This is a genomic window from Halomonas koreensis, from assembly GCF_031451675.1.
In the GTDB taxonomy this organism is placed as follows: domain Bacteria; phylum Pseudomonadota; class Gammaproteobacteria; order Pseudomonadales; family Halomonadaceae; genus Halomonas; species Halomonas koreensis.
Genome location: NZ_JARWAK010000010.1, coordinates 111,198 through 164,749, shown reverse-complemented (window position 1 = coordinate 164,749; position 53,552 = coordinate 111,198). Strand labels below are relative to the sequence as shown.

At 70.4% G+C, this 53,552-nt stretch carries 45 protein-coding genes (1 of these 45 only partly in view); 24 read left to right on the top strand and 21 right to left on the bottom strand.

Features of this window, described 5'->3' with window-relative positions; genetic code table 11:
• Positions 1–144: 144 nt before the first annotated feature.
• The gene (pdxB, locus tag QC818_RS12615) at positions 145–1,296 is read right to left on the bottom strand and encodes a 4-phosphoerythronate dehydrogenase PdxB (protein ID WP_309653219.1); all 1,152 of its coding nucleotides are present in this window, start codon (positions 1,294–1,296) and stop codon (positions 145–147) included.
• A gap of 371 nt (positions 1,297–1,667) precedes the next feature.
• Here pdxB and QC818_RS12610 point away from each other — a divergent pair, with 371 nt between their 5' ends.
• The gene (locus QC818_RS12610; protein ID WP_309653218.1) at positions 1,668–1,949 is read left to right on the top strand and encodes a hypothetical protein; all 282 of its coding nucleotides are present in this window, start codon (positions 1,668–1,670) and stop codon (positions 1,947–1,949) included.
• Between the two features lie 122 nt (positions 1,950–2,071).
• Here QC818_RS12610 and QC818_RS12605 read toward each other — a convergent pair whose 3' ends face one another.
• Both QC818_RS12605 and rlmKL read right to left on the bottom strand, forming a co-directional pair.
• Positions 2,072–2,425: a glutaredoxin family protein gene (locus tag QC818_RS12605; protein WP_309653217.1), complete on the bottom strand. Its 354-nt coding sequence runs from the start codon at positions 2,423–2,425 to the stop codon at positions 2,072–2,074.
• A complete protein-coding gene (gene rlmKL / locus QC818_RS12600; RefSeq protein ID WP_309653216.1) occupies positions 2,422–4,620 on the bottom strand; it encodes a bifunctional 23S rRNA (guanine(2069)-N(7))-methyltransferase RlmK/23S rRNA (guanine(2445)-N(2))-methyltransferase RlmL in 2,199 nt (732 codons plus the stop codon). Before rlmKL ends, QC818_RS12605 begins: the two co-directional genes overlap by 4 nt.
• A gap of 247 nt (positions 4,621–4,867) precedes the next feature.
• Between rlmKL and rmf the strand changes: the two genes are divergently transcribed.
• Complete coding sequence (gene rmf / locus QC818_RS12595) at positions 4,868–5,074, top strand: ribosome modulation factor (protein WP_309653215.1); 207 nt, start codon at positions 4,868–4,870, stop codon at positions 5,072–5,074.
• An 84-nt stretch (positions 5,075–5,158) separates the two neighbouring features.
• Here rmf and QC818_RS12590 read toward each other — a convergent pair whose 3' ends face one another.
• Positions 5,159–6,193: a quinone-dependent dihydroorotate dehydrogenase gene (locus QC818_RS12590; RefSeq protein WP_309653214.1), complete on the bottom strand. Its 1,035-nt coding sequence runs from the start codon at positions 6,191–6,193 to the stop codon at positions 5,159–5,161.
• Between the two features lie 185 nt (positions 6,194–6,378).
• Between QC818_RS12590 and mgtE the strand changes: the two genes are divergently transcribed.
• The gene (gene mgtE / locus QC818_RS12585; protein ID WP_309653213.1) at positions 6,379–7,731 is read left to right on the top strand and encodes a magnesium transporter; all 1,353 of its coding nucleotides are present in this window, start codon (positions 6,379–6,381) and stop codon (positions 7,729–7,731) included.
• 92 nt (positions 7,732–7,823) lie between these two features.
• Here the strand turns inward: mgtE and QC818_RS12580 are convergent, their stop codons facing one another.
• From QC818_RS12580 to QC818_RS12565, 4 genes are all read right to left on the bottom strand, one after another.
• A complete protein-coding gene (locus tag QC818_RS12580) occupies positions 7,824–12,665 on the bottom strand; it encodes an NAD-glutamate dehydrogenase (protein ID WP_309653212.1) in 4,842 nt (1,613 codons plus the stop codon).
• Between the two features lie 194 nt (positions 12,666–12,859).
• The gene (trmA, locus tag QC818_RS12575) at positions 12,860–13,969 is read right to left on the bottom strand and encodes a tRNA (uridine(54)-C5)-methyltransferase TrmA (protein ID WP_309653211.1); all 1,110 of its coding nucleotides are present in this window, start codon (positions 13,967–13,969) and stop codon (positions 12,860–12,862) included.
• A gap of 55 nt (positions 13,970–14,024) precedes the next feature.
• A complete protein-coding gene (murI, locus tag QC818_RS12570) occupies positions 14,025–14,801 on the bottom strand; it encodes a glutamate racemase (protein WP_309653210.1) in 777 nt (258 codons plus the stop codon).
• Positions 14,802–14,959: 158 nt separating this feature from the next.
• The gene (locus QC818_RS12565; protein WP_309653225.1) at positions 14,960–15,505 is read right to left on the bottom strand and encodes a hemerythrin domain-containing protein; all 546 of its coding nucleotides are present in this window, start codon (positions 15,503–15,505) and stop codon (positions 14,960–14,962) included.
• A 196-nt stretch (positions 15,506–15,701) separates the two neighbouring features.
• On the opposite strand from QC818_RS12565, the gene QC818_RS12560 reads away from it, so the two are divergent.
• A complete protein-coding gene (locus tag QC818_RS12560; RefSeq protein ID WP_309653209.1) occupies positions 15,702–17,045 on the top strand; it encodes a replication-associated recombination protein A in 1,344 nt (447 codons plus the stop codon).
• 320 nt (positions 17,046–17,365) lie between these two features.
• On the opposite strand, the gene lolA is transcribed toward QC818_RS12560, so the two are convergent.
• Both lolA and QC818_RS12550 read right to left on the bottom strand, forming a co-directional pair.
• A complete protein-coding gene (gene lolA, locus QC818_RS12555; protein WP_309653208.1) occupies positions 17,366–17,995 on the bottom strand; it encodes an outer membrane lipoprotein chaperone LolA in 630 nt (209 codons plus the stop codon).
• 111 nt (positions 17,996–18,106) lie between these two features.
• Positions 18,107–21,235 carry a DNA translocase FtsK gene (locus tag QC818_RS12550; protein ID WP_309653207.1) on the bottom strand — a complete coding sequence of 1,043 codons (3,129 nt, stop codon included), beginning with the start codon at positions 21,233–21,235 and terminating at the stop codon, positions 18,107–18,109.
• Between the two features lie 152 nt (positions 21,236–21,387).
• Between QC818_RS12550 and aat the strand changes: the two genes are divergently transcribed.
• From aat to infA, 3 genes are all read left to right on the top strand, one after another.
• Positions 21,388–22,152 carry a leucyl/phenylalanyl-tRNA--protein transferase gene (aat, locus tag QC818_RS12545; protein WP_309653206.1) on the top strand — a complete coding sequence of 255 codons (765 nt, stop codon included), beginning with the start codon at positions 21,388–21,390 and terminating at the stop codon, positions 22,150–22,152.
• Positions 22,142–22,879, top strand: a complete 738-nt coding sequence (locus QC818_RS12540; RefSeq protein ID WP_309653205.1) for an arginyltransferase — start codon at positions 22,142–22,144, stop codon at positions 22,877–22,879. The genes aat and QC818_RS12540 overlap by 11 nt, the downstream gene beginning before the upstream one ends.
• A gap of 164 nt (positions 22,880–23,043) precedes the next feature.
• On the top strand, positions 23,044–23,262 hold the full coding sequence (gene infA / locus QC818_RS12535; RefSeq protein ID WP_013332816.1) for a translation initiation factor IF-1: 219 nt from the start codon (positions 23,044–23,046) through the stop codon (positions 23,260–23,262).
• Positions 23,263–23,427: 165 nt separating this feature from the next.
• Here the strand turns inward: infA and clpA are convergent, their stop codons facing one another.
• The 3 genes from clpA to icd all read right to left on the bottom strand — a co-directional run bounded on the left by clpA (position 23,428) and on the right by icd (position 27,646).
• Complete coding sequence (gene clpA / locus QC818_RS12530) at positions 23,428–25,704, bottom strand: ATP-dependent Clp protease ATP-binding subunit ClpA (protein WP_309653204.1); 2,277 nt, start codon at positions 25,702–25,704, stop codon at positions 23,428–23,430.
• Between the two features lie 135 nt (positions 25,705–25,839).
• Positions 25,840–26,202, bottom strand: a complete 363-nt coding sequence (gene clpS, locus QC818_RS12525; RefSeq protein WP_309653203.1) for an ATP-dependent Clp protease adapter ClpS — start codon at positions 26,200–26,202, stop codon at positions 25,840–25,842.
• Between the two features lie 187 nt (positions 26,203–26,389).
• Positions 26,390–27,646, bottom strand: a complete 1,257-nt coding sequence (gene icd, locus QC818_RS12520; protein WP_309653202.1) for an NADP-dependent isocitrate dehydrogenase — start codon at positions 27,644–27,646, stop codon at positions 26,390–26,392.
• A gap of 118 nt (positions 27,647–27,764) precedes the next feature.
• Here icd and QC818_RS12515 point away from each other — a divergent pair, with 118 nt between their 5' ends.
• From QC818_RS12515 to QC818_RS12475, 9 genes are all read left to right on the top strand, one after another.
• A complete protein-coding gene (locus QC818_RS12515; protein WP_309653201.1) occupies positions 27,765–28,370 on the top strand; it encodes a pseudouridine synthase in 606 nt (201 codons plus the stop codon).
• Positions 28,367–28,816, top strand: coding sequence for an NUDIX domain-containing protein (locus QC818_RS12510; RefSeq protein ID WP_309653200.1), 450 nt, complete (start codon positions 28,367–28,369; stop codon positions 28,814–28,816). Before QC818_RS12515 ends, QC818_RS12510 begins: the two co-directional genes overlap by 4 nt.
• Before the next feature lie 165 nt (positions 28,817–28,981).
• Positions 28,982–30,094, top strand: coding sequence for a tRNA 2-thiouridine(34) synthase MnmA (gene mnmA / locus QC818_RS12505; RefSeq protein ID WP_309653199.1), 1,113 nt, complete (start codon positions 28,982–28,984; stop codon positions 30,092–30,094).
• Positions 30,091–30,729 (top strand): high frequency lysogenization protein HflD, encoded by a 639-nt coding sequence (hflD, locus tag QC818_RS12500; protein WP_309653198.1) that lies wholly within the window; start codon positions 30,091–30,093, stop codon positions 30,727–30,729. The genes mnmA and hflD overlap by 4 nt, the downstream gene beginning before the upstream one ends.
• A 34-nt stretch (positions 30,730–30,763) precedes the next feature.
• Positions 30,764–32,143 (top strand): adenylosuccinate lyase, encoded by a 1,380-nt coding sequence (gene purB / locus QC818_RS12495; RefSeq protein WP_309653197.1) that lies wholly within the window; start codon positions 30,764–30,766, stop codon positions 32,141–32,143.
• Positions 32,144–32,334: 191 nt separating this feature from the next.
• Positions 32,335–33,519, top strand: coding sequence for a cupin domain-containing protein (locus QC818_RS12490; RefSeq protein ID WP_309653196.1), 1,185 nt, complete (start codon positions 32,335–32,337; stop codon positions 33,517–33,519).
• Positions 33,520–33,602: 83 nt separating this feature from the next.
• Positions 33,603–34,043: a GNAT family N-acetyltransferase gene (locus QC818_RS12485; protein ID WP_309653195.1), complete on the top strand. Its 441-nt coding sequence runs from the start codon at positions 33,603–33,605 to the stop codon at positions 34,041–34,043.
• A gap of 342 nt (positions 34,044–34,385) precedes the next feature.
• Positions 34,386–35,984: an isocitrate lyase gene (locus tag QC818_RS12480; protein ID WP_309653194.1), complete on the top strand. Its 1,599-nt coding sequence runs from the start codon at positions 34,386–34,388 to the stop codon at positions 35,982–35,984.
• A gap of 169 nt (positions 35,985–36,153) precedes the next feature.
• Positions 36,154–36,621, top strand: coding sequence for an outer membrane lipoprotein (locus QC818_RS12475; protein WP_309653193.1), 468 nt, complete (start codon positions 36,154–36,156; stop codon positions 36,619–36,621).
• An 81-nt stretch (positions 36,622–36,702) separates the two neighbouring features.
• Here QC818_RS12475 and QC818_RS12470 read toward each other — a convergent pair whose 3' ends face one another.
• Positions 36,703–36,984, bottom strand: coding sequence for a hypothetical protein (locus tag QC818_RS12470; protein WP_309653192.1), 282 nt, complete (start codon positions 36,982–36,984; stop codon positions 36,703–36,705).
• 208 nt (positions 36,985–37,192) lie between these two features.
• On the opposite strand from QC818_RS12470, the gene QC818_RS12465 reads away from it, so the two are divergent.
• Complete coding sequence (locus QC818_RS12465) at positions 37,193–37,675, top strand: FKBP-type peptidyl-prolyl cis-trans isomerase (protein ID WP_309653191.1); 483 nt, start codon at positions 37,193–37,195, stop codon at positions 37,673–37,675.
• Between the two features lie 73 nt (positions 37,676–37,748).
• Here QC818_RS12465 and QC818_RS12460 read toward each other — a convergent pair whose 3' ends face one another.
• Positions 37,749–38,378, bottom strand: coding sequence for a CDP-alcohol phosphatidyltransferase family protein (locus tag QC818_RS12460; RefSeq protein ID WP_309653190.1), 630 nt, complete (start codon positions 38,376–38,378; stop codon positions 37,749–37,751).
• Positions 38,379–38,380: 2 nt separating this feature from the next.
• Positions 38,381–40,537, bottom strand: coding sequence for an FAD-dependent oxidoreductase (locus QC818_RS12455; RefSeq protein ID WP_309653189.1), 2,157 nt, complete (start codon positions 40,535–40,537; stop codon positions 38,381–38,383).
• A 145-nt stretch (positions 40,538–40,682) separates the two neighbouring features.
• Here QC818_RS12455 and msrA point away from each other — a divergent pair, with 145 nt between their 5' ends.
• A complete protein-coding gene (gene msrA, locus QC818_RS12450) occupies positions 40,683–41,300 on the top strand; it encodes a peptide-methionine (S)-S-oxide reductase MsrA (RefSeq protein WP_309653188.1) in 618 nt (205 codons plus the stop codon).
• On the opposite strand, the gene QC818_RS12445 is transcribed toward msrA, so the two are convergent.
• Positions 41,222–42,490 carry an MFS transporter gene (locus QC818_RS12445; protein ID WP_309653187.1) on the bottom strand — a complete coding sequence of 423 codons (1,269 nt, stop codon included), beginning with the start codon at positions 42,488–42,490 and terminating at the stop codon, positions 41,222–41,224. The genes msrA and QC818_RS12445 overlap by 79 nt on opposite strands.
• A gap of 87 nt (positions 42,491–42,577) precedes the next feature.
• On the opposite strand from QC818_RS12445, the gene QC818_RS12440 reads away from it, so the two are divergent.
• Positions 42,578–43,456, top strand: coding sequence for a LysR family transcriptional regulator (locus QC818_RS12440; RefSeq protein WP_309653186.1), 879 nt, complete (start codon positions 42,578–42,580; stop codon positions 43,454–43,456).
• 10 nt (positions 43,457–43,466) lie between these two features.
• On the opposite strand, the gene QC818_RS12435 is transcribed toward QC818_RS12440, so the two are convergent.
• Together QC818_RS12435 and QC818_RS12430 are read right to left on the bottom strand one after the other, a co-directional pair.
• Positions 43,467–44,084 carry a C40 family peptidase gene (locus QC818_RS12435; RefSeq protein WP_309653185.1) on the bottom strand — a complete coding sequence of 206 codons (618 nt, stop codon included), beginning with the start codon at positions 44,082–44,084 and terminating at the stop codon, positions 43,467–43,469.
• A gap of 53 nt (positions 44,085–44,137) precedes the next feature.
• Entirely contained in the window at positions 44,138–46,603 is a 2,466-nt protein-coding gene (locus tag QC818_RS12430) for a DUF1266 domain-containing protein (protein ID WP_309653184.1), read from the bottom strand.
• A gap of 195 nt (positions 46,604–46,798) precedes the next feature.
• On the opposite strand from QC818_RS12430, the gene QC818_RS12425 reads away from it, so the two are divergent.
• Positions 46,799–48,244 carry an NAD-dependent succinate-semialdehyde dehydrogenase gene (locus QC818_RS12425; protein WP_309653183.1) on the top strand — a complete coding sequence of 482 codons (1,446 nt, stop codon included), beginning with the start codon at positions 46,799–46,801 and terminating at the stop codon, positions 48,242–48,244.
• 33 nt (positions 48,245–48,277) lie between these two features.
• On the top strand, positions 48,278–49,576 hold the full coding sequence (gene gabT, locus QC818_RS12420) for a 4-aminobutyrate--2-oxoglutarate transaminase (protein WP_309653182.1): 1,299 nt from the start codon (positions 48,278–48,280) through the stop codon (positions 49,574–49,576).
• Between the two features lie 67 nt (positions 49,577–49,643).
• Here the strand turns inward: gabT and QC818_RS12415 are convergent, their stop codons facing one another.
• Complete coding sequence (locus tag QC818_RS12415; protein ID WP_309653181.1) at positions 49,644–49,886, bottom strand: GlsB/YeaQ/YmgE family stress response membrane protein; 243 nt, start codon at positions 49,884–49,886, stop codon at positions 49,644–49,646.
• A gap of 58 nt (positions 49,887–49,944) precedes the next feature.
• Entirely contained in the window at positions 49,945–50,493 is a 549-nt protein-coding gene (locus QC818_RS12410) for a DUF924 family protein (RefSeq protein WP_309653180.1), read from the bottom strand.
• Between the two features lie 95 nt (positions 50,494–50,588).
• Between QC818_RS12410 and QC818_RS12405 the strand changes: the two genes are divergently transcribed.
• From QC818_RS12405 to QC818_RS12395, 3 genes are all read left to right on the top strand, one after another.
• Positions 50,589–50,807: a hypothetical protein gene (locus tag QC818_RS12405; protein WP_309653179.1), complete on the top strand. Its 219-nt coding sequence runs from the start codon at positions 50,589–50,591 to the stop codon at positions 50,805–50,807.
• Between the two features lie 138 nt (positions 50,808–50,945).
• On the top strand, positions 50,946–52,538 hold the full coding sequence (locus QC818_RS12400; RefSeq protein WP_309653178.1) for a solute:sodium symporter family transporter: 1,593 nt from the start codon (positions 50,946–50,948) through the stop codon (positions 52,536–52,538).
• A gap of 129 nt (positions 52,539–52,667) precedes the next feature.
• Positions 52,668–53,552: the 5' portion of a GlxA family transcriptional regulator gene (locus QC818_RS12395; RefSeq protein WP_309653177.1), read on the top strand. The gene runs 135 nt beyond the window's last position; 885 of the gene's 1,020 nt are visible here — the first part of the coding sequence; its start codon is at positions 52,668–52,670; its stop codon lies beyond the right edge, outside the window.

Below are 53,552 nucleotides of genomic sequence, written 5' to 3'. Positions count from 1 at the left end.
CGAGGTTCGAGGTTCGAGGTTCGAGGTTCGAGGTTCGAGGTTCGAGGTTCGAGGTTCGGCAGACAGGATGATGGTGCCAAAGGAGTGAGCCAAGGGGTTTCCTCGCCCCTCGCCCCTTGTTCCTTACCCCTTACGCCTCTCCCCTTACCCCTTGCCGATCTCCACCCGGAAGCCGGCGGCCGACAGCGGCCCGGCCAGGGCCTCGGCCGCCGGACGCAGGGCGACGGCCAGGGTCGAGAACTCCCGACGCAGCGGATAGCGGGCCCGGCAGGCATCGAAGCCCGCGGCCAGGCCCTGGCGCCGCGCCTCGCGGCGCAGGGCATCATGGTCGCGGCGCACGTCGTGCACCGCGCGCATGCACAGCCGCAGCGCCTCGTCCACCGAGAGGCCGCCGTCCAGGGTCAGGGAGGCCAGCGGCGGCGCCGGTGCCAGGTCACCCAGGGTCAGCCGGGCGGGCAGCCCCAGGCGGTGGGCCAGGGCCCGATAGATCTGCTGGGTGCCGCGTAGCTTGCCGTCCAGGCTGTAGCCGGCCACGTGGGGCGTGGCCAGCTCGGCCAGCTCGAACAGGCCGGCATCGATTCCGGGCTCGCCTTCCCAGACATCGAGCAGGGCGTCGAGATCGCCACGTTCGGCGAGTCGCTCGCGCAGGGCCCCGCCGTCCAGACAATCGCCGCGGCCGGCGTTGAGCAGCACCGTCCCCGGCGCCAGGGCGGCGATGCGCCGGGCGTCCATCAGATGGCGAGTGGCGTGGGGCCCTTCGCGCACCAGCGGGGTGTGCAGGCAGATGACGTCGCAGCGCCCGATCAGGGTGTCAAGGTCGACGAAGCCGTCGGCACCCTCCGCCTCGGCCCGGGGCGGATCGCAGGCCAGGCAGTCGACGCCCAGCCCCCGCAGCCGCGCCAGCAGGCGCCCCCCGACGTTGCCCGCGCCGACCACCCCGACACGCCGCTCGGCCAGCCGGAAGCCCCGGCGCTCGGCCAGGGTCGCCAGGCTCGACAGCACGTGGTCGACCACCGCCTCGGCGTTGCAGCCCGGGGCACTGGCGAAGCCGATCCCGCGCGCCGCCAGGGCGGCCCGGTCGACGTGATCGGTGCCGATGGTGCAGGTGCCGACGAAGCGCAGCCGGGAACCGGCCACCAGGGCCTCGTCGACCCGGGTGACGGAACGCACCACCAGGGCATCGGCCTCGCGCAACGTGTCGGGGGCGATCTCGCGACCCGGCACCGGGACCACCTCGCCCAGGGTGCCGAAGCAGGCCTCGGCGGCGGGCACATTGGCATCGACGACGATTCTCATGACGCTCCTCTCCCAAAGCGATCACAGCGGGTAATGACGAGGGGCGCCGGGGACAGGCCGCAGAAGGGGGCTCTTGCCCAGGGGCGAGACGGATGGAGAAGAACATCCAGTGAATGACCTTCCCGCCGAGCGGGTTGGCCATGGATGGCCACCCCAGGCCCCGCAAGCGCCGCAGGGCAAAAGTAGCGCCCATGGAGGGGCCACAGCGCCCCCTCGTAGGCCTGTCGACGGATCGGCCCCGCGTGACAAGGCGATGTGATCGCCCTGTCCCTTCTGCTGGTTGACTTGTCCACGGGGCACAAGCCCTTACAATACCGCCCCATGTTACACGAGCGGCGCCCCCGGCGCCGCCGCCGACTCCGGGAGCCGCCGTGATCGTCCGCTGGGAAACCGACCATGACTATGTGCTGGTACACGTCCATCAGGACATGTTCGGCGACTGGATCTTCAGCCGCGCCTGGGGGCAGATCGGCACCCAGTTCGGCGGCCTCAAGCACCGCCTCGCCGACGATCACGCCCAGGCGATGCTATGGCTGGAGGACGAGGCCACCATCCAGGCCTCCCGCGGCTTCCAAAAGGTCCTGGAGGCCGACGATCACAGCCCCGAAGGCCGCGATGCCGTGCGCCAGCTGTCGCTGCTCGATGCGACCTGAAGGCACAAGACGCGGCTGCGCCGCTGGAAGAAGGAAGTACGGCGCTTCGCGCCTTGAAGAGGGAAGAAGAACCACAACCCTGGTTTCTTCCCTCTTCCCTCTTCCCTCTTCCAGCTCGCGGCTTAACGCTTCCCCGCCGGAGACAGGTAGCGGCGCCCGCCGCGCATCTCGGCGCCCCGGGGCGCCGAACGCCCTTCCTCGCCTTCCCGGGCGGCCCGCCAGGCCGCCTCGTCCAGCCAGCCCCGCTCGCCCAGCCAGGCGGCCAGCCGCTCGGGCTCGAAACCGCGATCCAGCTCGTTGCCCGAGGCGTCCGCCAGCACCGGAATGCGCACCCCGTAGCGGGCCATCAGCGCCTCGTCGTCGCTGATCTCGACCCGGGACAGCCGCACCTCGACGCCGGCCAGGCGCCCCAGCCAGTGTTCCAGCGCCTCGCACAGGTGGCAGCCCAGGGTGGTGTAGAGGGTCAGATGGATCATGCCTCCTCCCGGTGACGGATCAGGAAGCAGTGATGCAGGTCCGGGCGGCGGTTGAAATCCGGATCGAAGGTCTTCGCCGAGATGTCCTCCACCGCATAGGCCTCCGCCAGGTCGGCGTCGAGCCGGAAGCGCCGCTGGTTGTTGGAGAACACCAGGGTCCCGCCCGGCGCCAGTCGGACCATGGCCAGGCGCACCAGCCGGCCGTGATCGCGCTGCACGTCCAGGGTGTCGGCCATCTTCTTGGAATTGGAGAAGGTCGGCGGGTCCAGGAAGATCAAGTCGAAGGTGCCGCCGGCGGTCTCCAGCCAGTGGAGGCAGTCGTCGCGCACCACCCGGTGCCGCGAGGGATCGAGCCGGTTCAGGGCGAAGTTGTCCCGGGCCCAGTCCAGGTAGGTATTGGAGAGGTCCACGCTGACGCTGTCGACCGCCCCGCCGTCGCGCTCGGTGCCCAACGCCGCCTGCACGGTGGCCGTGGCGGTGTAGCAGAACAGGTTGAGGAAACGCTTGCCGGGAGCCATCTCGGCCAGCAGTCGCCGCACCGGGCGATGATCGAGGAAGAGCCCGGTGTCCAGGTAGTCGCGCAGGTTGACCCACAGCCGCGCGCGGCCCTCGCGGACCTCGAAGCGCTCGCCGCTGGCCGCCTGCTTCTGGTACTGGGCGCGCCCGCTCTGGCGCTCGCGACGCTTGACGACCACCCGCGCCGGGTCGACATCCAGCACCTCCGGGATCACCGCCAGGGCGTCGAACAGCCGCTTCTGGGCCTGGGCGGCGTCCACCGACTTGGGCGGCGCGTACTCCTGGACATGCACGTGCGCGCCATAGACGTCGATGGCCAGGGCATATTCCGGCATGTCGGCGTCATACAGACGATAGCAGCTCTCGCCGGTACGCTTGAGCCATTTCTTCAGCCGCCGGCGGTTCTTCTCCAGGCGATTGGCGAACATCTGCGCGCCCGCCGAGCGCGGGGCCGGCGCGTCATCCTCCTGGCCGACCTCCTCGCCCTCGCCCGCCGGCACGTCCATCAGCAGCAGCTTGGCGTCCAGGGGGCCGTTCTTGAGCGAGTACTGCTTGTGGGCTCGCAGGCCGGTGCGATGGCCGAGGTCGGGATTGGCGGTGAACAGCGCCAGCCGCCAGCCGGGGAAGGCGGCCCGCGCCCGCTCGCCGAGGCTGGCATAGAGGCCCACCAGCTCGGGCAGTTCGCCGAGGCGCTCGCCATAGGGGGGATTGGTGATCACCAGGCCGCGGGCCTCGGGATCCAGGTCGGCCGGCCGCGACAGCGACTCGAGGCGCGCCCCGTCGAAGGCGATCAGCGCCGGGATGCCGGCGCGCATGGCGTTGGCGCGGGCCGCGGACAGCGCCGGCGGGCTCTGATCGAAGCCGAACAGCCGCGAGCGACAGCGCTTGCGGCCGATGCTGGCCCGCGCCTCGGCCTCGCGCCGGAGCTCGCGCCACACGGCCGGGGCGTGCCCCGCCCAGCCATGGAAGCCGAAGCGCTCCCGATGCAGGTTGGGCGCCATGTCCGCGGCCATCATCGCCGCCTCGATCAACAGGGTGCCCGACCCGCAGAGGGGGTCCACCAGCGGCGCCCCTTCCCGGGCCAGCGCCGGCCAGCCGGCGCGCACCAGCAGCGCCGCGGCCAGGTTCTCCTTGAGGGGGGCATGGCCCACGTCGCGGCGATAGCCCCGCCGATGCAGGCTGTCGCCGGAGAGGTCCACGCCCAGCGTCAGCCGATCGCGATGCAGGTGGGCATAGAGGCGCAGATCCGGCTGGCGGGTATCGACGCTGGGCCGCGGCCGGCCCTCGGCCTGCAGCCGGTCCACCACGCCGTCCTTGACGGTCTGGGCGCCGAAGCGGGTATGGCGGATCTCCCGGGCGCGGCCGTGGAAGTCCACCGCCAGGGTGGCGCCGGGCGCCAGGTGGTCCCGCCAGTCCACCGCCGCCGCCGCGGCACGCAGCCGCTCGGGGGTCTCGACCCCGTCTTCCCGGGCCAGGCAGAGGATCACCCGGTTGGCGAGCCGCGACCACAGGCAGACCCGGTAGGCCACGGCCAGCTCGGCCCGGAAGTGTACCCCCGCCACGGTGGTCTTGCCGGGCACGGCGCCCAGCTCGGCGAGCTCGTCAGCCAGCAGCAGTTCCAGCCCCTTCGGGCAGGTGGCCAGCAGGGCATGGGAATCGGGAGATGGTGTATCGGTCATGGCATGTCCATCGGCATGGCGCCGGTTGGTGTGACGCGAGAATGTACGCCCTGTTACAAATCAACTGTCGACAGCGTCGACCCGCTTGAGCTATGAATTAGATGGTAGCTACCAGATGACGCATGCGTTCCTGTCAAGGGATTGCCCTGTACGGCGTGGCGCTCGCCCGCGCCAAATCGGTATCCCTATTGCATGGAGGCGCCGCCCGCCGGCGTCGCCTACGGTACCTTTCGCAAGAGGTAAGCCAATGAAACGACAGAAACGTGATCGCTTCCAGCGTGCCTATGTCCATGGGTACAAGGCGGGTCTTTCGGGTCGTTCCCGTGACGACTGTCCCAGTCAGGATATCAATCTACGCGAGTACTGGATGAGCGGTTGGCGTGAAGGTCGTGGAGATCAATGGTCCGGCATGACCGGGGTCTCCGGCATCCACAAGAACCCCCTGGTGGTCTGACCCCCTGACGGTCGCCACCCATCGTCCCGCGACGATGCTCAAGCCCACGGTTTCCGTGGGCTTTTTAGTGCCCCCAGGCACCGCTTACCCGCCAGCGCCGGGCCGGTCGCCGGCGGCCTTCAGGGCCCGGGCACACTCGCCGACCAGCGCCGGGCCACGATAGATGAAACCCGAATAGACCTGCACCAGGTCCGCCCCGGCCTCGCGCTTGGCCACCGCCGCCTCACCGCTGTCGACCCCGCCCACGCCGATGATCGGCAGCTCGGGCAGCCGGCGGCGCAGCTCGCGAATCACCGTGTTGGACGCCTCGAACACCGGCCGCCCGGACAGCCCGCCCTGCTCGTCGGCGTGGGGCAGGCCCTCGACCGCCGCCCGCGAGACGGTGGTATTGGTGGCGATCACCCCGTCGATGCGATTGACCTCGAGGCTGCGCGCCACCAGGCCGATCTCCTCGGCGTCCATGTCCGGGGCGATCTTCACCGCCAGGGGCACGCGCCGCCCGCTCTCGTCATCGAGCCGGTCGGCCTGCTCGCGGAGGGTGCCGAGCAACTGGTCGAGGTGCTCGCCGAACTGCAGGTTGCGCAGCCCCGGCGTGTTCGGCGAGGAGATGTTGACGGTGATGTAGTGAGCATGGGCATGCACCCGACGCAGGCAGGCGAGATAGTCGTCCACCGCCCGCTCCACCGGGGTCGCCAGGTTCTTGCCGATGTTGATGCCGATCACGCCGTCGTAGCGGCTGGCCCGCACCCGGGCGACCAGGTGTTCCACCCCGGCGTTGTTGAAGCCCATGCGGTTGATGATCGCGCCCGCCTCGGGCAGCCGGAACAGCCGCGGGCGGGGATTGCCGTCCTGGGGACGCGGGGTCACGGTGCCCACCTCGACGAAACCGAAGCCCAGTGCGCCCAGGGCGTCCAGGTGGTCGGCATTCTTGTCGAGCCCGGCGGCCAGCCCCACCCGGTTGGGAAAGCGCAGGCCCATCAGCTCCACCGGGTCCTCGACGCGCCGCCCGAGCGCCCGGGTGGCCCCCAGGCGGTCGGCCAGATCCAGCCCCGACAACGCCAGGCCATGGGCCTTCTCGGCCTCGAGACGGAACAGCAGCGAGCGGGCGAGGGAATACATGGCGTCTCCTGGGCGGGAAAATCGGCCCGCGAGTATAGCGCAGCCGCCCCCGGACGACGAACCCTGGCCGTGATAGCCTTGGCCCGCCTCTGCCACGGGGCGCGGCTTTTGTGCTCTACTGGCGAGGCAGACGAGGGGCCACGGGGCGCGTGTCGCCCCCGACATCGCCATGCCAGGGAGACGCCATGACCGATACCACCGAGACGCTGGAACACCGCCTGTCGCGCATCCACCTGGCCCTGGAGAAGGAACACCTGGAGTGGGTCGACGACGTGATCGCCGACCTGGAACCCGCCGAAGTCGCCCTGCTGCTGGAGTCGCTGCCGCCCAACGAGCGCATCCGGCTCTGGGAGCGCATCCCCCAGGAAGTCGACGGCGAGGTGCTGCTGCACGTTCACGACGAGGTCCGCGGCACCCTGATCGACGACATGGATCACGCCGAGATCGTCGCCGCCACCGCGGGGCTCGACACCGCCGACCTGGCGGAGCTGTTCGAGGACCTGCCCCAGCAGGTGGCCGAGGACATGCTGCGCTCCATGGACGAGCTGCAGCGGGTGCGCCTCCAGGAGACCCTGGCCTTCGAGGAGGACTCCGCGGGGCGCCTGATGCGCACCGACACCATCGCCGTGCGCGCCGATGTCAGCCTGGAGACGGTGCAGCGCTTCCTGCGCTGGAAGCAGGACGTGCCCGACAACACCGACGCCCTGATGGTGGTCGACCGCAACGGCCTGTTCATGGGCGTGCTGCCCATGGCGCGGCTGGTGGCCAGCGACCAGGAGCTGGCGGTGGCTGACCTGATGGACAGCGACGTGGACAGCATCCAGGGCACCATGAAGTCGCGGGACGTGGCGACCCTGTTCCAGACCCACGATCTCGCCTCGGCGCCGGTGGTCGATGCCCGCGGCCTGCTGCTGGGCCGGATCGTCATCGACGACATCGTCGACGTCATCCGCGAGCACTCCGAGCAGGCCTTGATGAACATGGCCGGCCTCGACGAGGAGGAGGACCTCTTCGCCCCGGTGCTGCCCAGCGCCAAGCGCCGCGCCGTCTGGCTGGGCATCAACCTGATCACCGCCTTCCTCGCCGCCTGGGTGATCGGCCGCTTCGAGGACGCCCTGGACCAGGTGGTGGCCCTGGCGGTGCTGATGCCGATCGTCGCCAGCATGGGCGGCATCGCCGGCAGCCAGACCCTGACGCTCGCCATCCGCGGCCTGGCGCTGGGCCAGATCAGCCGCACCAACAGCAACTGGCTGCTGCGCAAGGAGGTGGGCATCTCGATCCTCAACGGCCTGCTCTGGGCCCTGGTGGTGGCGGTGCTGGCGGTACTCTGGTTCGGCAGCCTGGGCATCGGCGTGATCATCGCCGCGGCCCTGGTGATCAACATGCTCGCCGCCGGCGTCGCCGGCATCGCCATCCCGCTGCTGCTCAAGCGCCTGGGCATCGATCCCGCCCTCTCGGGCTCGGTGGTGCTGACCACGGTGACCGACGTGGTGGGCTTCATGGCCTTCCTGGGCCTGGCGACGATCTTCCTGCTCTGACGCGCCCGCGCCCCCGACAACGACGAACCCCCGCCATTCGGCGGGGGTTCGCGTTTCGGGCCCGCCAGTCGGCGGGGCACGGCGGGCCGGGACTAGCCCTCGCTGTTGCTCTCGGCCAGCTCCACCAGCTCGCGGACGGCCACGGCGAACAGCGGGAAGCCGCCCTGGCCGCCGCTGCCCACTTCCTCGAGCAGGCGGCACCAGCGCTGGTGCATGCCCTCGTGGAGGCTCAGCCAGCGCGCGACCCGCTCGGCGCTCTCCCGGGGGCCGCCTTCCATGCCCAGCACGCTGGTGGTCAGCGCCAGCTGCTGACGCTCGATGTCGTCGCGGAAGGTCTCGCGGGCCTTGACCTGCCAGCCGTCGCGGGCCTCGAGGCGGGTGACCCGCTGCAGCAGCCAGGGCAGCTCCAGGCGCGCGCCGATCTCGTAGAAGATCTCGGCGACCCGCTGCGGCTTGTCATCGCTCAGGCGCGAGGCCTGGATGATGCCCAGGGCGGCATAGAGCCCGTTGGCGGCCGCCACGGTCGAGGCCAGGGCCTCGGGCACGCCGGCGTCGACCAGCTCCTGGCGCCGGCTCTCCCACTGGGCCTTCTCCTCGCCGCGCAGGCGCTTGCCGATGTTCTCCTGCAGCTGGGCCAGTCGCGGGGCGAAGTAGTCGATGGCGTCGCGGGTGGTCAGGCCGGTGCGCTGACGCAGGAACCAGCGGGTGGCCCGACGCAGCATGCGCATCAGGTCGAGCATCATCGAGTACTGGGTATCGGTCGGCACCCGGTTGTCCAGGGCCTCGATCTGATCCCAGAGGCGCCCCAGCTGGAAGCTCTCGGCGGCCACCACATAGGCCCGGGCGATGTCGGCCCGGTCGGCGCCGGTGGAGTCCATCAGCCGCCGCACGAAGACCACGCCCATGTGGTCGACCAGGTCGTTGGCCAGCTGGGTGGCGACGATTTCCCGGGTCAGGCGATGCTCGTAGACCTCGTCGCGGTAGTGCTCCACCAGCACCGCCGGGAAGACCCGCTCCACATAGCGGCGAATCACCGGGTCGTCGGGCACGTCGGAGGTGATCAGGTCGCCCTTGAGCACGCTCTTGGCGTAGGAGATCAGCACCGACAGCTCGGGCAGCGTCATGCCCTGGTCGTGGTGGGTGCGTTCCTGTAGCTCCTCGTCGCCGGGCAGGAACTCGAGCTCGCGATCGATCTGGCCGGCGGCCTCCAGCTCGCTGATGAAGCGGCGGAAGGGACCGATGCCCTGGCGGGACAGCCGCTCGGCCAGGTCCAGGGCCTGGGTCTGGCGGTAGTTGTCGCGCAGCACCAGCTCGCTGACCTCCTCGGTCATGTCGGCGAGCAGCTGGTTGCGCTGCTTCTCGGTCATGTCGCCGCGGCTGACCACCTCGTCGATGAGGATCTTGATGTTGACCTCGTGGTCCGAGCAGTTCACGCCGCCGGCATTGTCGATGAAGTCGGTATTGACCCGCACGCCCTTGGCCGCGGCCTCCATGCGGCCGCGCTGGGTGAGCCCCAGGTTGCCGCCCTCGCCGACCACCCGGCAGTTGAGGTCGCGCCCGTCGATGCGCAGGGCATCGTTGGCCTTGTCGCCGACCTCGGCGTCGCTCTCCTCACTGCCCTTGACGTAGGTGCCGATGCCGCCGTTCCAGATCAGGTCGACCCGGGACACCAGCATGGCGCGGATCAGCTCGTTGGGCGAGAGCTTGTCCTCGCGGATGCCGAAGGCCTTCTTCATCTGCGGCGTGATGGTGATCGACTTGGCGCTGCGCGGGAAGATGCCGCCGCCCTGGGAGATCAGCTCGCGGTTGTAGTCCTCCCAGCTGGAGCGCGGCAGCTCGAACAGCCGCTTGCGCTCGGCGAAGCTCGAGGCCGCGTCCGGGGCCGGGTCGACGAAGATGTGCAGGTGGTTGAAGGCGCCCAGCAGGCGGATCTTGTCGGACAGCAGCATGCCGTTGCCGAAGACGTCGCCGCCCATGTCGCCGACGCCGACCACGCTGAACTCGTCCTCCTGGGTGTTCACACCCAGGCCGCGGAAGTGGCGCTTGACCGACTCCCAGGCGCCCTTGGCGGTGATGCCCATCTTCTTGTGGTCATAGCCGTTGGCGCCGCCGGAGGCGAAGGCGTCGCCCAGCCAGTGGCCGTACTCGGCGGAGATCTCGTTGGCGATGTCCGAGAAGGTCGCGGTGCCCTTGTCGGCGGCGACCACCAGGTAGGCATCGTCGTCGTCGTGGCGCACCACGCCCTCGGGCGGCACCACCTCGCCGCCGGACAGGTTGTCGGTGACGTCGAGCAGCGCGCGGATGAAGGTCTGGTAGCAGGCGATGCCTTCCTTCTGCATCGTCTCGCGATCGGCCCCCTCGGGCATGCGCTTGCAGACGAAGCCGCCCTTGGCGCCCACCGGCACGATCACCGCGTTCTTGACCTGCTGCGCCTTGACCAGGCCCAGCACCTCGGTGCGGAAGTCCTCGTGGCGGTCGGACCAGCGCAGCCCGCCCCGGGCGACCTTGCCGCCGCGCAGGTGCACGCCCTCGACCCGCGGCGAGCAGACGAAGATCTCGTAGGCCGGGCGCGGCTTGGGCATGCCGGAGACCCGGGACGGCTCGAGCTTGAGGGCGATGTAGTCCTTGAAGCCGCCCTGGGCGCCGCGCTGGTAGTAGTTGGTGCGCAGCGTGGCCTGGATAAGTTCCATGTAGCGACGCAGCAGCTGGTCGTCGTTGAGGCTCGGCACCTCGTCGAGCAGCGCCAGGATGCGCGCCTCGCAGTCGGCTACCTCGTCGGCCTCGGGCCGGTCGGCCGGGTCGAAGCGCAGCTCGAACAGGGTCACCAGCTCGCGGGTGATCTCGGGGTGGTTGACCAGGGTGGTGGCGATGTAGTCCTGGGACATGCCGAAGCGGATCTGCTTCAGGTAGCGGGCGTAGGCGCGCAGCATCGCCACCTCGCGCCAGTCCAGGTTGGCGCCGATGATCAGCCGGTTGAAGGCGTCGTTGTCGGCCTCGCCGGCCCAGATGCGCTGGAAGGCGTCGACGAAGGGCTCGCGCATCTCCTGGAGGTTGACCTCCACGCTGGTGTGGTGCTCCAGGGTGAAGTCGTGGATCCAGTAGGGGCGGTCGGTGGCCTGCACCTCGTAGGGCCGCTCGCCCAGCACGCGCAGCCCCAGGTTCTCCATCATCGGCAGCACGTCCGACAGCGGGATCGGCGAGCGGGCGTGGAACAGCTTGAGGTTGACCCCGCTGCCCTCCTCCTCGATCAGCCGGTACAGCGACAGCGCCAGGGGGGCGCCCTCGTCCAGCTCGCCGATGTGCTGGAGGTCATAGACCGCGGTGCGGGCGCTGAAGTCGTCGCGGTAGCTGGCCGGGAAGGCGTCGCGGAAGCGGCTCATCAGCAGGTTGGCCTGCTCCTCTCCGAAGCCCTCGATGGCGGCGTTGAGCAGGTCGTCGCGCCAGTTGCGGGCCAGCTTGACCAGCTTCTCCTCCAGGCGCTTGATGTCGTAGTCCACCGGGCGCTCGCCGTTGAAGCGCAGGACGAACTGGATGCGCGCCAGCACCGATTCCGAGAGGTAGGTATTGAAGTCGCCGAAGGTGGCGTCGAGCTCCTCGCACAGCAGGTCCTGCAGGCGCAGGCGCAGCTCGGTGGAGAACACGTCCCGAGGCACGAACACCAAACAGGAATAGAACTTGCCGAAGCGGTCCTCGCGGATGAACAGCCGCACCCGGCGGCGCTCGCGGATGTCGAGGATACCCAGCGCCGTCTGCGCCAGCTCGTCGACGTCGATCTGGAAGAGGTCGTCGCGGGGATAGACCTCGAGGATCTGCAGCAGCTGCTTGCCGTTGTGGGCCTGGGGGCTGAAGCCGGAGATCTCCATCACCGACTCGAGCTTGCGGCGCAGGATGGGCACGTGGCGCGGCGAGTCGTTGTAGACGGTGGCGGTGAACAGGCCCAGGAAGCGCCGCTCGCCGATCACGTTGCCGGCCTCGTCATAGCGGTCGATGGAGATGTAGTCCGGGTAGGTCGGCCGGTGGATGCGGGCGTGATGAGCGCTCTTGGCGAAGGACAGCAGCTGGGGCACCAGCACGAACTGGTCGCCCTCGACGCCCAGATCGGTACGGATGCGCTCCCGATAGCGCGGCGCCTCCAGGCGGAAGACCCCGAGCTCGCTGGACGGGACCTTGTCCAGGCGCTGCCGCTCCTGGTCGTGCTGCACCTCGTATTCGTCGTAGCCGAAGAAGGTGAAGTTGTCCTCGAGCAGCCAGTTGAGGAAGGCGATCGCCTCGCGGTGGTCCTCGGCCTCGACCTGCTCGGGGCAGAAGGCCTCGATCTCGGTGATCGCCTCGCGGACCTTCTCGCGCATCGGCTCGAAGTCGGCCACCGCGGTGCGCACGTCGCGCAGCACCTCCTGGAGGCTGGCCTCGATGTCCTCGAGCTCGGCGAGATCGGAATGGCGATCCACCTCGATGGCGATCAGCGATTCCCGGGCATCGGGGGCGCCGGCCTCGCCGGGCGCGGCCACCCGCGTCAGCCGATGATCGGCGTCACGCTCCACCGCCAGCACGGCGTTGTGGATGGCGTGGACGGTCATGCCCCGGCGATTGAGCTCGACCCGCACCGAGTCGACGAGGAACGGCATGTCCTCGTGGAGCACGGCGATGAAGGTGTGGGTGGACTGCCAGCCGTGCTCCTCGAAGTCGGGGTTGAAGACCCGGACCTTGGGCGCCTCGGCGGCGTGCTGCTGGATGAAGTGCCACACCGAGAGGGTCGCCCCGTAGAGATCGTCCAGGCGACGATCGGCCAGGTCCTCCAGGGGCACGGCGGCGTAGAAGTGCCGGGCGAACCCCTCCACCGCCTCGGCCTTGTCCTTGTCCAGGCGGCTCTGCAGCCGTTCCTCGAGCTGCTTGAGCAGATCCTGTCGGGTCTCCTCGTGTGCGACGTGTAGCATCCATCACCTCGACTGCCAGCGGCCGCCCGTTGCGGCCGGGATCACTTGACGTAGTTGGCGGGCCCTTCCGCCCGTGGGCCAGGAGCTTACGCCAATCCCCCCGGCATCCCCAGCGACATACCGGTACCCTCATGATGCATGTCGGTTGCGCATCGCCCTTGACAAGGGCGGCGCGGCTGCCACCAAAGTCGCAATCAGGCCGGGCGCCGGACCAGCAGGACCCCGCACTCGCAATGATGAGTCCAGGGAAACTGGTCGAACAGCGCGAAGCGCGTCACCTCGTGGGTTCGGGTCAGGATCTCCAGGTTGTCGGCCAGGGTGTCGGGGTTGCATGAAATATAGACGATACGCTCATACTCGCTGAGCTGGCCACAGCTGGCCTCGTCCAGCCCGGCGCGAGGCGGGTCCACCAGCACGGTGGAGAAGTCGTAGTCGGCCAGCCCCAGCTCGGCGACCCGGCGCCCGCCCTTGTCGCCGCGCAGCGCCTGGGCGAACTCCTCGGCGGACATGCGACCGATGCGCGCGTTGTGCACGCCGTTGGCGATCAGGTTCTCCCGGGCGCTGGCCACGGAGGTCCGCGAGATCTCGGTGGCCAGCACCCGGCGGAAGTTCTCGGCCAGGGCCACGGTGAAGTTTCCGTTGCCGCAGTACAGCTCCACCAGGTCGCGATCGCCGCTGCCGGCGGTGACGTCGCGGGCCCAGGCCAGCATCGCGCGGCAGATCTCGGCGTTGGGCTGGGTGAAGCTGTTCTCCACCTGCTGGTAGACGAGCTCGCGGCCGTCGACGGCGAGCCGCTCCCAGACGTGGTCCCGGGTCAGCACCCGCCGCTGCTTGCGGGCCCGGCCGATGACCATGATGCCCAGCGCCTGCTCCAGGGCCCGCGCCTCGACCTCCCAGGCCTCGTCCAGCTGGCGGTGGTAGATCAGGGTCACCAGGGCCTCGCCGGACAGGGTGGTGAGGAACTCCACCTGGAACAGCCGGTGGCGCAGCACCGGGTTGTCGAGCAGCCGCTCGCGCAGCCGCGGCATCAGCTCGTTGATGTGGCGGCTGGCCACCGGGTACTGGTCCAGGCGCACCACCGTCTTCTGCTTGGGATCGTCGGGGTCGACCTCGAACATGGCGTAGTAGAGGTCGTCGCCCTCGTGCCACAGCCGGAACTCGCAGCGCTGGCGATAATGGCTCGCCGGCGAGGCATGGACCTCCAGCGGCGGCGGGGCGAAGCGGGCGAACTGGGCGGTCAGGCGCTCGCGCTTGGCCGCGAGCTGTTCGTCATAGCGGTCGGGGTCGACAACGGGGATGGCCACGGCGGCTCCTGGTCAGGGGTCGATGAAGGAACGGAAACGGGAGGGACGTCGGCGATCAGGTCGGCGCCAGGCGGCGGGTCTCGGCGAAGCCGAAGCCGGCCAGCCCCCGGGCCAGGGCCGGGGTCGGCGCGGTCACCCAGCCGAACTCGGGCGCCGGGCGCCGCTGCGGCGAGGCGATCACCTGGCCCGCCCGGCGCGCGATGGCATCGCCGGAATCCACCCAGCGCACGGGGTGCGGCACCGCCTCGGCCAACGGCTCGCGCAGCAGCGGGAAGTGCGTGCAGCCCAGCACCAGGGTGTCGAGATCCGGCCACTCGGCCAGCGGCGCCAGCACCCGGCGCAGGGTCTCGACCTCCGGCGCCTGGCCCATCACCAGGCGCTCGGCCTCCCCCACCAGGGGGTCCGCGGCCAGCCGCGTCACCCGGCAGTCGCCGGCGAAGTCGCGGATCAACCGTGCCGTGTAGGGCCTGGCCACGGTGGCGCTGGTCGCCAGCAGGCCGATATGGCGGGTGCGGCTGGCCCCGGCCGCCGGCTTGATCGCCGGCACGGTGCCGACCACCGGCACCGACAGCCGGGCGCGCAGGACCTCCAGTGCCAGAGTGCTGGCGGTGTTGCAGGCCACCACCAGGCCGCTGCAGGCGCTGGCGGCCACCGCCGCCTCGCAGACGGCGAGGATGCGCCGCACCAGCCAGTCGTCCTCGCGCACCCCGTAGGGCAGCATGGCGTTGTCGCAGGCATACGCCAGGGCGGTCCCCGGCAGCCGGCGGCGCAGGGCCGCGACCACCGACAGGCCGCCGACGCCGGAGTCGAACACCAGCACGGGCCCCGCCATCAAGCCTCCGACGCACGGCCGCCCCCGCGCCGCGGGGGCGCGAGGGTGGCGAGACAACGGCGGGCGAAGTGGGGCGGCATCGTGGGTCTCCCGTCTAACGATGCCGCGCATTCTACCCCAGCGAGGGGCGGGACTCGAAGCGTCGCGCCCCGGCGGGGTCAGGTCACCGGGTCGGGCGCGTCGCGCAGTTCGGCATAGAGCTCGGGGTAGGCCTCCTGAAGGCGCTCGAGCTCGGCGGTGGCGCCTTCGGGCAAGGCGTCGGCGAGGCGCTCGAGGTCGCCGTCCTCGAAGTAGTCGCGAATCAACGGGAAGAGCAGCTCGCGCTCGTCGCGCAGGTAGGCACGATGGGCGTCGAGATAGGCCTTGAGGTCCTCGGCGAAGCGATCCATCGGCACCACGGCGTCCATCAGGATCATGTCGAGATCGTTGGAGAGGCGCTTGAGCTGCGCCTTGAGGGCCCGGTAGTCCCGGGCGAGGCGATCGGTGACCTCCTCGGCGCCGGGCGCCAGCTCCTTGAGCCGCTGGGAACAGACCTTCTCCAAGGGCTGGGTGAACCCATCCTGATAGTCGAGGATGTAGTCCACGACTTCCCGAACCAGCTGGAAATTGGGACGTTCGCCGCGAGCCAGGGTCTTCTGCTTGAGCTGCAGAACGTGCAACATGCGGGCCATGTTGGCATGATCCCGGCGCAGTTGGTTCAACATGGGCATTGCGGCAGCCTCCTCAGTATCGGTCATGGACGGAAGGCACCTGGAATTGGACTCGCCTTCGCCATCCGGGTTCCCGGCCATGGCAGCGGCCGTCACCGTCAGGTCCCGGCGGGGAACCCGCCCCCGAGGCCGGCGGCGAAACGCCGACATCGAATCTCCACCATAGCAGCCGTCAGCGAAGGAGTCAGAAATGGACCTGTTCCAGCAGGCCACCAACGAAGACAGCGCCCCCCTGGCATGGCGCATGCGGCCGCGCCGCCTGGCCGACTACGTGGGGCAGCAGGCGCTGGTCGGCCCCGGCAAGCCGCTGCGCCGCATGGCCGAGGACGGCCCGGTACGCTCGATGATCCTCTGGGGGCCGCCGGGCACCGGCAAGACGACCCTGGCGGAGATCCTCGCCGAGGAATCCGGCGCCCACCTGGAGCGGCTCTCGGCGGTGATGGCCGGCGTCAAGGACATCCGCGAGGCCGTGGAGCGCGCCCGGGTCGCCCAGGGACAGGGGCGCGAGACGCTGCTGTTCCTGGACGAGATCCACCGCCTCAACAAGAGCCAGCAGGACGCCCTGCTCCCCCATGTGGAGTCCGGCCTGCTGACGCTGATCGGCGCCACCACCGAGAACCCGTCCTTCGAGGTCAATTCGGCGCTGCTGTCCCGGGCCCGAGTCCACGTACTCAAGGCCCTCGACCAGGCGGAGCTGGTCGAGGTACTCAGGCGCGCCCTGGCGGATGCCGAGCATGGCCTGGGCGACCGGCGCCTCGCCGTCGACGACGCGGTGCTGGAACTGCTGGCCCGGGCCGCGGCGGGCGACGCCCGGCGCGCCCTGGGCCTGCTGGAGACCGCCTGCGACTTCACCGTGGCCGAGGGCGACGGCGAACGCCTGCCCCGGGAGGCCCTGGAGGACGTGATCGGCCACCAGGCCAGCGCCTTCGACAAGCAGGGCGATCACTACTATGACCTGCTGTCGGCCATCCACAAGTCGATCCGCTCCTCGCGCCAGGACGCCGCCCTGCTCTACATCGCCCGCTTCATCCATGGCGGCGGCGACCCGCTGGACGTCGTCCGCCGGCTCGCCGCCATCGCCTCGGAGGACGTGGGCAACGCCGACCCGCGCGCCCTGCCGCTGGTGATGTCGGCCTGGGACGCCTACCTGCGCCTGGGCGACTACGAGGGCCAGCGCGCCATCGCCCACGCCGCCATTCACCTGGCGGTGGCCCCCAAGAGCAACGCCATCGATCAGGCCTGGAAGCGCGCCCAGGCCTTCGCCGCCGCCCAGCCGCGGCTCGAGGTGCCCACCTACCTGCGCAACGCCCCGACCAAGCTGATGGAATCGCTGGGCCACGGCGACGGCTATCGCTATGCCCACCACGAGCCCGAGGGCTATCCGGCGGGCAGCGCCCACGACTGCTGGCCGGAGGACCTCCCCCGCGAGCGCTTCTACCAGCCCACGGCCTACGGCCAGGAGAAACGCTATAACCAGCTGATGGCCTGGCGCGAGGAGCGGGATGCCGAGGCGGACGGCGGCGGCAAGCCGTAAGCCGTAAGCCGTAAGCCGTAAGCCGTAAGCCGTAAGCCGTAAGCCGTAAGCTGGAAGCTGGAAGCTGGAAGCTGGAAGCTGGAAGCTGGAAGCTGGAAGCTGGAAGCTGGAAGCTGGAAGCTGGAAGCTGGAAGCTGGAAGCTGGAAGCTGGAAGGCAGCATGTTGCCTCCAGGGCCCGAGTCAAGGGATTGTTCTTCAAGCTTCCAGCTTACGGCCGCGAAGCGGGCGATCTTCCAGCTCCCGGCGAAGCCGGATTCTTCCGGCTTCCAGGCGCGAAGCGCCGCTCTTCCCGCTTCAAGCTTGACCCGGCAAAGCCGGGTCAGGGCGCCTGACGGATCACGTCCGTGCCGGCCGGCAGGTCCACGCTGAAGCGCGACTCGGCCACGGCGACATTCTGCTCCACCCCGTCGAACTCGATGGCGGTGCGCTGGCCGGTGCTGTCGGTCATCTGCAAAAAGCCCAACCGCTCGCCGTAGAAGGTCAGCTTGAGCTCCTCGAACAGGGTGTCGGCGCTTCTGGGGCGCAGGGTGAAGGTCTCGGCGGTGCCCTGCTGGGTGCGGGAGACCTCGTAGCTCTCGGTCAACTGGTCGGTGCTGCCGGACAGCAGCAGGGCCGGGGTGTGGGTGACGCGGTCGTCGAGGGCCTGGACGGTGGCCTGCTCCAGGTCGGGATCGTAGAGGGTCACCTCGTCGCCGTCGGAGACCACCAGCTGGCGGTAGGGCGCGTCGACCTCCCAACGGAAGCGCCCCGGCCGCGACAGCCACATCCGGCCGCTGGCCTGCTGCAGGCGCTGCCCCGAGCCGTCGAGGATCTGCTGGTCGAAGTCGGCCACATAGGTCTCCACCGGCGCCAGCATGCGGGCCAGCCGCTCGGCGCCGGTCTCGGCCAGCGCCGTGAGCGGCGCCAGGGCCAGCAGGGCCAGGGTGGCGAGGGTCTTGGTCACGGTCATGTCATCTCTCCCTGATCGGGTCCCGGTCGGATCGCTGAGCCTGGGACCCGCGATGGCGCGGCGGGTTGCGCTCCCGCCGCGGCTTGCATGGTGGTTGCACGATCGGCGGCGTCAGTCGCCCGCCGGCGGCGGCGCCAGCACCTCGCGGGCGCCGTTGGTGCCCATGGTCGAGACCACCCCGGCCATCTCCATGGCCTCGACCAGGCGCGCCGCCCGGTTGTAGCCGATCTTGAAGCGGCGCTGCACGGCGGAGATGGACGCCCGGCGGCTCTCGGTGACGAAGGCCACCGCCTCGTCGTAGAGGGCGTCCTGCTCGGCGTCGTCGTCGCCCCCGCCGCCCTCGGCCTCGAGCCCCGCCAGGGCGTCGGCGGAGACGCCGCCGGAGAGGATCTCGTCGATGTATTCCGGCTCGCCGCGGCGCTTCCAGTCCTCGACCACCCGATGCACCTCGTCGTCATCGACGAAGGCTCCGTGGACCCGGGTCGGCATGCCGGAGCCGGCGGGCAGGTAGAGCATGTCGCCATGGCCCAGCAGGTTCTCGGCGCCGCCCTGGTCGAGGATGGTCCGCGAGTCGACCCGGGAGGACACCTGGAAGGCCATGCGGGTGGGGATGTTGGCCTTGATCAGCCCGGTCACCACGTCCACCGAGGGGCGCTGGGTGGCGAGTATCAGGTGGATGCCGGCGGCGCGGGCCTTCTGAGCCAGCCGCGCGATCAGCTCCTCGACCTTCTTGCCGACGATCATGAACATGTCGGCGAACTCGTCGATCACCACCACGATGTAGGGCAGCTTCTCGAGCACCGGCGGCGCCTGGTGCATCTCCCAGGGCTGGGGCTCCCACAGCGGGTCGGCGACCTGGGCCCCGGCCCGCTCGGCCTCGTCGAGCTTGGCGTTGAAGCCGGCCAGGTTGCGCACCCCCATGGCCGCCATCAGCTTGTAGCGGCGCTCCATCTCGGCCACGCACCAGCGCAGGGCGTTGGCGGCCTCCTTCATGTCGGTGACCACCGGCGCCAGCAGGTGCGGGATGCCGTCGTAGACCGACAGCTCGAGCATCTTGGGGTCCACCATGATCATGCGGACCTCCTCGGGCTTGGCCTTGAGCAGCATGGAGATCAGCATGGCGTTGACCCCCACCGACTTGCCCGAGCCGGTGGTGCCGGCCACCAGCAGGTGCGGCATCTTGCCGAGGTTGGCGACCACCGGGCCGCCGCCGATGTCCTGACCCAGCGCCAGGGTCAGCGCCGAGGCCTCGTGCTGGTAGCGGTCGGAGTCGATCACCTCGCGCAGGCGGATCATCGCCCGCTTGGGATTGGGGATCTCGATGCCCACCGTGGGCCGCCCCGGGATCACCTCCACCACCCGCACGCTCTTGACCATCAGCGAGCGCGCCAGGTCCTTGGCCAGGTTGCTGATCTTGGAGACCTTCACCCCGGCGGCCGGCTTGATCTCGAAGCGCGTGATCACCGGCCCCGGCCAGGTGTCGACGACCTCGGCCTTGACCCCGTACTCGCGCAGCCGGACCTCCAGCAGCTCGGCCATCTCGGCCAGCTGCTCGTCGGTGTAGTTGGGCCGGTGCGCCTGGGGCGGGGTCAGCAGGCGCAGGCTCGGCAGCTCGCCCTCCGGCTCGGCCGGCACCTCCATCTCGGGCCGCTGGTTCTGCAGGTGCTCGACGGTCCACAGGGCCGGGCCGTCGTCGTCCTCTGTGGCCTGCCGGGCCTGGTCGGCGGTGGCGTGGCGCGGCTCGGGAGCCTCGGCGACCGCGTCCCGGGGGCCGTCGGCCGGCTCGGCGCCGGTCCAGGGCGCCCCGCCCCGGGCGTCGTCGGCATCGTCGTCGTCCGGCAGCACCGGCTCGGGAATCACCTCGGGCACCCGACGCTCGACCTCGTCCGGCCGGGCCGCGGGCGACGCCTCGCCGGAAGCGGGACCGGGCCCCGCGCCCTCGCTCGCCTCGAGGTCCGGCCCGGCCAGGCCGGCCGCGTCGCCGGCCAGCGTGGCGTCGTCGGCCGGGGCCGCGCCGTCTGCGCGCTCCGGCGCCTCGGCATTCGGCGTGTCGCCGGGGGCGGTCTCGGGACCGGCCGGGGCATCCTCCTCCGGCCGAGCCGCGGGCGCCTCGGGCCGGTCGGCGACCCTCGGCTCGGGCTCGGCACGCGTCGCCTCGACGAAGGCCGTCTCGCGGCGGGCGACGCGGTCCGGGGCGTCGCCCGGCGCCTCGGACGCCGCCTGTCCCGGAGCGGCGGCGGGCGGCTCGACGGCGCTCAGCGGCATCGGCGCATCGGGCGCGTCGGGAGCGGCCGCCTCGGCGGGGGCCTCGCCCGGCAGGCTCAGGCTCGGCTCCCGGGCGGTGTAGGCCGCCTCGGGGCGCTTGGCCGAGGGCGTGTGCGCCGGCACCTCCCAGGGAATGCGCGTCTCGCCGTCGTCGCCGAAGCCGGGCTCGCGGCGTTCCGGGGCATCCGCCGGCTCGTCGGCGGCACGACGCCGCGCGGGCAGCCAGCGCCGCCACCAGGCGGGCCGGTCCGGCGCGTTATCGTCGGGCGGCGGAGCAGCGGGCTCGGCCGCCTCGACGGGCTCGTCGTCGGCCCGCGACAGGGCGAAGCGCGATGCCGCCCAGCGGCCCAGGCGCCAGGCGCCGCGCCCCAGCTCGTCCATGATGGTCAGCCAGGACCAGCCGGTGAACAGCGGCACGCCGCAGAGCATGGCGGCCAGCGCCAGCAGTGAGGTACCGCCGGCGCTCACCAGCGGCAGCAGCGCGCCGACCAGGCCCTCGCCGAGGATCCCGCCGGCGCCGTAGGGCAGCACGCTGTCGGGATCATAGAAGTGCAGCGCCCCCAGGGTGGTGGTGCCCAGCAGCAGCAGGACCAGCCCGCCGCAGCGCACGGCCAGCGCCGTGGCGTCCCAGGACAGCCGCACCTGGCGGGCGCGAATCAGCCACCAGGCGGCGAAGCCCAGCATCCCGGGCCACCACAGGGCACTGACGCCGAACAGCGAGTACAGGACATCGGCCAGCCAGGCCCCGATCGGCCCCATCCAGTTGGCCACCTCCGTCTCCGGGCCGCTGCGCGACCAGCCCGGGTCCGCCGGGCGAAAGCTGTAGAGGGCCAGCAGCAGGAACACGCAGGCGGCCAGCAGCAGGATCACCGCTCCCTCGCGCAGCGATCCCTGCAGCCGCAGCCCGAAGCGCCTGGCCCTTTCCTTGGCGGTCGCCGCACGGTCGTGCGACGCGGTCTTCTTCTTGGCACTCAAGCGGCCAACCCCCTTGCGCCGTGTGGCGTCTTCCAGAATCCTTGGCGGACAATCATACCGAGCCAGCCGCGCCCGTCACAGGGCGACGACGACTTGAGGCCCGCCACCGGGCCCGTCAAACTGGGCGTCCACGCCGCGAGGATCGATGCCCCATGCTGCCCTGGCTGCCCGCCCACCCCGTTCGCTTCCCCCCAGTCGACACCGCCCTGGACGACCCCGGGGGACTGCTCGCCGCCGGCGGCGAGCTGAGCCCGGACTGGCTGCTGGCCGCCTACCGCCACGGCATCTTCCCCTGGTACAGCGAGGGCCAGCCGATCCTCTGGTGGGCGCCGGATCCGCGCATGGTGCTCTTCCCCGAGGAGGTGCGGGTCCGGCGCAGCCTGGCCAAGCGTCTGCGCAACGGCGGCTTCCGGGTCGGCGCCGACGCCGCCTTCGACGCCGTGGTGGCGGCCTGCGCCGCCCCGCGGCGCGACCAGCCGGGCACCTGGATCACCGGCGAGATGCGCGAGGCGTACGCCCGGCTTCACGCCCTGGGCGCGGCGCACTCGGTGGAGGTCTGGCAGCACGGCGCCCTGGTCGGCGGCCTCTACGGCGTGGCCCTGGGGCCGGTGTTCTTCGGCGAGTCGATGTTCTCCCGGGTGCCCGACGCCTCCAAGGTGGCGCTGGTGACCCTCGCCCGTCGCATGGCCGCCGGCGGCGGCCGGCTGATCGACTGCCAGATGCATACCCCGCACCTGGCCAGCCTCGGCGCCCGGGACATCGCCCGGGAGACGTTCATCGGCTATCTTGAACAGTGGCTGGGCGAGAGGCCCGCGGCCTCCGGCGCCTTCCCGTCGCCGGCCTGGTCGTTCGAGGATCTCGACAGCGCCAGACACCCGCGCCCCGGATGCACAGGAGGCGGCCGACTTGAGCAGTAACACCCCCCGCCAGCCGATCCGCGACCTGCGGTTCTTCCTGACCGTGCCCCACGCCTGCAGCTACCTGGAGGGTCGCGAGGCCACCACCCTCTTCCTGGACCCCCAGGAGTCCCCGGGCGGCGGCGTCTACGACGCCCTGGCCCTGCTCGGCTTCCGGCGCAGCGGCCGCCACCTCTACCGCCCCCATTGCGAGGGCTGCAGCGCCTGCATCTCGGTGCGCATCCCGGTGGCCGCCTTCACCCCCAGCCGCACCCAGCGCAAGCTGCTCCATCGCAACGCCGACCTCGAGCTGCGCAGCCGTCCCGCGACGTACGACCCCGAGCACTACGCGCTCTATGCCCACTACATCCGGACGCGCCATGCCGACGGCGACATGTACCCGCCCAGCCACGAGCAGTACCGCACCTTCCTGACCCTGGACCAGGACTATGCGCGGCTGCTGGAGATGCGCCTGGACGGCCGCCTGGTCGCGGTCGCCGCCTTCGACCAGCTCGAGCACGGCCTGTCGGCCATCTACACCTTCTTCGATCCCGACGCCTCCCTGGCGCGGCGCTCGCTGGGTACCTATGCGGTGCTGGCCCTGGTGGAGCGCGCCCGCGCCCTGGACCTGCCCCACGTCTACCTGGGCTACTGGATCGAGGAATGTCGCAAGATGGCCTACAAGCGCGCCTTCCAGCCCCTGGAGATCCTCGAGGGCCGCCACTGGCGCCGCCTGATTCCCGTGTGACGGCGACCGCTGTCGCCATCCGCCTCCCCCGGACGCCGCCCGGGGCCGTCGCCTTTTGCCTTGACGACCGGCATGCGGCACAATATCGCGCTATCCTGATCGGCACGGGCGATCGCGCGACGCCTCGTGCCCCTGTCTCCTATCACCAGCGAGGAATTGCCTATATGGCACGCGAAGACCATATCGAAATGGAAGGTGTCGTCGTCGACACCCTGCCCAACACCATGTTCCGGGTCGAGCTCGAGAACGGCCACGTGGTGACCGCCCACATCTCCGGCAAGATGCGCAAGAACTACATCCGCATCCTCACCGGCGACAAGGTCAAGGTCGAGCTGACGCCCTACGACCTGTCCAAGGGCCGCATCGTCTACCGCTCTCGCTGATCGCCTCCCGGGCGGCTCCCCGCCGCCCCGGCAGGCTACGGGCGGGGCAGCCCCGCACTGCCCTGGCCCCGCCTCCCCGACGTTTCCCGCGCCCGACAGCACGACGCCCCGTCCGTGGACAGGGCGTCGGGCGATTCGCGGGGGAGACGACCGAGACGCGCCGCCTCAGGGCGCGTCGGCCAGTTCCGACTCCGAGGCCAGGTGCAGCTCGTCGCCCTCGACGCTGACGTGCACCACGCCGCCGTGCTCGGCCAGCTCGCCGAACAGGATCAGCTCGGCCAGCGGCTTCTTGAGCTTCTCCTGGATCAGCCGCGCCATGGGACGGGCGCCCATGTCGGGGTCGTAGCCCTTCACGGCCAGCCAGTCCCGGGCAGCCTCGTCCACGTCGAGCTGGACGCGCTTCTCGTCCAGTTGCGCCTGGAGCTCGACCAGGAACTTGTCCACCACGTTGCGCACCACCTCGGTGGGCAGGGAATGGAACTGGATGATGCCGTCCAGGCGGTTGCGGAACTCCGGCGAGAAGGTCTTGCGGATCTCCTCCAGGGCGTCCGTGGAATGGTCCTGAGTCTGGAAGCCGATGGAGCGCCGCGTGGCCTGCTCGACCCCGGCATTGGAGGTCATGATCAGGATCACGTGGCGGAAGTCCGCCTCCCGGCCGTTGTTGTCGGTCAGCCGGCCGTGGTCCATGACCTGCAGCAGCAGGTTGAAGACTTCCGGGTGCGCCTTCTCGATCTCGTCGAGCAGCAGCACGCAGTGCGGCTGCTTGGTGATCGCCTCGGTCAGCAGCCCGCCCTGGTCGTAGCCGACATAGCCCGGAGGCGCGCCGATCAGCCGGGACACGGTGTGGCGCTCCATGTACTCGGACATGTCGAAGCGCACCAGGTCGATCCCCATGATATGCGCCAGCTGGCGGGCCACCTCGGTCTTGCCGACGCCGGTGGGACCGGCGAACAGGAAGCTGCCCACCGGCTTGTCCGGCGACTTGAGCCCCGCCCGGGACAGCTTGATGGCCGCCGCCAGGCTGTCGATGGCCTCGTCCTGGCCGAACACCAGCATCTTGAGGTCGCGATCGATGTTGGCCAGCAGCTTGCGGTCGGAGCTGGTGACGCTCTTCGGCGGGATCCGCGCGATGGAAGCCACCACCGCCTCGACCTGGTCCACGTCGATGGTCTCGACCCGCACCTCCGGCGGCAGCAGGCGCTGGTGGGCGCCGGCCTCGTCGATGACGTCGATGGCCTTGTCCGGCAGGTGGCGATCGTTGATGTAGCGATCCGCCAGCCGCGAGGCGGTCTCCAGCGCCTCGTCGGTGTACTTCAGCCGGTGGTGCTCCTCGAAGCGCGAGCGCAGGCCCTTGAGGATACGGATGGTGTCCTCCACCGAGGGCGCCATGACGTCGACCTTCTGGAAACGCCGCGCCAGGGCGCGATCCTTCTCGAAGATGCCGCGGAACTCCTGGAAGGTGGTCGAGCCGATGCAGCGCAGCTCGCCGGAGGACAGCAGCGGCTTGAGCAGGTTGGAGGCGTCCATCACCCCGCCGGAGGCCGCCCCGGCGCCGATCACGGTGTGAATCTCGTCGATGAACAGGATGGCGTTGGGCTGCTTGCGCAGCTCGGCCAGCAGGCTCTTGAGGCGCTTCTCGAAGTCGCCGCGGTACTTGGTGCCGGCCAGCAGCGCGCCCATGTCCAGGGAATAGACCACGGCATCGGCGATGACGTCGGGCACGTCCTCCTCGACGATACGCTTGGCCAGGCCCTCGGCGATGGCGGTCTTGCCCACGCCGGCCTCGCCCACCAGCAGCGGGTTGTTCTTGCGCCGCCGGGCCAGGATCTGCACCACCCGCTCGAGCTCGTGGTCGCGACCGATCAGCGGATCGATCTTGCCCATCCGGGCCTGCTCGTTGAGGTTGGTGGCATAGCCGGTCAGGGGGTTGCCGCTGGGCTCGCCGCCGGCCTCCTCGGCGTCCTCCGCCTCGGGAGACGGCGAGCTCTGCTGCTGGCCATGGCCGGAGACCTTGGAGATGCCGTGGGCGATGTAGTTGACGGCGTCCACCCGGGCCACGTTCTGCTGCTTGAGGAAATAGACCGCCTGGCTCTCCTGCTCGGAGAAGATCGCCACCAGCACGTTGGCCCCGGTCACCTCGCTCTTGCCGGAGGACTGCACGTGGAAGACGGCCCGCTGCAGCACCCGCTGGAAGCCCAGGGTCGGCTGGGTCTCGCGATCGGACTGGTCCTCGGGGATCAGCGGCGTGGTGGAATTGATGAAATCCTGGAGGTCGGACCGCAGCTTGTCCAGGTTGGCCCCGCAGGCACGCAGCACGTCCGCCGCCGAGGCATTGTCGAGCAGCGCCAGCAGCAGGTGCTCCACGGTCATGAACTCGTGGCGCTTGGAACGCGCCACGGTGAAGGCCGTGTTCAGGGTCAGTTCAAGTTCTTTGCTCAGCATGGCAGTCCCCTTCTCGCCGCTTAGGGCTTGCGTCGGATCTATCTCGGTCCGGCATCATCAACATCGGGCACAAGCATCGGCGTTGCAAGTCACCTCGCCAACGCTGGCACGTCCCCTCTTCGACCATGCCGATGGTCAATCCGTTGCCTCGATGTCGCACAGCAGCGGGTGCTGGCACTCTCGGGCGTACTCATTGACCTGGTGACTCTTGGTTTCCGCGATATCGCGGGTGAAGACGCCGCAGGTCGCCTTGCCCTGGGTGTGCACGGCCAGCATCACCTGAACGGCGCTCTCGTTGTCCATGTGAAAGAACGTCTGCAGGACCTCCACCACGAACTCCATGGGGGTGAAGTCGTCGTTGTGCAAGACCACCTTGTACATCGGCGGCTTCGCCAGCTCGGGCTCCGACGACTGGACCGCCAGGTCGCCGTCGTCGTCCTCCTGCGGTCCCGGAGGGCGCGTCATCCCGGCATGCAGCGGGACGCGATGCCCCGCCATGCCCTTCTCCTCTGTCTTGAACATAAGCATCACTGTGGTTAACGACAAGCCGACCGCCAGGGGCATCTCAACCGTGATTGGACGCCGCGCGGCCGGCAGGGTTCATCCTACCGCAAGCGGCCCCCGTCCGGACGCAAAAGGGCCCTCGCCCGCCTGGCGGACGAGGGCCCCGGTCGGGCGGCGACGCTTACATGTTGTCGGCGACGGCCTGGCCGAACTCCGAGCACTTGAACAGGGTGGCATTGTCCATCTGGCGATGGAAGTCGTAGGTGACCTCGCCCTTGGAGATGGCCTTCTCCATGCCCTTGATCACCAGGTCGGCGGCCTCGGTCCAGCCCATGTGGCGCAGCATCATCTCGGCGGAGAGGATCAGCGAGCCCGGGTTGACCTTGTCCTGGCCGGCGTACTTGGGCGCGGTGCCGTGGGTGGCCTCGAACATGGCCACGGCGTCGGAGATGTTGGCGCCCGGCGCGATGCCGATGCCGCCGACTTCCGCCGCCAGGGCGTCGGAGATGTAGTCGCCGTTGAGGTTCAGGGTGGCGATGACGTCGTACTCCGCCGGGCGCAGCAGGATCTGCTGCAGCATGGCGTCGGCGATGACGTCCTTGACCACGATGTCCTTGCCGGTCTTGGGATTCTTGAAGGTCATCCAGGGGCCGCCGTCGAGCAGCTCGGCGCCGAACTCCTCGCGGGCGAGCTCATAGCCCCAGTCCTTGAAGGCGCCTTCGGTGAACTTCATGATGTTGCCCTTGTGCACCAGGGTCACCGAGTCGCGGTCGTTGTCGACGGCGTACTGGATGGCCTGGCGCACCAGGCGCTTGGTGCCTTCCTCGGAGACCGGCTTGACGCCGATGCCGCACTGCTCGGGGAAGCGGATGTTGGTGACGCCCATTTCCTCGCGCAGGAACTTGATCACCTTGTCGGCTTCCGGCGTGCCGGCCTTCCACTCGACGCCGGCGTAGATGTCCTCGGAGTTCTCGCGGAAGATCACCATGTCCACGTCACCCGGGTTCTTGACCGGGCTGGGCACGCCCTGGAACCAGCGCACCGGACGCTGGCAGACGTAGAGGTCGAGCTTCTGGCGCAGGGCCACGTTCAGGGAGCGGATACCACCGCCCACCGGGGTGGTCAGCGGGCCCTTGATGGACACCACATAGTCCTTGACCGCCTCCAGGGTCTCCTCGGGCAGCCAGGTGTCGGGATCATAGACCTGAGTGGCCTTCTCGCCGGCGTAGACCTCCATCCAGTGGATCTTGCGCTCGCCGCCGTAGGCCTTCTCGACGGCGGAGTCGATGGCGATCTTCATGGCCGGCGTCACGTCGACACCGATGCCGTCACCCTCGATGAACGGGATGATCGGATCGTTGGGCACGTTCAGGGTGTTGTCGGCATTGACGGTGATCTTGGTACCGCCTTCGGGCACGACGATTTTCTGGAACCCCATTGAGAACTCCCCTGTCTGGTCTGTTCAGTGGAAGGCGGAGTATAGCATCGCCCCCGCGACCCGGAGTAGGCTTGGCCGGGAATTTGTCGACAATCTATCGTAGCAAGACCTTCGTCTAATGAGCGCTCTCTACCTGCTTCACAAGCCCTACCGCATGCTCTCCCAGTTCACCGATCGCGCCTCGGGCGAGGGCGAGCGGCGGGCGACCCTGGCCGACGTCATCGACGTGCCGGGCATCTACCCGGCCGGCCGGCTCGACCACGACTCCGAGGGCCTGCTGCTGCTCTCCGACGACGGCGAACTGATCCACCGCATCAGCCATCCGCGCCACAAGCAGCCCAAGACCTATCGCGTCCAGGTCGAGGGCGAGCCCGACGACGACGCCCTGCGCGCCCTGCGCGAGGGGGTTTCGCTCAAGGACGGCCGCACCCGCCCCGCCCGGGTGCGCCGGCTCGCCGAGAGCGGCCTGCCCGAGCGCGACCCGCCGCTGGATTCGAGGCGCCATCCGGAGACCACCTGGCTGGAGCTGACGATCGAGGAGGGCCGCAACCGCCAGGTGCGGCGCATGACCGCCCACGTCGGCCACCCCACCCTGCGCCTGGTGCGGGTGGCCATCGGTCCCTGGCGGCTGGACGGCCTGGCCCCCGGCGAGTGGCGCCGCGAGACCCTGCATGCCCCCAAGCCGCCGGCGGGACGGTCCCGCCGGCCGAGGAAACGCCGATGAACCGCTGGCGCCCCTTCGTCACAGTGGCCAGCGTGGTGGAACGCGCCGGCCGCTACCTGATGGTCGAGGAGGGCCGGGGCGGCCCCCGCACCGAGTTCAACCAGCCCGCCGGCCACCTGGAGCCCGGCGAGACCCTCCGCGACGCCGCCCTGCGCGAGCTGCGCGAGGAGACCGCCTGGCAGGTGGGGATCACCGACTACCTGGGGCTCTACGTCTTCCACGCGCCGGACGGCAAGACCTTCCACAGCCATGGCTTCTACGGCATGGCCCTGGCTCACCTCGGCGGCGACCTGGACCCCGCGATCCGCGCCGTGCACTGGCTGACCCTGGAGGAACTGGAGACCCTGGAGCAGGACGGCCGCCTGCGCAGCCCGTTGGTAATGCGGCGGATCCGCGACGCCCGGGCCGGGCGCTTCTATCCCATGGACGTGATACACGAGAGGTGAGGGGCGAGGAGCGAGGGGCGAGGGGTGAGGGGTGAGGGGTGAGGGGAAAGGTATCCTCGAACCTCGAACCTCGAACCTCGAACCTCGAACCTCGAACCTCGAACCTCGAAAGCAGTGTCGTGTATAATCTCGCCCCATTTGCGACCTACCCAATCCGAGAGCGCCATGACAGCCACCCAAGGCAAGGTGATCGTCGGCATGTCCGGCGGCGTCGACTCCTCCGTCTCCGCCCTGCTGCTACTCGAGCAGGGCTACCAGGTGGAAGGCCTGTTCATGAAGAACTGGGACGAGGACGACGGCACCGAGTACTGCACCGCCAAGGAGGACCTGGCGGACGCCGAGGCCGTCTGCGAGAAGCTCGGCATCCGGTTGCACACCGCCAATTTCGCCGCCGAGTACTGGGACAACGTCTTCGAGCACTTCCTGGCGGAGTACAAGGCCGGGCGGACCCCGAACCCGGACATCCTCTGCAACCGCGAGATCAAGTTCAAGGTGTTCCTCGAGTACGCCGAGATGCTCGGCGCCGAGCGCATCGCCACCGGCCACTACGTGCGCGAGGCGGTACGCGACGGCCGGCCGCGGCTGCTCAAGGGCCTCGACGCCAACAAGGACCAGAGCTACTTCCTGCACGCCGTGCCCGAGGCGGCCATCGCCCGCACCCTCTTCCCGGTGGGCGAGCTGGAAAAGCCCGAGGTCCGGGCGCTCGCCGAGCGCCATGACCTGATCACCGCGCGCAAGAAGGACTCCACGGGGATCTGCTTCATCGGCGAGCGGCGCTTCCGCGACTTCCTGCAGCAGTACCTGCCGGCCCAGCCGGGCACCATCGAGACGCCGGAGGGCGACGTCATCGGCGAGCACATGGGGCTGATGTACTACACCCTGGGCCAGCGCCAGGGGCTCGGCATCGGCGGCCTGCCCGACTTCCCGGATGCTCCCTGGTACGTGGCCGGCAAGGACCTGGAGCGCAACGTGCTGATCGCCGTGCAGGGCAAGCACCATCCCCTGCTCTACACCGACAGCCTGGCCACCGAGGCCATGGACTGGGTGGCCGGCGAGCCGCCGGCGCCCGAGGGCCGGCTGGCCGCCAAGACCCGCTATCGCCAGGACGACGTGCCCTGCCGCTTCCGGATCGCCACGGACGGTGGCGTCGAGGTGCGCTTCGACGATCCCCAGCGGGCGGTCACCCCGGGCCAGTCGCTGGTGCTCTACGACGGCGACGTCTGCCTGGGCGGCGGGGTGATCCGCGCCACCTGGAACGCCGCGGAGGCCGCCCGATGAACGACACCACGCCCATCCATCGCGCCCCGGACTCGCCGACCGCCCGCCAGGCCCTGGCCCTGGCCGGGGTCTTCCAGGCCGCCAGCCTGGTCGACGAACTGGCCCGCACCGGCCAGGTCGACCAGCGCGCCTGGGACACCCTGATCCACGCCACCCTGGACACCGACCCGGCCAGCTTCGAGGCGATCTACGGCGGCCACCCCAACAACCTGCGCCGTGGCCTGGAAACCCTCGAGGGCATGCTGGGGCGCCGCCAGGCCAGCCCGGTGGTGATGCGCTACGGCTTCTCGATGCTGATGCTGATGAGCAAGCTGCGCCGCGACCCGGCGATGATGGACGCGCTCGGCCAGCGCCTGAGCCGCAGCCGGGAGCAGGCCGAGCGCTTCGGCGCGACCCACGAGAACGTCATCGCCGGCCTCGGCGAGGCCTACCAGGATACCCTTTCCACCTTCAAGAGCCGCATCGTCGTCCAGGGCGACCCCTCGCTGCTGCAGAGCCGCATGATGCCCGAGCGCGTGCGCGCCTGCCTGCTGGCCGGCATCCGCTTCGCCCTGCTGTGGCACCAGCAGGGCGGCCGCCGCTGGAAGCTGATCTTCCAGCGCGGTGCCCTCAAGAAGGCCCTGGACACCCTGTAATCGAATCGACCCACCCCGACCCGGAACCCGAGCCATGCAGCCCAAGTCCCTTCCCCTGACCGCCCTCACCGCCCTGTCGCCCGTCGACGGCCGCTACGCCGGCAAGGCCGAGGCCCTGCGCGAACACTTCAGCGAATTCGGCCTGATCCGCGCCCGGGTCACCGTCGAGGCCCGCTGGCTGCAGCGGCTCGCCGAGCACCCCCAGATCACCGAGGTGCCGCCGCTCTCCGCGGAGGCCACCGCGGCGCTCGACGCCCTGGTCCGCGACTTCTCCCTGGAGGACGCCGAGCGCATCAAGGCGATCGAGCGCACCACCAACCACGACGTCAAGGCGGTCGAGTACTTCATCAAGGAGCGCATCGCCGACCAGCCGGAGCTGCACGCCATCACCGAGTTCGTGCACTTCGCCTGCACCAGCGAGGACATCAACAACCTGTCCCACGCGCTGATGCTGCGCGGCGGCCTGGACGCCCTGCTGCCGGTGATGCGCGAGGTGGCCGACGAGGTCGCCCGCCTGGCCGAGGAACACGCCGCCCAGCCGATGCTGTCGCGCACCCACGGCCAGACCGCCAGCCCCACCACCCTGGGCAAGGAGATGGCCAACGTCGCCTATCGGCTGCGCCGCCAGCTCAAGCAGATCGAGGGCATGGAGCTGCTGGGCAAGATCAACGGTGCCGTGGGCAACTACAACGCCCACCTGGCGACCTACCCGGAGGTCGACTGGGAGGCCAACGCCCGCACCTTCGTCGAGGGCCTGGGCCTGAGCTTCAACCCCTACACCACCCAGATCGAGCCCCACGACTACATCGCCGAGCTGTTCGACGCCGTGTGCCGCTTCAACACCGTGCTGATCGACTTCGACCGCGACGTCTGGGGCTACATCTCGCTGGGCTACTTCAAGCAGAAGACCGTGGCCGGCGAGATCGGCTCCTCGACCATGCCCCACAAGGTCAACCCGATCGACTTCGAGAATTCCGAGGGCAACCTGGGGCTCGCCAACGCCGTGCTGGGCCACCTGGCCGAGAAGCTGCCGATCTCCCGCTGGCAGCGCGACCTCACCGACTCCACGGTGCTGCGCAACCTGGGCGTCGGCATGGCCTACGCGCTGGTCGCCTACCAGGCCTCGCTGAAGGGCATCGGCAAGCTCGAGGCCAACCCGGCCCGGCTGGCCGAGGACCTGGACAGCAGCTGGGAGGTGCTGGCCGAGCCGATCCAGACGGTGATGCGTCGCTACGGCATCGAGAAGCCCTACGAGAAGCTCAAGGAGCTGACCCGCGGCAAGCGCATCGACCAGGCCGGCTTCGCCGCCTTCATCGATACGCTGGAACTGCCCGAGACGGTCAAGGCCGAACTCAAGCAGCTGACCCCGGCCAACTATATCGGCAACGCCGAGGCCCAGGCGCGCAAGCTCTAAGCTGGAAGCTGGAAGCTGGAAGCTGGAAGCTGGAAGCTGGAAGCTGGAAGCTGGAAGGCAGATTGCCGCCTTCTGCCGCAGAAGCAAGGGGTTGCTTCCAGCTTCAAGCTCAAGCCCGCGAAGCGGGCGCTCTTCCAGCTTCACGCCATGGCCCGGTTGCTCACTCATCCCATTCGAGTCCCAGGATCCTTATGTCAACCGATACGCCCCGGCAACTGCTCGGCGGCCTGACCGCCGCCGACTTCCTGCGCGATCACTGGCAGCGCAAGCCGCTGCTGATCCGCGGCGCCTTCCCCGACTTCCAGAGCCCGCTGGAGCCCGACGAGTTGGCGGGGCTGGCCTGCGAGGACAACGTCGAGGCGCGGCTGGTCGAGGAGCGCGGGCCGGACGGCCCCTGGCAGGTCAGCCACGGCCCCTTCGATGAGGCCACCTTCGCCCGCCTGCCCGAGCGCGACTGGACCCTGCTGGTCCAGGCCGTCGACCACTACGTGCCCGAGGTCGCCGAACTGCTCGAGGCCTTCGACTTCCTGCCCCGCTGGCGGCTCGACGACATCATGGTCAGCTACGCCCCGCCCGGCGGCAGCGTCGGCCCCCATGTCGACCAGTACGACGTCTTCCTGCTCCAGGCCCGCGGCCGGCGGCGCTGGCAGCTCGGCGGCAAGGTCGCCGACGACGCGCCGATCCTCAAGGGCATCGACCTGCGCATCCTCGAGACCTTCGAGGTCGCGGCCGACGCCGACTGGGTCCTGGAGCCGGGCGACATGCTCTACCTGCCGCCGGGCTGGGCCCATCACGGCGTCAGCCAGTCCGACGACTGCATGACCTTCTCGGTGGGCTTCCGCGCCCCCTCCGCCGACGAGGCCGTCACCTCCTACGCCGACTACATCGGCGAGCAGCTGCCGCCCTCGCTGCGCTACGGTGACGCCGGCATGGCGCCTCCCGCCGATCCCGCGGAACTCGACGACGCGGCGCTCGAGCGCATGCGCGCGCTGATCCTCGAGACCCTGGACGACCCGGCTCAGCTGGCCCAGTGGTTCGGCCGGGTGATGACCCAGCCCAAGTACGTCGATCAGCTGGTACCCAGCGAGACGCCCACCGCCCCGGACGACCTTGTCGCCGCACTACAGGACGGCGAGGCGCTGGAGCGCACGCCCGGCTCGCGCTTCGCCTGGCGCGCCCTGGGCGACGGCCGAGCCACGCTGTTCGTCGACGGCGACGGCATCGCGTGCGCCACCGCCCTGGCCCGCGCCCTGGCCGGCGACGCGCCGGTGGACGCCGCGCTGCTGGCCCACGACGAGGCGCCGGCCGTGCTGACCCGGCTGCTCGACGCCGGCAGCCTGAGCTGGCCATGGGACCATGAGGATGAAGAGCCATAAGCTGTAAGCTTCAAGCGGTAAGACAACACCCTCCCAGGCGTCAGGACATAGGGGGCCAGGTCCAGGATTAAGGAGCAAAAGACATGACGAACAACAGACATGCCATGGAGATTCGTGAGGGTGACTGGGCCACCCTGGGCACCAGTGCCTCGGAGATCCGCCGGCTCGTCTTCATCGAGGAGCAGCGCGTTCCCCTGGAAGAGGAATGGGACGGCCGCGACGACGACTGCACCCACTTCCTGGCGCTGGTCGGCGACACGCCCGTGGGCACCGCCCGGCTGCTTCCCGACGGCCATATCGGCCGGGTCGCGGTGCTCGCGACCCATCGCGGCGAGGGCATCGGCGTGGCGCTGATGGAAGCGGCCATCGACGCCGCCCGTCGCCGCGACTTCCCGAGCGTGGAGCTCGCCGCCCAGCTCCAGGCCCTGGCCTTCTACGAGCGCCTGGGGTTCGAGGCCCACGGCGACACCTTCCTCGACGCCGGCATCCTGCATCGCAACATGGTCCGCCGACTGGCCGACTGAGCGCCGCGCCCGGAAACCCGACTACAGGAACGCCGCCTCCCCGCCCCATCCTGTAGTCGGGCTACAACCCTCCCTGCCCCCAAGGATCAATTGTTGATCCCCGCCATGCCGGGCCATAGTGGATCCCAAGCCGAGCGAGAGGCGATCGTGATCATACGCTTGTTCGTGTAGTCGCGACTCGCCCCGCCCGCCCGGCGGATTCGACCAAGGCCCTAGAGACAGGCCGGTGCCGACGGTCGAACCTGAAGATGATTTCGCATGTGCAGCATAGGCGACGAGGCGCCCGCCGGATGCCGGCCACGCCGACCGCCGCGACCAGACCCCAGCAGAGAGGATGGCCCCATGGCAGCATACAACGACGAACTCAAGCACCTGGCACAGCTGCGCGAGGCCCAGCGCGGCAAGTGGGACAACATCAACCCCGAGCACGCGGCCCGCCTGCGGGTCCAGAACCGCTTCCAGACGGGCCTGGACATCGCCCGCTACACGGCCAGGATCATGCGCGAGGACATGGCGGCCTACGACGGCGACTCCTCCCGGTACACCCAGTCGCTGGGTTGCTGGCACGGCTTCATCGGCCAGCAGAAGCTGATCTCCATCAAGAAGCACTTCGGCCACACCAAGGGCCGCTACCTGTACCTCTCCGGCTGGATGGTCGCCGCCCTGCGCTCCGAGTTCGGCCCGCTGCCCGACCAGTCCATGCACGAGAAGACCAGCGTGCCGTCGCTGATCGAGGAGCTCTACACCTTCCTGCGCCAGGCCGACACCTGGGAGCTCAACCATCTGTTCCGCGACCTGGAAGCCGCCCGCCAGGCCGGCGACAGCGCCAAGGTGGCCGAGCTCGAGGCACAGATCGACAACCACGAGACCCATGTGGTGCCGATCATCGCCGATATCGACGCCGGCTTCGGCAACGCCGAGGCGACCTACCTGCTGGCCAAGAAGATGATCGAGGCGGGCGCCTGCTGCATCCAGATCGAGAACCAGGTCTCCGACGAGAAGCAGTGCGGCCACCAGGACGGCAAGGTCACGGTGCCCCACGAGGACTTCATCGCCAAGCTCAACGCCGTGCGCTATGCCTTCCTCGAGCTGGGCGTGGAGGACGGCGTGATCGTCGCCCGCACCGACTCCCTGGGCGCCGGCCTGACCCAGAAGATCGCCGTCAGCCACGAGCCGGGCGACCTGGGCGACCAGTACAACAGCTTCCTGGACGGCGAAGAGATCGCCTCCGCCGACGACATCACCGAAAGCGACGTGGTGATCAAGCAGAACGGCAAGCTGGTCAAGGTCAAGCGACTGCCCTCCAACCTCTACCAGTTCAAGCCGGGCACCGGCGAGGACCGGGTGGTGCTGGACTGCATCACCAGCCTGCAGAACGGCGCCGACCTGCTGTGGATCGAGACCGAGAAGCCCCATGTCGGCCAGATCAAGGGCATGGTCGACCGCATTCGCGAGGTCTGCCCGGAGGCCAAGCTGGTCTACAACAACTCGCCGTCCTTCAACTGGACCCTGAACTTCCGCCAGCAGGTGTTCGACGCCTGGCAGCAGGAGGGCAAGGACGTGTCCGCCTACGAGCGCGACGACCTGATGAACGCCACGTACGACGACACCGAGCTGGGTCGCCAGGCCGACGAGTGGACGCGCAACTTCCAGCGCGACGGCGCCCGCGAGGCCGGCATCTTCCACCACCTCATCACCCTGCCGACCTACCACACCGCGGCCCTGTCCACCGACAGCCTGGCCCAGGGCTACTTCGGCGACGAAGGCATGCTGGCCTACGTGGCGGGCGTGCAGCGCCGCGAGATCCGCGGGGGCATCGCCACCGTCAAGCACCAGGACATGGCCGGCTCCAACATCGGCGACGACCACAAGGAGTTCTTCCACGGCGAGGCGGCCCTCAAGGCCGGCGGCAAGGACAACACCATGAACCAGTTCGGCTGATCGGCGTCCAAGACGACAAGACTGGAACCCTTGGGGAGGCCCGGCCTCCCCTTTTTTGGTTTCCCCGCGCCCCGACTACACTGGGGAGCGACGATCCCCCGCGTCGACCGACGCCGGCCGTGTACCCTCGGAACGGCGCGGAAGCGCCCGTCATGCCAAGGAGGTCTCCATGAAACGTCTTCTTCCCGTCCTGGTCCTGGGCATCCTGACCCTGGCCGGCTGCGCCAATACCGCCCCCTACGGCGGCAACGTCTACACCGGCGACCAGGCCAAGGCCGCCCAGTCCGTCACCTTCGGCACCATCACCGCCCTGCGGCGGGTGCAGATCCAGGCCGACAGCCGGGCGGGAGGCCTGCTGGGGACCGGCGGCGGCGCCGTGATCGGCGGCCTGCTGGGCAACCAGGTGGGCGGCGGCTCCGGGCGCACCCTGGCGACCGCCGCCGGGGTGATCGCCGGCAGCGTCGCCGGCTCCAGGATCGAGGAGTCGGCCAACCTGATCCCCGCCTGGGAGATCGAGGTGCGCCAGGACAACGGCCGGAGCGTGGTGGTGGTGCAGAAGGCCGACCAGGCCTTCGAGGTCGGCCAGCGGGTGCGCCTGATCGGCAGCGGCAGCAGCGTCAGCGTCGCCCCCTACTGAGGCCTCGACGGCAGCCGAAACCGAGAAGGCCCGCGGCAACCGCCGCGGGCCTTCTCGCGATTCCACCGGGGCGGTCGCGCCTCAGTGGAAGTCGGCCTTGCGCATCGCCCAGCACACCAGCTTGCCGCCGACGAAGGCGATCAGGCCGATGATGATCAGGGTCAGCAGCAGGTCCACCGGCTGCACGATGGCCGTGGCGACGAGCACCGCGATGGCCGGGCTCCAGACCCAGCGATCGTCCTCGCTGCGCAGCACGGCCGGCAGCATGGCGTCGAGCGCCCGGCTGACGGAGGCCTCCCAGCGGTTCAGGCACAGGAAGAGGATCAGGGCGAAGGCGATCAGCCAGATCACGGTCACGGTCATGGCGGTCTCCACAGGGGACGGGAATGGACGGAGGATAAGCGCTGCCGAAAGGGTATCCCCGGCGCCCGGGGCACGCAACCGATGCGTGGAGCCGTGAATGGCGCTCAGGATGGCCCTGGACAAGCTGAAAATTCTCCGCCTGCCCCTGACAGCCTCCGGCATGCCACGTTACCATGCCCTCTTACATGCACTCACCAAAGGTTCATCAATGCAGATCGCGCAGAATTCCGTTGTCGCCTTCCACTACACCCTGACCAACGATGCAGGTGAAGTGCTGGACAGCTCGGAAGGCCGTGAGCCGCTGACCTATCTCCACGGCGCAGGCAACATCATTCCGGGCCTCGAGAAGGAAATGGAAGGTCGGGCCGCAGGCGACAAGCTCCAGGCCAAGGTCTCTCCGGAAGAGGGCTATGGCGAAGTTCAGCCGCAGCTGGTGCAGGAAGTGCCGCGTGACGCCTTCCAGGGCGTCGAGAGCGTGGAGCCCGGCATGCAGTTCCAGGCCCAGACCCAGGGCGGCCCGCTGATGGTCACCGTGACCAAGGTCGAGGGCGACACCGTGACCGTCGACGGCAACCATCCGCTGGCCGGCCAGACCCTCAACTTCGACGTCGAGATCGCCGAGGTTCGCGAGGCCAGCGAGGAAGAGGTCGAGCACGGCCACGTCCACGGCGAGGGCGGCCACGAGCACTAAGCGCTCCGTCCTCTCCCGGCACGCAAAAGGGGCAGCCATCCGGCTGCCCCTTTTGCGTGCCGCCCCGTCCGCCTCAGCGCGCGGCGGCGGGCAGCGCCTTCAGGGTGCGATAGCCGCCCCACAGCCGGGTCGCCGTGGTGATCACACAGGCCGCCGCGAAGACGCCGGCCAGCGCCGGGAAGTGGGCGGGCCACAGGCAGAAGGCCACCAGGGCCAGTACCGTCTCGGTGCCCTCGGTGAGGCCGTGGAGATAGTAGAAGGCCTTGCGCTGGAAGTGCGGCCGGTTGAGGCCATGGCGGGCGGCCATGATGGCGAAGGCCAGGAAGGACGTCCCCGTGCCGATGAAGGCGAACAGCAGCGCCGCGGCCGCCAGCGCGTTGGCCGCCGGATCGGCCAGGGCGAAGCCCAGCACCACCGCGGCATAGAAGACGAAGTCCAGCCCGATGTCCAGAAAGCCCCCGGCATCGCTGGCCGCCCCGGTCAGCCGCGCCAGGGCACCGTCCAGGCCATCCCCCAGGCGATTGAGCAGGATCACCACTAGCGCCGCCGCGTAGGCCTCCGCCGCCAGCAGCGGCAGCGCCAGCATCCCGACGCCGAAGGCCGCCAGGGTCACCTGGTCGGGCCGCACCCGGGCCCGGGCCAGCCCCCCCGCCAGGCGCAGCAGGGGGCGCTGGGTGAGCGGCATGGTCCAGCGATCCAGCATGCTCAGTCCCCCCGCCGTGCGTCGCCGCGCCGCCAGGCGAAGTAGCGCGACAGCCCGCGCAGCAGCCGTTCCGGCTTGTGGGCGTTCTTCCACACGCCGGCGGTGGCCTTCACCGCCTCGCTGCGCGTCGGATAGGGATGCACGGTGCCCAGCAGCTTGTTCAGGCCGATGCCCCGGGTCATGGCCAGGGTGAACTCGGCCAGCATCTCGCCGGCCCCCGGCCCGACCAGGGTGGCGCCCAGCAGGCGATCCTTGCCGGGCACGGTCAGCACCTTGACGAAGCCCGCCCGCTGCCCGTCGGCGATCGCCCGATCCAGCTCGGCCAGGGAGTAGCGGGTCACCTCGAAGGGCACCCCCTGGGCCATGGCCTCGCGCTCGTTGAGGCCGACCCGGGCCACCTCGGGATCGGTAAAGGTCACCGCCGGCAGCGCCCGGTAGCTGATCCGGAAGCGCTTGAACTCGCCGAACAGGGCGTTGACCGTGGCGTGCCAGGCCTGGTGCGCGCCGGCATGGGTCAGCTGGTAGGGGCCGGCCACGTCGCCGCAGGCCCAGACGTTGGGCAGCACCGACTGCAGGGTACCGTCCACCGCCAGGGTGCCGTCCGGCCGGGTCTCCACCCCCAGGGCCTCCAGGCCCAGCCCCTCGACGTTGGCCTGGCGCCCCACCGCCACCAGCAGACGATCGAAGGGCAACAGGGCGGTGGCCTCGCCGTCGTCGACCTCCAGGGCATGGCCGCCGCCGTCGACCTCGACCACGCGCAGCGCCCGACAGCCCAGGCGCAGCTCGATGCCCTCCTCGTCCAGCTGCCTCGCCACCTCGGCGGCCACCTCGGCGTCCTCCCGGGGCAGCAGCTGCTCGCCCATCTCCACCAGGGTCACCCGGCTGCCCAGGCAGGCGAAGCTCTGGCCCAGCTCGCAGCCGATGGGCCCGCCGCCCAGCACCAGCAGGCGACCGGGCAGGGCCTCGAGCCGCCAGAGGTTGTCCGAGGTCAGCGCCTCGATGGCTTCCAGGCCCGGCAGCGGCGGGACCCGCGGCGAGGCGCCGCTGGCGATGATGACGTGACGGGTGGTGATCAACCGCTCGCCCACCCGCACCCGCCAGGGATCCTCCAGCCGCGCCTCGCCCTCGACCACCTCGACGCCCAGGCCCTCGTAGCGCTCGCGGCTGTCATGGGGCTCGATCGCGCGGATCGCGCCCCGCACATGCTCCATGACCGCGGCGAAATCCACCTCGGGCTCGCCGGCGGCGACCCCGTAGCGCGGCGCCCGACGAATGTCCTGGGCCGCCCGGGCGGCGCGGATCAGCGCCTTGGAGGGCACGCAGCCGGTGTTCAGGCAGTCGCCGCCCAGGGCGTCGCGCTCCACCAGCGCCACCCGGGCCCGGACCGCGGCGGCGATGTAGCTGGCCACCAGGCCGGCCGAGCCCCCGCCGATCACCACCAGGTCCTGGTCGAAGCGCCTGGGCCGCGCGAAGCGCCGCGCCAGCCGCCGGCGCTTGACGATCGCCACCGCGCCCCGGGCCAGCCAGGGGAAGAGCCCCACCAGCACGAAGGAGCCCAGCAGGCCCGGCGACAGGATGCCGCCCAGCGACTGCAGTTGCCCCAGCTCGCGCCCGGCATTCACGTAGACCGCGGTGCCCGGCAGCATGCCCAGTTGGCTCACCCAGTAGAAGGTGGTGAGCCGCATGCGGGTCAGCCCCATGACCAGGTTGATCACGAAGAACGGGAACAGCGGGATCAGCCGCAGGGTGAACAGATAGAAGGCCCCTTCCCGCCGGATGCCGGCGTTGATGCGCTCGAGCTGGGCGGCGAAGCGCCGCTCCAGGGGCTCGCGCGCCAGGGTGCGCGCGATCAGCGCGGCCAGGGTGGCGCCGATGCTGCTGGCAAACGAGATCAACACCAGCCCCCAGCCGAAGCCGAACAGGGCGCCCCCCAGCAGCGTCAGCAGGGCGGCGCCGGGCAGCGACAGCGCCGCCATCGCCACGTACAACAGGAAGAAGCCCCCGGCCACGGTCCAGGGAGAAGCGGCCAGCCAGGCCCGGAAACGGACCTGTTCGGCCTTGAGGCTGTCCAAGGTCAACCACTGATCCGCACCGGACAGGAAGAAGACGGCGAAGGCCAGGGCGATGAGGCACAGCAGCAACAGTCGGCGCTTGGTCAAGTCGATCTCTCCCTAATTCCGTGGCGGAGCGTCGCTCCCTGAGTGGGCGACATGATGACATCCTTACAGTCGCGACACGAAAGGTGTAAGGATGACCGCACACCGACGACCATCCAGCATATCCATCTCGACAAGGAGCCGTATCATGACAGCCAAGACGCCCGTGCGCCTGACCGGGTCCCTCCTGCTCGCCGTCGCGCTCGCCGCGCCCGCCCTGGCCGCCGAAACCGAGAGCGCCGTGTTCGGCGGCGGCTGCTTCTGGTGCATGGAGCAGGCCTACGACAAGGTGGAGGGCGTAGTGGCCACCACCTCGGGATACACCGGCGGCCATGTGGAGGATCCCAGCTACGAACAGGTCTCCGCCGGCGGCACCGGCCACATCGAGGTGGTCAAGGTCGACTACGACCCGGACGTGGTCGACTACCGGGCCCTGCTCCACGTCTTCTGGCGCAACATCGACCCCTTCGCGGTCGATCGGCAGTTCTGCGACGCCGGCGCCACCTACCAGAGCGCCATCTTCGTCGCCGACGCCGAGCAGCGCGCCCTCGCCGAGGCCAGCCGCGACGCCGTGGCCGAGCGCTTCGGCCAGGAGATCGGCACCGAGATCCACCCCCTGGAGACCTTCTACCCCGCCGAGGACTACCACCAGGACTACTACGAGAAGAACCCGGCCCGCTACAACTTCTACAAGGCGGCCTGCGGCCGCTCCGACCGCCTCGAGGAGGTCTGGGGCGACGAGGCCGAGGCCGCCGCGACCTCCTGATCCGCCGCCCCCCGGGGGCGGTGCCAGCGGCGCAGCCGCAGGGCGAGGCCCAGGGTGACCGCCAGCACCAGGCCGGCGCCGGCCACCACCCCGGGCCAGGCCGCCGCCCGCCAGAAGGGCTCGAGCCAGGCGCCGCCCAGGCTGGCGCCGAGATAGTAGAACACCAGGTAGAGCGCCGAGGCGCTGCCCCGGGCATGACGCGCCTGGCGACTCACCCAGCCCGACGCCATGGCATGGGCCAGGAAGAAGCCGAAGGCGGCCAGCACCAGTCCGGCCAGGATCGCCTCCAGGCGGGTCGACAGCGTCAGCAGGATGCCCAACATCATCAGCAGGGTGCCGCCGGCCATGCAGGCCGGCGGCGAGACCCGCCGCGCCAGGCGACCGGCCAGGGCCGATGCCAGGGTGCCGCCCAGGTAGGTCAGGAACAGCAGCCCCAGCCAGCGCGTGTCCAGCGCGAACGGCGCCGCGGCCAGGCGGAAGGTCAGGTAGCTGTACAGGTTGATGAACACCAGGAAGTTCAGCCCGCCCAGCAGGTAGGCACCGCGCAGGGCCGGGGTGGCGAGGTGGCCGCGCAGGTCGCCCAGGGCCCCGGCGAGCCGGAAGCGGCGCGGCGCGAAGCCCCGAGCCGGCGGCAACAGCCACCAGAAGCCCGCCACGCCGAGCAGGGTCAGCGCTCCGACCAGCTGGAAGCTCGCCGCGACCCCGGCGATGTCGGCGACCCAGCCCCCGAGCACGCGCCCTCCGATGCCGCCCAGCGAGTTGGCGGCGATATACAAGCCCACCGCCGGCAGCATGGCCGAGCGCTCGAACTCGTCGCCCATCCAGGCGATGGCCACCGCCGGCAGCCCGCCGAGGGCGAAGCCCTGCACCACCCGCAGCGCCAGCAGCATGCCGAAGTCGGGCGCCCAGGCCAGCAGCAGCGACAGCCCGCCGCCCAGCAGCAGCGTCAAACGCATGATCCCGCCGCGGCCGATGGCATCCGACAGGGGGCCGAACACCAGCAGGGCTCCGGCCAGCGACAGCGTCGCCAGCGACATCGCCAGGTTCGCCGCCAGGGTCGAGACCCCGTAGCCGGCGCGCAGCTCGGGCAGCAGCGGCTGGGGCACATAGAGGTTGAGGAAGACGAGAAAGGAACCCAGGCACAGGGCCAGGGTGGCCCGCCACCAGGCGCGGCTATGAACGTGGATCATGATCACCTCCGGGTTGGAGGTCCATGATCGGGGGCGCACAATGATAAGCCAAACAGAAGATTGCGATCACAACCATCGGATCTGCTTATGACCATGCCCTTCGACCTGCGCAGCCTGCGCGTCTTCCTGGCGGTGGTGGACGAGGGCGGCTTCAGCGCCGCGGCCCGCTCGCTGCACCTGGCCCAGTCCGCGGTCAGCCAGACCATCGCCACCCTGGAACAGCGCCTGGGGCTGACCCTGTTCCAGCGACGCGAGCGGCGCGTCGGCCTGACGCCGGAAGGCGAGGCCCTGGTCGGCCGGGCCCGGGACCTGCTGGCCCGGGCCGAGGCCACCCACCTGGCCATGCGCGAGCTCCACGACCTGGTCAAGGGGGAGCTGCGCATCGGCATCCCCTCGATGCTCGGCTCCTATTACTTCCCGCCGCTGCTGATGGGCTTCAAGGCCCGCCATCCCGGCATCCGCCTGACCGTGGTGGAGGCCGGGGCCCGGCGCCTGCAGGCCATGATCGCCGGCGGGGAACTGGACCTGGGGGTGGTGATCGACGACGGGGCCAGCCGGCACCTGACCCGACGGCCGCTGGTGTCCGAGGAGATGGTGGTCTGCGTGCCGCGGGATCACCCCTTCGCGTCGCGGGACGGGGTCTCCCCGGCGGCCTTCTTCGCCGAACCGCTGGTGCTGTTCCAGGACGGCTACTTCCACCGGGAGTTCGTCGACACCCTCGCCCGGGAGACCGGCGCCGACGCCGACATCGCCTTCGAGTCGAACCTGATCCCGCTGACCAAGGCCATCGTGCGCCAGGGCTTCGGGATCACCACCTTCCTGCGCCGCGTGGTCGAGGAGCCGGCGCTGGCGGCGGTGTCCTTCGACCCGCCGGCCTGGCTGTCGCTGTCCCTGGCCTGGGCGGAGGGCGCCTACCTGTCCCGGGCCGAGCGCGCCTTCGTGGACTTCGTGCTGGACCACCGCTGAGCCGCGGCGCTCAGCCCTCCCGCGGGGCCGCCGCCAGGCCGTCCAGGCGCCGCACCAGGGTCACCGCATCCAGGGGGCGGCGAGCCTGCCAGTAGTGGCGGCGCCAGTAGCGGTTATCCAGGGAGGACAGCTTGACGCCCTGCGACGTGGAGGCATGCAGGAAGCGCCCCTCGCCGACGTAGATGCCCACGTGGCGATAGGGCCCGGGCGGGCGGAAGAACACCAGGTCGCCGGGACGCAGAGCCTCTCGGCTCACCGGTTCGCCGCGCCGCACCTGCCGGGCGGTGGTGCGCGGCAGGCGCAGCTGGAAGGTGTCGGCGAAGACCCGCTGCACCAGCGCCGAGCAGTCGATGCCGCCCCGGCCGGTGCCGCCCAGGCGGTAGGGGGTGCCCAGCCAGCGCTCGTGCTGCGCCAGCAGGGCCCGGCGAATCAGGGCCGGCGGCGGCTGGCGCAGGCCGCGCACCGCCAGGATGGGATTGTCCACCGGCGACATGCGCGGCGCCTCGGGCAGGCCGGGCAGGTCCCGGGCGAAATAGTCCTCCACCGGCGCCTCGGGGGCCGTGGCGCATCCCGACAGCGCCAGCGACGCCGTCACGGCCCACAGCAGGCTTCGACCGCCTCTCGACATCCCTGTCTCCTCCCCGGCGGGGCCCCGCGGCGCGGCGCCCTCGCCTGCTCGTCTCAGTGCAGCTGCCGGCTCTCCCCCGGCAGGGTGTCCACGTGCATCGGCGCCCAGTGGCGGGCGCGCGCCCCGGGAAAGTCCAGGCTGGCCCAGGCCCCGGCCAGGGGCGGCGCCGCGGTCAGCCAGCTCACCAGGGCCTGGCGGAAGCTCCCCAGGAAGGCCTCGCGCTCCGGCGTCTCGCCCATGAAGAACGAGAAGCCGGCGTAGAGGCCCCGGGCATAGGCCTCCCAGCCGCCGTAGTGCCGGGCGGCCAGGGCATGGGCGCGTTCCAGGACGGCGAGGAAGGCGGGCTCGTCGAGCCAGCCGAGCTGGCGGCCGGCGATGGCCAGATCCACCGCCTGCGCCAGGTCCCAGGCGGCCAGGTCCAGCTCGTTGCAACCGTCCTCGTCGTCGCGGACCCGGAGCAGCCGCAGCAGATGGTTGCGCTCCTCCTCGCTGCACTCGCCGCTCTCCAGGGTCGCGATCTCCGACTGCAGCCGGGCCCGATTGAGCGTATAGGGGGCATAGTTGATCTGGTACTCCTGGCGATCGCCGACCTCCAGCAGGTAGTCCACGAACTCGGCCAGCTCCTCGGCGCCGTGCAGGCCGTAGTGGCCGTCGACCCATTCGCGGATGGAGGCGCACTCGCGCTCGCTCTCCGGCTGGGGCAGGCTCCAGGCCGGGCTGTTCAGCGGCCCGACCAGGGCCATGGCGGTGAAGTGCAGCAGGGTCGGCCGGGGGCCGGGCTCCTGCCACTGCCCGCCGGCCCGCCAGTCGAGCCAGTGGAAGAGGCTGCCCGGATCCTCCAGGTGCCAGCGGATCTCCGCCGTCAGCGACGGCTGATCGGGCTCGGGCAGCAGTGCCTCCCAGTGGGCCCAGGCGGCGAGCAGGCGGCGGGGGTCGGGGTAGAAGCGGCACAGCGAGTCCTGGAGGGCGGCGGCCAGCGAGGTCAGCCGGCCGTCGTCGAACAGCTCGCTGTCCATGGCCATCTGCAGGTAGAAGGCATACTTCTCGGCCATGTGGATGGTGGCGGCATGGCGGCTGGCCCGCCCCAGGGCATCGCGGCCCGCCAGGTCGCCGCGGGGCGGCTGGCCGAACCCGGTGCGGGCCGGCGGCAGCGCGCCGTGGGCGGCGTCGGCGGCCAGTTGGTTGAGGTGGTGCGCCTGGGCCGGCAACCAGTGGCGGGCCAGCGCGTCGGCGCCCTCGTCGGCATGCAGGTCCAGGGTCTCCGCCAGGTAGGCTCGGGCCTCCTGGCGGCGGGCCTCCGACGGCCGCGGTGCCACGCCCTGCCCCTGGGCCAGCGCCGGCTCGCGTACCGCGGCCAGGGCCAGCACCCAGTGGCGCGGCGCCCGGCGCCAGTCGCGGATGGCCTGCCGCGAGGCTTCCAGGCGCTCGACGGCGAGCAGTTCCTGGAGCGGGATGCGCCAGGGGCTGACCGGCGAATGCAGCAGCAGGGCCCAGTCGGCCTCGAACGCCGGGCGCAGGTCGCGGGCCTCGAAGAGGCTGCGCCCGCGCTGATAGGCGCGGGCCAGGGCCATCCAGTCGCTGTAGCGGTGCAGCGCCAGGTCGGCGCCGTGGAGGGCGAAGGCCCGAGCCTCGTCGTCGGACAGCCAGCCCAGGCAGGCCCCCGCCCAGGCCAGGTCGATCAGCCGCAGCCAGTCCCAGGCGGCCCACTCCAGGGGCTCGCCGCCCTCGACGAAGGCCAGCAGCACCCGGCCGGCGGCGCGATCGCCCGGCGCCAGCCCCTCCCACCAGGCGTGGCGCTCCTCGGGCGCCGCGGCCAGCAATCGGGTGGCGTCGAGGTCCCAGGCCTGGCGATCGCCCTGAGCGGCCAGCCACAGCATCACCCGGATCAGCTCGTCGCGGCCGCCGACCTGCCAGGCTTCGCCCAGCCAGCCTTCCAGCCCCTGCCAGTCCAGCGGCGCCGCGGCCGGCTCCAGGATGGGCCCGAACGGCGCCCGCAGGCGCCAGACGCGATCCGCGTCGGCCTCCGGCCACAGCGACGGGGCGCGACGATGCGCGGCCAGCCACTCGCGCAGCATGTCCCAGGTGACCCCCTCGCCCTCGTGCTCCAGGGCGGCCAGGGCCTCGCCGGCCTCGACGAGGCCGTCGTCGCCGCGCACCCAGCCCTCGGCGCTGCGCGCCCGGCACAGCGCCGCGAGCCAGTCGTCGAGACTGTCGTGGACGTGAATCACGGCCTCGGCCAGCCGCCGGGCCCAGTCCCGGGCGCGCTCCGCGGACAGCCAGCCGGCGGCGCCGCCCAGGGCGGCCAGCTCCAGGCCGGCCAGCAGGCCGCCCGGGTCGGCCTCGGCGCCGGCCCCCAGGGCCTCCAGCAGTCGCCAGCCCAGCTCGCCGCGGTCGACGACCCCGAGGCTTTCCAGGCGCGCCGAGGCCACCTCCGCCTCCAGCGTCAGCGGGTCGGGGGCGAAGGCCCACTCACAGAGCACCAGCTGCTGGGCCCACCAGGCATTCAGGGGATCGACCAAGGCTCACCTCGCCATGCATGCAACGTACGGACGGCCAACCGGCCGTGGGAAATTCGGCGCCATAGTGTAACGGAAAGCGCGTCGCGCGCCGATGCTCGGCGACGATGCGCCGCTTCGACATCCCCGGGGGGTTGGCGAGATGTTTGAAATAATGCACACTCGTCAAACATGACAATCACCCCAGCGAGATAGCCCATGACCGCCGAGACCGAGCTGCTCATCGACAAGGCCCTCGTGGCCGGCCAGTGGCGCGACGCCGAGCGCCGCTTCCCCGTCACCGATCCCGCCACCGGCGAGGTCCTGGCGGAAGTGCCCGACCTCACCGCCGACGATGCCCGCGAGGCCGTGGCCGCCGCCGAGGCCGCCTGGCCGGCCTGGCGGCGCAAGACCGCCAAGGAACGCGCCGCTCTGCTGCGCGGCTGGTTCGAGCGCATCATGGCCCACCAGGAAGGCCTGGCCCGGCTGATGACTCGGGAGCAGGGCAAGCCGCTGGCGGAATCCCGCGGCGAGGTCGCCTACGGCGCGAGCTTCGTCGAGTACTACGCCGAGGAGGCCAAGCGCGTGGCCGGCGAGACCCTGCCGGGCCACGGCGCCGACAAGCGCATCCTGGTGTTCCGCGAGCCGATCGGGGTGATGGCCGCCATCACGCCGTGGAACTTCCCGCTGGCGATGATCACCCGCAAGTGCGCCCCGGCGCTCGCCGCCGGCTGCCCGGTGGTGATCAAGCCCGCCGAGGCCACCCCGCTGACCGCCCTGGCGCTGGCCCGGCTCGCCGAGCAGGCCGGCTTCCCGGCCGGGGTGATCAACGTGGTCACCGCGGCCCGCCCGGCCGAGATCGGCGAGGTGCTGACCACCGACCCGCGGGTGCGCAAGGTCTCCTTCACCGGCTCGACCCCGGTGGGCAAGCGGCTGCTCGCCCAGTGCGCCGGCACCGTCAAGAAGGCCTCCATGGAACTGGGCGGCAACGCGCCCTTCATCGTCTTCGATGATGCCGACCTGGACGCCGCCGTGGAAGGGGCCATCGCCTCGAAGTTCCGCAACTCCGGCCAGACCTGCGTGTGCACCAACCGCCTGCTGGTGCAGGACGGCATCTACGACGCCTTCCTCGACCGGCTGGCGACCCGGGTGGCCGAGCTCAAGGTCGGCAACGGCCTGGAAGAGGGCGTGATCCAGGGCCCGCTGATCAACCGGGCCGCGGTGGACAAGGTCCAGAGCCATATCCGCGACGCCCTCGACCGGGGCGGGCGCCTGATCTGCGGCGGCGAGCCCCACGAGCACGGCGGCACCTTCTTCCAGCCCACGGTGATCGCCGACGTCACCGACGAGATGCGGGTGGCCACCGAGGAGACCTTCGGCCCGCTGGCCCCGGTGTTCCGCTTCACCGACGACGAGCAAGCGATCGCCATGGCCAACGCCACCGAGTTCGGCCTGGCCGCCTACTTCTACGCCCGCGACTACCGTCGCATCTGGCGGGTCATGGAGGGCCTCGAGTACGGCATGGTGGCCGTCAACGAGGGCATCCTGTCCACCGAGCTGGCGCCCTTCGGCGGCGTCAAGGAATCCGGGTTGGGCCGCGAGGGCTCGCGCCACGGCCTGGAGGAATACACTGAACTAAAATACGTCTGTGTCGGCGGGCTCTGAGATCCCGTACCGCTTCCCCAACAGGAGATCCCCATGAACAACGCGCAACTCAACGAGCTCAAGCAGCGCTACGTCGCCAGCGGCGCCGCCAGCCCCTCGCCGCAGTTCGCCGCACACGCCGAGAACGCCCTGCTGTGGGACGCCGATGGCCAGCGCTTCATCGACTTCGCCGGCGGCATCGGCGTGCTCAACCTGGGCCACCGCCATCCCAAGGTGGTCGAGGCGGTCAAGGGCCAGCTCGACCAGCTGATGCACACCTGCCAGACCGTGATGCCCTACGCGCCCTTCGTGCAGCTGGCCGAGAAGCTCTGCCAGCTGACCCCGGTCAAGGGCGAGGCCAAGGCGATGATGGTCAACACCGGCGCCGAGGCCCTGGAGAACGCGGTCAAGATCGCCCGCGCCGCCACCGGCCGCAGCGGCGTGATCTGCTTCGACGGCAGCTTCCACGGCCGCACCTTCATGACCCTGGCCATGACCGGCAAGGTGCTGCCCTACAAGAACGACTTCGGCCCGATGCCGGGCGACGTCTATCGCGCGCCCTTCCCCAACGCCTACCACGGCATCAGCGAGGAGGATTCCCTCCACGCCCTGAAAACGCTGTTCAAGACCGACATCCCGGCCCATCGCACCGCCGCCATCGTGATCGAGCCGGTCCAGGGCGAGGGCGGCTTCTACGCGGCCTCCCCGGCCTACCTCAAGGCCCTGCGCGAGCTGTGCGACGAGCATGGCATCCTGCTGATCGTCGACGAGGTGCAGTCCGGCTTCGCCCGCACCGGCAAGCTGTTCGCCCTCGAGCACAGCGGCGTCGAGGCCGACATCATGACCATGGCCAAGAGCCTGGCCGACGGCATGCCGCTGTCCGCCGTGGTCGGCACCGCCGAGGTGATGGACGCCTCCGGCCCCAACTCCCTGGGCGGCACCTACAGCGGCAATCCGCTGGCCTGCGCCGCCGCCCTGGCGGTGATCGAGGCCATCGAGGAGGAGAACCTGCTGGCTCGGAGCGCCGCGCTCGGCGACACCCTGGCCGCGCGGTTCGCCGACTGGCAGCAGAAGTTCGAGTGCGTCGACAACCCCCGCAACCTGGGCGCCATGGCCGCCTTCGAGCTGGTCGTCGACAAGGCCTCCCGCGAGCCGGCGCCGGAGCTGGCCGCGGCGCTGTGCAAGAAGGCCAAGGAAAAGGGGCTGATCCTGCTGTCCTGCGGCTTCTGGGGCAACTCGATCCGCTTCCTGATGCCGGTGACCATCGAGGACGAGGTGCTCGAGGAAGGCCTGGCCATCGTCGAGGAGGCGCTGAGCGAGGTCGTGGGCAGCCGGGCCGCGGCCACCGCCTGAGTCCCACGGGGCCCCGCAACGCGCGACGCCCGGCCGGCTGGCCGGGCGTCGCGCGTCTGGGGGTGGGTCAGCCCTGGCGCAGCTTGCCGATCCCCCACAGCAGCACCACCGCGCCAACCACGGCGGTGACCAGCGAGCCGATGAAGCCGCCGGCCTTGAGCCCCAGCAGGCTGAACAGCAGGCCGCCGACCAGGGCACCGACGATGCCCACACCGATGTTGCCCAGCAGGCCGAAGCCGCCGCCGCGCATGATATGGCCGGCGATCCAGCCCGCCAGGCCGCCGATGATCAACCAGGCGATGAATCCCATGAGCGTCTCCCTTGCCGTCGTGCGTCGATGGATGCCCCGAGGATGGCGGGGCGCCGTGTCAGAAGGATGACCCCGGATGGGCCAGGAACGCCAGCTCCTCCGGGGTCGAGGCGCGACCGAGGGCGGCGTTGCGGTGCGGATAGCGGCCGAAGCGCTCGAGGATCTCGCGATGCCGGTGCTCGAAGCGCAGGCTGTCCTCCAGGCCCGGCTGGTCGAACAGCCGCAGCGCCTCGTCGTGGACGACCAGCGACTCGCTGTGCATGTAGGGCATGTAGAGAAAGGCCCGCCGCGCCACGGGCAGCGCCCGATCATGGCCCGCCGCCACCGCCTCCTGGGCCAGTACCAGGGCCTGGGGATCCGCGGCGAAGGCCTCGGCCGAGTCGCGGTGAAGGTTGCGCGAGAACTGGTCCAGCACGATCACCTCGGCCAGGCGCCCCGCCGCCGTGCGCCGCCAGGTCCATAGCTCCCCCCGCCGCGCCGCCGCCAGGGTCCCGGCGAAGCGTCGCGCGATCTCGGCGTCGAGGGCGGGATCCCGGCGGAACCACTGGGCCGGGGCGAGCTCCGCGAACCAGAAGTCGAGCACCGTCTCGGGGGAACGACCGGCCATGGCGTCTTGCCTCCTCGCTCGGGTCGGGGCCATGATCCGGCCCCGGCTGATATGCTCCCAGCCTACCGTCTCATCCACCGCTCGGATAGCCTTCCATGACCGCCTATCAACTCCTCCAGATGCTCGGCTACGCCCTCAACCTTCTCGGCCTGCTGGTGTGCATCGGCGGCCTGACCCTGGCCCGCCGCCCGCGCCACCGCCTGGCCGGCCGCCTGCTCGCCGCCCTCGGCTTCGTCATCGCCGCCTCGCCGGTGTTGGTGCAGCTGCTCGGCCTGGTGGAGCCGGCACCGGTGGGCGCCCTGCCGCCCTCCTGACCCCACTTAGACGAAAGGCGTATGGCATGCACGGGGCGGTCTTCTAGACTGCCCCGCCGTTATGTAAGTTTACAAAAAAATTTACATCATCATGGCAACAGCACCCCATAAAGCGCGCCGAATTAAGGATCATTCCGCATGCACGCCTTGACCCTCGCCTCCTTCCTGTTCTTCACCGGGCTGGTGGCCTTCCTCACCTGGCGGATCACCCGCCGCGACGATCACCGCAGCCCCCGGGGCCTCTTCCTGGCCGGGCGCAGCCTGACCTTCCCGCTGATCGCCGGGTCGCTGCTGATGACCAACCTGTCCACCGAGCAGATGGTCGGCCTCAACGGCGCGGCCTTCGCCGACGGCCTGAGCGTGATGGCCTGGGAGGTGATCGCGGTGATCGCCCTGGTGCTGCTGGCGCTGTTCTTCCTGCCGCGCTTCCTGAAGAGCGGCATCGCCACCGTGCCGGAGCTGCTCGAGCTGCGCTTCGACAAGGCCACCCAGCGGATCGCCAACGTCATCTTCCTGCTGGCCTATGCGGTGATCCTGCTGCCGATCATCCTCTACTCCGGGGCCATGGGGCTGCAGGGCATGCTCGACCTGCCCGGCCTGACCGGCATCCAGTCGCCGACCCTGCTGCTGTGGCTGACCGTCTGGCTGGTCGGCCTGATCGGGGCCGTCTACGCGCTGTTCGGCGGCCTGCGCACCGTGGCGGTCTCCGACACCCTCAACGGTATCGGCCTGCTGGCCGGCGGCCTGGTGATCGTGTGGTTCGGGCTGCAGGCCGTCAGCGACGGCGATGGCGTGCTGGCCGGCTGGGAGATCCTCAAGCAACAGCACCCGGCGCGCCTGGACTCGATCGGCGGCGCCGAGCAGCAGGTGCCCTTCTCCACGGTGTTCACCGGGGTCCTGCTGCTGCACCTCTTCTACTGGACCACCAACCAGCAGATCATCCAGCGCACCTTCGCCGCCCGGAACCTGGCCGAGGGCCAGAAGGGCGTGCTGCTGACCGGCCTGCTCAAGCTGCTCGGCCCGCTGTACCTGGTGCTGCCCGGCATCATCGCCTACCACCTCTACGCCGACCAGGGCGTCGAGGCCGACGAGGCCTACGGCCACCTGGTCTTCAACGTGCTGCCGCCCTACCTCACCGGCTTCTTCGCCGCGGTGATGGTCGGCGCCATCCTGTCGTCGTTCAACTCGGCACTCAACAGCACCACCACCCTGTTCAGCCTGGGCTTCTACAAGGGCGTGCTGAACAAGGACGCCAGCGAGGCGCAGGTGGTGCGAGCCAGCAAGACCTTCGGCTGGCTGATGGCGCTGACCGCCATGACCATCGCGCCGCTGCTGGCGGGCCAGGAGAGCCTGTTCGGTTACCTGCAGAAGATGAACGCCATCTACTTCATCCCCATCCTGGCGGTGGTGGTGGTCGGCCTGCTGACGCGCCGAGTCCCGGCCATGGCCGCCAAGATCGCCCTGGTGGGCGGCTGCCTGCTGATCTTCGCCGGCTACTTCATCCCGCCCTTCGATCGGCTGCCGAGCCTGATGCACGAGTTCCACTTCATCGCCGGCGTCTTCGTGCTGCTGGTGGCGCTCATGCTGCTGATCGGCCGGCTGCGGCCCCGGGCCGAGGCCTGGGTCCAGGCCGACAGCGGCGCGGTGGACCTGACGCCCTGGCGGGGCGCCCTGCCCGCCGGCATCGCGCTGGTGCTGCTGGTGATCGCCAGTTACGCGGCCTTCGCCTGACCCCGGGCCGACGCCCCGCCGCGCCGCGGGGCGTCTCCCCGGCCCATGTCCCTATCGGTGGGCAAGCGGTCATTGCAGACACGCCGCCCCGCGCTCAGACTCGGGACGATCCCTGTCACGGAGTCCCGGATGACCGCCTCGCCCCCGCCGCGCCGTGTCGCGGTGCTCGCCTACCCCCACTGCCAGGCGCTCGATGTCTGCGGCCCCTGGCAGGTCTTCGCCAGCGCCAACGAGTGCGCGGGCCGTCGCCTCTACGACCTCGAGCTTGTCGCCCGAGCTCCCGGCGCCTTGCTCACCAACGGCGGCCTGACGATGCTCGCCGAGCGCGACTGGGCGGGCCTGGTCGCCCGCGGCGCGCCGGACACCCTGCTGGTGGCCGGCGGTAGCGGGGTCTTCGCCGAGTGTCGGGCCGGCCACCACGTCGACGGCCTGCGCGAACTGGCCCCGCGGGTCAGGCGCCTCGGCGCCATCTGCACCGGCGCCTTCCTGCTCGCCCGGGCCGGGCTGCTCGACGGCCGCCGGGCCACGACCCACTGGCGACACGTCGAGGCCCTGGCGCGGGCGCATCCGGCGGTACGCACCGAGCCCGACGCGCTCTACGTCGACGACGGCGGGCGCCTGACCAGCGCCGGGGTGACCGCCGGCATCGACCTGGCGCTGTCGCTGGTCGCGGCCGATCACGGCGACGCGCTGGCCGGGCGGGTGGCCCGCGAGCTGGTGATGTTCCTGCACCGCCCCGGGGGACAGTCCCAGTACAGCGAGGCGCTGCGCCTGCAGCGGCGCACCACCGGCCCGCTGCGCGCGCTGCTGGAGGTCCTGCATGCCGATCCCGCCGGCGACCACCGCCTGGAGGGCATGGCGGCGCGCCTGGCGGTCACGCCGCGCCACCTGTCGCGGCTGTTCCGGCGCCACCTCGACACCACGCCGGCCGCCTATCTGACGCAGCTGCGCCTGGAGGGCGCTCGGCGCGAGCTGCTCCAGACCCACCCCGCGCCGCCGCTGGCGCGGCTCGCC

Coding starts and splice junctions, on each gene's coding strand:
- pdxB (WP_309653219.1), bottom strand. CDS start 1,296: ATGAGAATCGTCGTCGATGCCAATGTGCCCGCCGCCGAGGCCTGCTTC.
- QC818_RS12605 (WP_309653217.1), bottom strand. CDS start 2,425: ATGATCCATCTGACCCTCTACACCACCCTGGGCTGCCACCTGTGCGAG.
- rlmKL (WP_309653216.1), bottom strand. CDS start 4,620: ATGACCGATACACCATCTCCCGATTCCCATGCCCTGCTGGCCACCTGC.
- rmf (WP_309653215.1), top strand. CDS start 4,868: ATGAAACGACAGAAACGTGATCGCTTCCAGCGTGCCTATGTCCATGGG.
- QC818_RS12590 (WP_309653214.1), bottom strand. CDS start 6,193: ATGTATTCCCTCGCCCGCTCGCTGCTGTTCCGTCTCGAGGCCGAGAAG.
- mgtE (WP_309653213.1), top strand. CDS start 6,379: ATGACCGATACCACCGAGACGCTGGAACACCGCCTGTCGCGCATCCAC.
- QC818_RS12580 (WP_309653212.1), bottom strand. CDS start 12,665: ATGCTACACGTCGCACACGAGGAGACCCGACAGGATCTGCTCAAGCAG.
- murI (WP_309653210.1), bottom strand. CDS start 14,801: ATGGCGGGGCCCGTGCTGGTGTTCGACTCCGGCGTCGGCGGCCTGTCG.
- QC818_RS12565 (WP_309653225.1), bottom strand. CDS start 15,505: ATGTTGAACCAACTGCGCCGGGATCATGCCAACATGGCCCGCATGTTG.
- QC818_RS12560 (WP_309653209.1), top strand. CDS start 15,702: ATGGACCTGTTCCAGCAGGCCACCAACGAAGACAGCGCCCCCCTGGCA.
- lolA (WP_309653208.1), bottom strand. CDS start 17,995: ATGACCGTGACCAAGACCCTCGCCACCCTGGCCCTGCTGGCCCTGGCG.
- aat (WP_309653206.1), top strand. CDS start 21,388: ATGCTGCCCTGGCTGCCCGCCCACCCCGTTCGCTTCCCCCCAGTCGAC.
- infA (WP_013332816.1), top strand. CDS start 23,044: ATGGCACGCGAAGACCATATCGAAATGGAAGGTGTCGTCGTCGACACC.
- clpA (WP_309653204.1), bottom strand. CDS start 25,704: ATGCTGAGCAAAGAACTTGAACTGACCCTGAACACGGCCTTCACCGTG.
- clpS (WP_309653203.1), bottom strand. CDS start 26,202: ATGGCGGGGCATCGCGTCCCGCTGCATGCCGGGATGACGCGCCCTCCG.
- icd (WP_309653202.1), bottom strand. CDS start 27,646: ATGGGGTTCCAGAAAATCGTCGTGCCCGAAGGCGGTACCAAGATCACC.
- QC818_RS12515 (WP_309653201.1), top strand. CDS start 27,765: ATGAGCGCTCTCTACCTGCTTCACAAGCCCTACCGCATGCTCTCCCAG.
- QC818_RS12510 (WP_309653200.1), top strand. CDS start 28,367: ATGAACCGCTGGCGCCCCTTCGTCACAGTGGCCAGCGTGGTGGAACGC.
- mnmA (WP_309653199.1), top strand. CDS start 28,982: ATGACAGCCACCCAAGGCAAGGTGATCGTCGGCATGTCCGGCGGCGTC.
- hflD (WP_309653198.1), top strand. CDS start 30,091: ATGAACGACACCACGCCCATCCATCGCGCCCCGGACTCGCCGACCGCC.
- purB (WP_309653197.1), top strand. CDS start 30,764: ATGCAGCCCAAGTCCCTTCCCCTGACCGCCCTCACCGCCCTGTCGCCC.
- QC818_RS12490 (WP_309653196.1), top strand. CDS start 32,335: ATGTCAACCGATACGCCCCGGCAACTGCTCGGCGGCCTGACCGCCGCC.
- QC818_RS12485 (WP_309653195.1), top strand. CDS start 33,603: ATGACGAACAACAGACATGCCATGGAGATTCGTGAGGGTGACTGGGCC.
- QC818_RS12480 (WP_309653194.1), top strand. CDS start 34,386: ATGGCAGCATACAACGACGAACTCAAGCACCTGGCACAGCTGCGCGAG.
- QC818_RS12475 (WP_309653193.1), top strand. CDS start 36,154: ATGAAACGTCTTCTTCCCGTCCTGGTCCTGGGCATCCTGACCCTGGCC.
- QC818_RS12470 (WP_309653192.1), bottom strand. CDS start 36,984: ATGACCGTGACCGTGATCTGGCTGATCGCCTTCGCCCTGATCCTCTTC.
- QC818_RS12465 (WP_309653191.1), top strand. CDS start 37,193: ATGCAGATCGCGCAGAATTCCGTTGTCGCCTTCCACTACACCCTGACC.
- QC818_RS12460 (WP_309653190.1), bottom strand. CDS start 38,378: ATGCTGGATCGCTGGACCATGCCGCTCACCCAGCGCCCCCTGCTGCGC.
- msrA (WP_309653188.1), top strand. CDS start 40,683: ATGACAGCCAAGACGCCCGTGCGCCTGACCGGGTCCCTCCTGCTCGCC.
- QC818_RS12445 (WP_309653187.1), bottom strand. CDS start 42,490: ATGATCCACGTTCATAGCCGCGCCTGGTGGCGGGCCACCCTGGCCCTG.
- QC818_RS12440 (WP_309653186.1), top strand. CDS start 42,578: ATGACCATGCCCTTCGACCTGCGCAGCCTGCGCGTCTTCCTGGCGGTG.
- QC818_RS12435 (WP_309653185.1), bottom strand. CDS start 44,084: ATGTCGAGAGGCGGTCGAAGCCTGCTGTGGGCCGTGACGGCGTCGCTG.
- QC818_RS12425 (WP_309653183.1), top strand. CDS start 46,799: ATGACCGCCGAGACCGAGCTGCTCATCGACAAGGCCCTCGTGGCCGGC.
- gabT (WP_309653182.1), top strand. CDS start 48,278: ATGAACAACGCGCAACTCAACGAGCTCAAGCAGCGCTACGTCGCCAGC.
- QC818_RS12415 (WP_309653181.1), bottom strand. CDS start 49,886: ATGGGATTCATCGCCTGGTTGATCATCGGCGGCCTGGCGGGCTGGATC.
- QC818_RS12410 (WP_309653180.1), bottom strand. CDS start 50,493: ATGGCCGGTCGTTCCCCCGAGACGGTGCTCGACTTCTGGTTCGCGGAG.
- QC818_RS12405 (WP_309653179.1), top strand. CDS start 50,589: ATGACCGCCTATCAACTCCTCCAGATGCTCGGCTACGCCCTCAACCTT.
- QC818_RS12400 (WP_309653178.1), top strand. CDS start 50,946: ATGCACGCCTTGACCCTCGCCTCCTTCCTGTTCTTCACCGGGCTGGTG.